This window comes from Micromonospora sp. NPDC005806, assembly GCF_042871425.1.
Classification (GTDB): Bacteria; Actinomycetota; Actinomycetes; order Mycobacteriales; family Micromonosporaceae; genus Micromonospora.
In genome coordinates this window covers 448,188-503,929 of sequence record NZ_JBIAIL010000001.1, presented here as the reverse complement: position 1 = coordinate 503,929, position 55,742 = coordinate 448,188, and the positions used below count along the sequence as shown (strand labels likewise).

Annotated in this window: 51 protein-coding genes and 2 pseudogenes (2 of these 53 cut by a window edge); 35 read left to right on the top strand and 18 right to left on the bottom strand. The window is 73.8% G+C overall.

Going from position 1 to position 55,742, the window contains the following annotated elements; translation table 11 throughout:
• Window positions 1-380 carry the 5' end (the start) of a M28 family peptidase gene (locus ACFYOS_RS02475; protein WP_387135165.1) on the bottom strand. It extends 2,005 nt beyond the left edge of the window, so 380 of the gene's 2,385 nt are visible here — the first part of the coding sequence; the start codon lies at window positions 378-380; the stop codon falls past the left edge of the window.
• A 313-nt stretch (window positions 381-693) separates the two neighbouring features.
• Here ACFYOS_RS02475 and ACFYOS_RS02470 point away from each other — a divergent pair, with 313 nt between their 5' ends.
• The 7 genes from ACFYOS_RS02470 to ACFYOS_RS02440 all read left to right on the top strand — a co-directional run bounded on the left by ACFYOS_RS02470 (window position 694) and on the right by ACFYOS_RS02440 (window position 9,406).
• Complete coding sequence (locus ACFYOS_RS02470) at window positions 694-1,887, top strand: PP2C family protein-serine/threonine phosphatase (protein WP_387135162.1); 1,194 nt, start codon at window positions 694-696, stop codon at window positions 1,885-1,887.
• Complete coding sequence (locus ACFYOS_RS02465) at window positions 1,884-3,632, top strand: ATP-binding protein (protein WP_387135159.1); 1,749 nt, start codon at window positions 1,884-1,886, stop codon at window positions 3,630-3,632. The genes ACFYOS_RS02470 and ACFYOS_RS02465 overlap by 4 nt, the downstream gene beginning before the upstream one ends.
• Window positions 3,629-4,081: a response regulator gene (locus ACFYOS_RS02460; RefSeq protein WP_387135157.1), complete on the top strand. Its 453-nt coding sequence runs from the start codon at window positions 3,629-3,631 to the stop codon at window positions 4,079-4,081. Before ACFYOS_RS02465 ends, ACFYOS_RS02460 begins: the two co-directional genes overlap by 4 nt.
• Window positions 4,074-4,883, top strand: coding sequence for an inositol monophosphatase family protein (locus ACFYOS_RS02455; RefSeq protein WP_387135154.1), 810 nt, complete (start codon window positions 4,074-4,076; stop codon window positions 4,881-4,883). The genes ACFYOS_RS02460 and ACFYOS_RS02455 overlap by 8 nt, the downstream gene beginning before the upstream one ends.
• 243 nt (window positions 4,884-5,126) lie before the next feature.
• Window positions 5,127-6,164, top strand: coding sequence for a coiled-coil domain-containing protein (locus ACFYOS_RS02450; RefSeq protein ID WP_387135151.1), 1,038 nt, complete (start codon window positions 5,127-5,129; stop codon window positions 6,162-6,164).
• Between the two features lie 36 nt (window positions 6,165-6,200).
• A complete protein-coding gene (locus ACFYOS_RS02445) occupies window positions 6,201-7,754 on the top strand; it encodes a fused MFS/spermidine synthase (protein WP_387135149.1) in 1,554 nt (517 codons plus the stop codon).
• A gap of 71 nt (window positions 7,755-7,825) precedes the next feature.
• A complete protein-coding gene (locus ACFYOS_RS02440) occupies window positions 7,826-9,406 on the top strand; it encodes a protein kinase (RefSeq protein ID WP_387135147.1) in 1,581 nt (526 codons plus the stop codon).
• Window positions 9,407-9,471: 65 nt separating this feature from the next.
• Here the strand turns inward: ACFYOS_RS02440 and ACFYOS_RS02435 are convergent, their stop codons facing one another.
• The gene (locus tag ACFYOS_RS02435) at window positions 9,472-10,140 is read right to left on the bottom strand and encodes a potassium channel family protein (protein WP_387135144.1); all 669 of its coding nucleotides are present in this window, start codon (window positions 10,138-10,140) and stop codon (window positions 9,472-9,474) included.
• Entirely contained in the window at window positions 10,130-11,464 is a 1,335-nt protein-coding gene (locus tag ACFYOS_RS02430) for a TrkH family potassium uptake protein (RefSeq protein WP_387135141.1), read from the bottom strand. Before ACFYOS_RS02430 ends, ACFYOS_RS02435 begins: the two co-directional genes overlap by 11 nt.
• A gap of 106 nt (window positions 11,465-11,570) precedes the next feature.
• Between ACFYOS_RS02430 and ACFYOS_RS02425 the strand changes: the two genes are divergently transcribed.
• Entirely contained in the window at window positions 11,571-12,686 is a 1,116-nt protein-coding gene (locus ACFYOS_RS02425; protein WP_387135139.1) for a glycerophosphodiester phosphodiesterase, read from the top strand.
• 400 nt (window positions 12,687-13,086) lie between these two features.
• On the opposite strand, the gene ACFYOS_RS02420 is transcribed toward ACFYOS_RS02425, so the two are convergent.
• Window positions 13,087-13,353: a GntR family transcriptional regulator gene (locus tag ACFYOS_RS02420; protein ID WP_387135136.1), complete on the bottom strand. Its 267-nt coding sequence runs from the start codon at window positions 13,351-13,353 to the stop codon at window positions 13,087-13,089.
• Window positions 13,354-13,608: 255 nt separating this feature from the next.
• On the opposite strand from ACFYOS_RS02420, the gene ACFYOS_RS02415 reads away from it, so the two are divergent.
• From ACFYOS_RS02415 to ACFYOS_RS02380, 8 genes and pseudogenes are all read left to right on the top strand, one after another.
• The gene (locus ACFYOS_RS02415; protein WP_387135247.1) at window positions 13,609-13,905 is read left to right on the top strand and encodes a DivIVA domain-containing protein; all 297 of its coding nucleotides are present in this window, start codon (window positions 13,609-13,611) and stop codon (window positions 13,903-13,905) included.
• Entirely contained in the window at window positions 13,902-14,156 is a 255-nt protein-coding gene (locus ACFYOS_RS02410; RefSeq protein ID WP_387135134.1) for a hypothetical protein, read from the top strand. The genes ACFYOS_RS02415 and ACFYOS_RS02410 overlap by 4 nt, the downstream gene beginning before the upstream one ends.
• 225 nt (window positions 14,157-14,381) lie before the next feature.
• Window positions 14,382-15,584 carry a substrate-binding domain-containing protein gene (locus ACFYOS_RS02405; protein ID WP_387135131.1) on the top strand — a complete coding sequence of 401 codons (1,203 nt, stop codon included), beginning with the start codon at window positions 14,382-14,384 and terminating at the stop codon, window positions 15,582-15,584.
• A 3-nt stretch (window positions 15,585-15,587) separates the two neighbouring features.
• Window positions 15,588-16,331 (top strand): ABC transporter ATP-binding protein, encoded by a 744-nt coding sequence (locus ACFYOS_RS02400; protein ID WP_387135129.1) that lies wholly within the window; start codon window positions 15,588-15,590, stop codon window positions 16,329-16,331.
• On the top strand, window positions 16,328-17,059 hold the full coding sequence (locus ACFYOS_RS02395; RefSeq protein ID WP_387135126.1) for an ABC transporter ATP-binding protein: 732 nt from the start codon (window positions 16,328-16,330) through the stop codon (window positions 17,057-17,059). The genes ACFYOS_RS02400 and ACFYOS_RS02395 overlap by 4 nt, the downstream gene beginning before the upstream one ends.
• On the top strand, window positions 17,056-17,946 hold the full coding sequence (locus tag ACFYOS_RS02390; protein ID WP_387135124.1) for a branched-chain amino acid ABC transporter permease: 891 nt from the start codon (window positions 17,056-17,058) through the stop codon (window positions 17,944-17,946). The genes ACFYOS_RS02395 and ACFYOS_RS02390 overlap by 4 nt, the downstream gene beginning before the upstream one ends.
• Window positions 17,943-19,058 (top strand): branched-chain amino acid ABC transporter permease, encoded by a 1,116-nt coding sequence (locus ACFYOS_RS02385; protein WP_387135121.1) that lies wholly within the window; start codon window positions 17,943-17,945, stop codon window positions 19,056-19,058. Before ACFYOS_RS02390 ends, ACFYOS_RS02385 begins: the two co-directional genes overlap by 4 nt.
• Window positions 19,048-19,530, top strand: a pseudogene (locus tag ACFYOS_RS02380) (SDR family NAD(P)-dependent oxidoreductase); the annotation flags it as partial. The gene ACFYOS_RS02385 and the pseudogene ACFYOS_RS02380, both read left to right, overlap by 11 nt.
• A gap of 56 nt (window positions 19,531-19,586) precedes the next feature.
• On the opposite strand, the gene ACFYOS_RS02375 reads toward ACFYOS_RS02380, so the two are convergent.
• Complete coding sequence (locus ACFYOS_RS02375; RefSeq protein ID WP_387135118.1) at window positions 19,587-20,396, bottom strand: hypothetical protein; 810 nt, start codon at window positions 20,394-20,396, stop codon at window positions 19,587-19,589.
• 142 nt (window positions 20,397-20,538) lie between these two features.
• Between ACFYOS_RS02375 and ACFYOS_RS02370 the strand changes: the two genes are divergently transcribed.
• From ACFYOS_RS02370 to ACFYOS_RS02355, 4 genes are all read left to right on the top strand, one after another.
• The gene (locus tag ACFYOS_RS02370; RefSeq protein WP_387135116.1) at window positions 20,539-22,284 is read left to right on the top strand and encodes a BTAD domain-containing putative transcriptional regulator; all 1,746 of its coding nucleotides are present in this window, start codon (window positions 20,539-20,541) and stop codon (window positions 22,282-22,284) included.
• Between the two features lie 33 nt (window positions 22,285-22,317).
• Entirely contained in the window at window positions 22,318-24,438 is a 2,121-nt protein-coding gene (locus ACFYOS_RS02365; protein WP_387135114.1) for a DEAD/DEAH box helicase, read from the top strand.
• A 109-nt stretch (window positions 24,439-24,547) separates the two neighbouring features.
• A complete protein-coding gene (locus tag ACFYOS_RS02360; RefSeq protein WP_387135111.1) occupies window positions 24,548-24,778 on the top strand; it encodes a heavy-metal-associated domain-containing protein in 231 nt (76 codons plus the stop codon).
• Window positions 24,753-25,733, top strand: coding sequence for a hypothetical protein (locus ACFYOS_RS02355; RefSeq protein WP_387135108.1), 981 nt, complete (start codon window positions 24,753-24,755; stop codon window positions 25,731-25,733). The genes ACFYOS_RS02360 and ACFYOS_RS02355 overlap by 26 nt, the downstream gene beginning before the upstream one ends.
• A 4-nt stretch (window positions 25,734-25,737) precedes the next feature.
• Here ACFYOS_RS02355 and ACFYOS_RS02350 read toward each other — a convergent pair whose 3' ends face one another.
• The 3 genes from ACFYOS_RS02350 to ACFYOS_RS02340 all read right to left on the bottom strand — a co-directional run bounded on the left by ACFYOS_RS02350 (window position 25,738) and on the right by ACFYOS_RS02340 (window position 29,237).
• Entirely contained in the window at window positions 25,738-26,154 is a 417-nt protein-coding gene (locus ACFYOS_RS02350; RefSeq protein WP_387135105.1) for a helix-turn-helix domain-containing protein, read from the bottom strand.
• Between the two features lie 113 nt (window positions 26,155-26,267).
• On the bottom strand, window positions 26,268-27,416 hold the full coding sequence (locus ACFYOS_RS02345; protein ID WP_387135102.1) for a class I SAM-dependent methyltransferase: 1,149 nt from the start codon (window positions 27,414-27,416) through the stop codon (window positions 26,268-26,270).
• A 177-nt stretch (window positions 27,417-27,593) separates the two neighbouring features.
• Entirely contained in the window at window positions 27,594-29,237 is a 1,644-nt protein-coding gene (locus ACFYOS_RS02340; protein ID WP_387135099.1) for a DEAD/DEAH box helicase, read from the bottom strand.
• Between the two features lie 284 nt (window positions 29,238-29,521).
• On the opposite strand from ACFYOS_RS02340, the gene ACFYOS_RS02335 reads away from it, so the two are divergent.
• Window positions 29,522-30,166 carry a ferritin-like fold-containing protein gene (locus tag ACFYOS_RS02335; protein WP_387135097.1) on the top strand — a complete coding sequence of 215 codons (645 nt, stop codon included), beginning with the start codon at window positions 29,522-29,524 and terminating at the stop codon, window positions 30,164-30,166.
• A gap of 42 nt (window positions 30,167-30,208) precedes the next feature.
• Here ACFYOS_RS02335 and ACFYOS_RS02330 read toward each other — a convergent pair whose 3' ends face one another.
• Together ACFYOS_RS02330 and ACFYOS_RS02325 are read right to left on the bottom strand one after the other, a co-directional pair.
• Complete coding sequence (locus tag ACFYOS_RS02330; protein ID WP_302771394.1) at window positions 30,209-30,436, bottom strand: DUF3107 domain-containing protein; 228 nt, start codon at window positions 30,434-30,436, stop codon at window positions 30,209-30,211.
• 65 nt (window positions 30,437-30,501) lie between these two features.
• Entirely contained in the window at window positions 30,502-31,140 is a 639-nt protein-coding gene (locus tag ACFYOS_RS02325) for a TetR/AcrR family transcriptional regulator (protein WP_387135093.1), read from the bottom strand.
• Between the two features lie 150 nt (window positions 31,141-31,290).
• Here ACFYOS_RS02325 and ACFYOS_RS02320 point away from each other — a divergent pair, with 150 nt between their 5' ends.
• The 6 genes and pseudogenes from ACFYOS_RS02320 to ACFYOS_RS02295 all read left to right on the top strand — a co-directional run.
• Window positions 31,291-34,356, top strand: coding sequence for a hypothetical protein (locus ACFYOS_RS02320; RefSeq protein WP_387135091.1), 3,066 nt, complete (start codon window positions 31,291-31,293; stop codon window positions 34,354-34,356).
• Window positions 34,357-34,402: 46 nt separating this feature from the next.
• Entirely contained in the window at window positions 34,403-35,404 is a 1,002-nt protein-coding gene (locus ACFYOS_RS02315; protein WP_387135089.1) for an alpha/beta fold hydrolase, read from the top strand.
• A 5-nt stretch (window positions 35,405-35,409) separates the two neighbouring features.
• Entirely contained in the window at window positions 35,410-36,306 is an 897-nt protein-coding gene (locus ACFYOS_RS02310; protein WP_387135087.1) for a DUF3152 domain-containing protein, read from the top strand.
• A gap of 87 nt (window positions 36,307-36,393) precedes the next feature.
• Window positions 36,394-37,284 (top strand): DUF3152 domain-containing protein, encoded by an 891-nt coding sequence (locus ACFYOS_RS02305; protein WP_387135085.1) that lies wholly within the window; start codon window positions 36,394-36,396, stop codon window positions 37,282-37,284.
• 41 nt (window positions 37,285-37,325) lie between these two features.
• Window positions 37,326-38,573: an adenylyltransferase/sulfurtransferase MoeZ gene (moeZ, locus tag ACFYOS_RS02300; RefSeq protein ID WP_387135083.1), complete on the top strand. Its 1,248-nt coding sequence runs from the start codon at window positions 37,326-37,328 to the stop codon at window positions 38,571-38,573.
• Between the two features lie 69 nt (window positions 38,574-38,642).
• Window positions 38,643-39,512, top strand: a pseudogene (locus tag ACFYOS_RS02295) (hypothetical protein); the annotation flags it as partial.
• Between the two features lie 360 nt (window positions 39,513-39,872).
• On the opposite strand, the gene ACFYOS_RS02290 reads toward ACFYOS_RS02295, so the two are convergent.
• A complete protein-coding gene (locus ACFYOS_RS02290; protein WP_387135080.1) occupies window positions 39,873-41,114 on the bottom strand; it encodes a glutamate-5-semialdehyde dehydrogenase in 1,242 nt (413 codons plus the stop codon).
• A gap of 67 nt (window positions 41,115-41,181) precedes the next feature.
• Window positions 41,182-42,291 carry a glutamate 5-kinase gene (proB, locus tag ACFYOS_RS02285; protein WP_387135078.1) on the bottom strand — a complete coding sequence of 370 codons (1,110 nt, stop codon included), beginning with the start codon at window positions 42,289-42,291 and terminating at the stop codon, window positions 41,182-41,184.
• Between the two features lie 61 nt (window positions 42,292-42,352).
• Between proB and ACFYOS_RS02280 the strand changes: the two genes are divergently transcribed.
• The 4 genes from ACFYOS_RS02280 (at window position 42,353) to ACFYOS_RS02265 (ending at window position 46,065) form a co-directional block, all read left to right on the top strand.
• Window positions 42,353-42,664 carry an MGMT family protein gene (locus ACFYOS_RS02280; protein ID WP_387135076.1) on the top strand — a complete coding sequence of 104 codons (312 nt, stop codon included), beginning with the start codon at window positions 42,353-42,355 and terminating at the stop codon, window positions 42,662-42,664.
• A gap of 32 nt (window positions 42,665-42,696) precedes the next feature.
• Window positions 42,697-44,091 (top strand): MFS transporter, encoded by a 1,395-nt coding sequence (locus ACFYOS_RS02275; RefSeq protein WP_387135073.1) that lies wholly within the window; start codon window positions 42,697-42,699, stop codon window positions 44,089-44,091.
• A 27-nt stretch (window positions 44,092-44,118) separates the two neighbouring features.
• Window positions 44,119-45,594, top strand: coding sequence for a pyridoxal phosphate-dependent decarboxylase family protein (locus ACFYOS_RS02270; RefSeq protein ID WP_387135071.1), 1,476 nt, complete (start codon window positions 44,119-44,121; stop codon window positions 45,592-45,594).
• A 189-nt stretch (window positions 45,595-45,783) separates the two neighbouring features.
• A complete protein-coding gene (locus ACFYOS_RS02265) occupies window positions 45,784-46,065 on the top strand; it encodes a hypothetical protein (RefSeq protein ID WP_387135068.1) in 282 nt (93 codons plus the stop codon).
• A 47-nt stretch (window positions 46,066-46,112) separates the two neighbouring features.
• On the opposite strand, the gene ACFYOS_RS02260 is transcribed toward ACFYOS_RS02265, so the two are convergent.
• The 4 genes from ACFYOS_RS02260 to ACFYOS_RS02245 form a co-directional block, all read right to left on the bottom strand.
• Window positions 46,113-47,057 carry a hypothetical protein gene (locus ACFYOS_RS02260; protein WP_387135065.1) on the bottom strand — a complete coding sequence of 315 codons (945 nt, stop codon included), beginning with the start codon at window positions 47,055-47,057 and terminating at the stop codon, window positions 46,113-46,115.
• A 145-nt stretch (window positions 47,058-47,202) separates the two neighbouring features.
• Window positions 47,203-48,132 (bottom strand): hypothetical protein, encoded by a 930-nt coding sequence (locus ACFYOS_RS02255; protein ID WP_387135063.1) that lies wholly within the window; start codon window positions 48,130-48,132, stop codon window positions 47,203-47,205.
• Window positions 48,133-48,294: 162 nt separating this feature from the next.
• Window positions 48,295-49,506, bottom strand: a complete 1,212-nt coding sequence (locus tag ACFYOS_RS02250; protein ID WP_387135061.1) for a hypothetical protein — start codon at window positions 49,504-49,506, stop codon at window positions 48,295-48,297.
• Window positions 49,499-50,068: a SigE family RNA polymerase sigma factor gene (locus ACFYOS_RS02245; RefSeq protein ID WP_387135058.1), complete on the bottom strand. Its 570-nt coding sequence runs from the start codon at window positions 50,066-50,068 to the stop codon at window positions 49,499-49,501. The genes ACFYOS_RS02250 and ACFYOS_RS02245 overlap by 8 nt, the downstream gene beginning before the upstream one ends.
• Before the next feature lie 138 nt (window positions 50,069-50,206).
• On the opposite strand from ACFYOS_RS02245, the gene ACFYOS_RS02240 reads away from it, so the two are divergent.
• Window positions 50,207-50,767: an NADH-quinone oxidoreductase subunit B gene (locus ACFYOS_RS02240; RefSeq protein ID WP_387135056.1), complete on the top strand. Its 561-nt coding sequence runs from the start codon at window positions 50,207-50,209 to the stop codon at window positions 50,765-50,767.
• 35 nt (window positions 50,768-50,802) lie between these two features.
• The gene (locus ACFYOS_RS02235) at window positions 50,803-52,119 is read left to right on the top strand and encodes a DUF2252 domain-containing protein (RefSeq protein ID WP_387135054.1); all 1,317 of its coding nucleotides are present in this window, start codon (window positions 50,803-50,805) and stop codon (window positions 52,117-52,119) included.
• Window positions 52,120-52,135: 16 nt separating this feature from the next.
• On the opposite strand, the gene ACFYOS_RS02230 is transcribed toward ACFYOS_RS02235, so the two are convergent.
• A complete protein-coding gene (locus ACFYOS_RS02230; RefSeq protein WP_387135051.1) occupies window positions 52,136-53,182 on the bottom strand; it encodes a glucose 1-dehydrogenase in 1,047 nt (348 codons plus the stop codon).
• Between the two features lie 112 nt (window positions 53,183-53,294).
• Between ACFYOS_RS02230 and ACFYOS_RS02225 the strand changes: the two genes are divergently transcribed.
• Together ACFYOS_RS02225 and nuoH are read left to right on the top strand one after the other, a co-directional pair.
• Window positions 53,295-54,086, top strand: a complete 792-nt coding sequence (locus tag ACFYOS_RS02225; protein ID WP_387135049.1) for an NADH-quinone oxidoreductase subunit C — start codon at window positions 53,295-53,297, stop codon at window positions 54,084-54,086.
• The gene (gene nuoH, locus ACFYOS_RS02220; protein WP_387135046.1) at window positions 54,086-55,048 is read left to right on the top strand and encodes an NADH-quinone oxidoreductase subunit NuoH; all 963 of its coding nucleotides are present in this window, start codon (window positions 54,086-54,088) and stop codon (window positions 55,046-55,048) included. The genes ACFYOS_RS02225 and nuoH overlap by 1 nt, the downstream gene beginning before the upstream one ends.
• 43 nt (window positions 55,049-55,091) lie before the next feature.
• On the opposite strand, the gene ACFYOS_RS02215 is transcribed toward nuoH, so the two are convergent.
• A protein-coding gene (locus ACFYOS_RS02215; protein ID WP_387135043.1) for a glutathione S-transferase family protein crosses the window boundary here: on the bottom strand, window positions 55,092-55,742 show its 3' portion. It continues 405 nt past the right edge of the window; the window shows 651 of its 1,056 coding nt (coding positions 406-1,056); its start codon lies off the right edge, out of view; it ends in the stop codon at window positions 55,092-55,094.

Here is a 55,742-nt window from a genome sequence, read left to right as displayed (position 1 = left end):
ACCACGTTGCGGACCCGGGCCAGCGTCGCCCCGCCGGCGGCCCCGCTGAGCTGCCCGGCCTCCGGGGCGACCGTGTCCTGCACCTCGGTCTCCAGGCCCAGCCCGCGCAGCACGCCCACGAGGTGCTCCCGGACCTGGTCGTTGGCGGCGCTGCCGGCCACGTGCGGCCGGGCCGCGATGACCTTGACGTTCTGGTACGCCCGCTCGGCGCTGAAGTCGCTCGCGGGCGCGTCGGCCGAGCGCGGTGCCGGGGTGGACAGATCGACCAGAACGCTCGCGCCGACGGCGAGCAGCGCGACGAGCGCCGCGACCGCGGCGAGTGGTCGCCGGCGGGGCCGGGCCAGCGTCCGGTCGGCGGGGCGGGTGGGGGGTACGCCCACGGGAACTCCTCGGGGATGGTCGGGGTGGCATCATCCTGCACCCCCGCGACCTCGGACGACACTCCCCGCCCGGCCGGTGCGCTCCGTGCCCGGACCGGGTCGCGGCGTAACATCCGTGGTCTGCCCAGACGCTTCCCACACGGTGGGCCGTGCCCACCCCGCGCGCGCCGACTTCCGTCGTGTTGTGTGCGACCGTTGTCTGATACAGGATCAGCAGGGCACTCGGAAGGAGCCCGACATCACCAGCGAACTCCCGCGTCTCGCGGCGGTGACCCGGCCGCACCGGGGGCCCGGTCTGCCCGGGTCGTCCGTTGTGCCGCAGGCCGGCGCCGGGCACCACGCCAGCCTGCCGCCGGGGGAGCGCCTGCGGGTCCTGCTGGTCGAGGACGACGAGGGTGACGCCTTCCTGGTCGGCGAGCTGCTGGCCGAGACCAATTCCATGATCGACCTGCTGGTCGCCACCAGCCTCAGCGAGGCCCGGCAGCGGATGATGGGGGTCGACTGCGTCCTGCTCGACCTCGGTCTGCCCGACGCGCAGGGGCTGGACGGGTTGCGCCGGGTGCTGGACGTGGCCAGCGGCGCCGCGGTCTGCGTGCTCACCGGTCGTTCCGACGAGCACCTGGGCATCGTCGCGGTCGCCGAGGGCGCCCAGGACTACCTCGTCAAGGGCCAGGTCGACGGGGTGCTGCTGACCCGGGCCCTGCGCTACGCCGTGGAGCGCAAGCGGGCCGACGAGAACGCCCGCCGGCTGCGCGAGGTGGAGCTGCGCCAGGCCGAGTCCGCCCGCCTGGAGCGGGGCCTGCTGCCGCAGCCGCTGATGACCACCGACCAGGTGTCGGTGCACACCTTCTACCGCCCCGGCCGGCACGCCGCGCTGATCGGCGGCGACTTCTACGACGTGGTGCAGACCCGGCCGGACCGGATCGAGATGATCGTCGGCGACGTCTGCGGCCACGGCGTGGACGAGGCCGCCCTCGGCGTCGAGCTCCGGGTGGCCTGGCGGGCCCTGATCCTCGCGGGCGTGCCGGACGACGAGGTGCTGCCCGCGCTGGAGCAGGTGCTGATGAGCGAGCGCCGGCTCCAGGAGATCTTCGCCACGGTCGCCACCACCCGGCTCGACCTGGCGGCCAACCGTGCCACGGTGAGACTCGCCGGCCATCCACCGCCGCTGCTGCTCAGCGGGGGGAAGGTCGCCCCGGTGCCGGCTCGGGGCGGCCGGCTGCTCGGCGTACGACCGCGCCGGCCCGTGGCCTTCGACCTGGAGTTCGACACCGATGACTGGTCCCTGCTGATGTACACCGACGGCCTCATCGAGGGTCGGGTGGGCACCGGTGACGACCGGCTGGACGTGTCCGGGCTCACGGACCTGCTCGCCGACCCCGCCAACCAGGCGGTGTCCCTGGCCGGGCTGCCCGCGTGGCTGGTCGGCCGGGCCGAGCAGCTCAACGGCGGCCCGCTCGCCGACGACGTGGCCATGCTGCTGGTCACCAGGGGCGGTGGCCGGTGAAGGCGTACCGGCAGGGGTGGACCCTGCGCCGTCGCGTCATCGCGTTGCTCAGCGTGGTGCTCGTCCTGCTGCTCGGGCTGGCCGCGGCCGAGGCAGCGGTGGCGGCGAAGAACCGGCAGAACATCGAGGACGTCCTGACCAAGACCGGTCCGCTCCGGGTCCAGGCGCAGGAGCTGATGAGCGCCCTGCTCGACCAGGAGACCGCCGTCCGCGGGTACGCGGTGAACGGCGACCGCAAGGACCTCGCCCCGTACGGGGCGGGCCTGGCGCGGGAGCGCGAGATCGTCGCCTCGACGGAGACGTTGGCCGCCGAATACCCGGACATCCGGCGGGCGCTGGCGGTGGTGGAGCAGCGGGCGGACCAGTGGCGCCGGATCGTCGCCGAGCCGGTGATCACCACGACGGAGCGCAGCGGTCCGGCCGCCGGCCAGGCGCTGATCACCGATCAGACCCGGCAGGAGTTCGACGGCATCCGGACCTCGGTCGACAAGCTCCAGGGCGAGATCCTCGTCGTCCGGCAGAAGGCCGTCGACGACATGAACCGGACCAGCAACGTGCTGGTGGTGCTGCTGATCATCGCCGCCCTGGTGGTGGCGGTGGCCGGCGCGGTGATGCTGCTCTCGCTGGACCGCATCCTGATCCGGCCGCTGGCCGCTCTGGTCGGCCAGGTGCGGGAGGTCGCCGCCGGCGACTACCGGCATCACATCGAGGGGTCCGGCCCGCCGGAGTTCCGCCGGCTCGCCGACGACATCGACGCCATGCGGCAGAAGATCGCCCGGGAGCTGGACGAGGTCCGCGAGGCCCGGGAGCGGATCGAGTGGGTCAACAGCCAGCTCCAGAAGCAGGCCGAGGAGCTCACCCGGTCCAACCGTGACCTGGAGCAGTTCGCGTACGTCGCCTCGCACGACCTGCAGGAGCCGCTGCGCAAGGTGGCCAGCTTCTGCCAGCTCCTGCAGCGGCGCTACGCGGGCCAGCTCGACGAGCGGGCCGACCAGTACATCGCGTTCGCCGTGGACGGCGCGCAGCGGATGCAGCGGCTGATCAACGACCTGCTCGCGTTCTCCCGGATCGGCCGGCTCACCACCGGCTTCACCGAGGTCGACCTGAACAAGGTGATGGGCGACGTGGCGGCCCAGACCGAGGCCGCCCGCCAGTACTCCGACGCCGAGCTGACCTGGGACGAGCTGCCGGTGATCCGCGGCGAGGAGCCGCTGCTCACCAACCTGCTGGCCAACCTGGTCAGCAACTCGATCAAGTTCCGCCGCCCGGACGTGCCGCCGAAGGTGCACGTGTCGGCCCGGCTGGTCGGCGACGAGTGGGAGCTCGGCTGCCGGGACAACGGCATCGGGATCGAGCCGGAGTTCGCCGACAAGATCTTCGTCATCTTCCAGCGGCTGCACTCCAAGGACGCGTACCCGGGCACCGGGATCGGCCTGGCGATCGTCAAGAAGATCGTGGAGTACCACGGCGGCCGGGTCTGGGTGGACACCGACACCGAGGAGGGCACCGCGGTCCGGTTCACCCTCCCCGCGCTCCCGGAGGACGTCGAGGCGGCGCAGGCGGAGGCCGAGTCGACGGCCGTTGAGGAGTCGACCGGGGAGCCGGCGACGACCGCCGACGGTGCGGATGGCACCCTTGCGGCGGCACCCGTCGGTCGGCAGGCGGACGGCGCGGTACCGGGGGAGACGCCCGCCGGGGCGGCCGAAGACGGTACAACGGGTGGCATGAGGGAGACGGTGGGATGACCGTGCCGGCAGACGGCAAGAGCCCGATCGAGGTGCTGCTGGTCGAGGACGACCCGGGCGACGTGCTGATGACCCAGGAGGCGTTCGAGGAGCACAAGCTCCGCAACCGCCTCACGGTCGTCTCCGACGGCGCCGAGGCGCTCGCCTACCTGCGACGCGAGGGTGAGTACGCGGACGCGGTGACGCCCGACCTGATCCTGCTCGACCTGAACCTGCCCCGCCGGGACGGCCGGGAGGTGCTGGCGGAGATCAAGAAGGACGAGGAGCTCTGCCGGATCCCGGTCGTGGTGCTCACCACCTCACAGGCCGACGAGGACATCCTGCGCAGCTATCAGCTGCACGCCAACGCCTACGTGACCAAGCCGGTGGACTTCGAGCGCTTCATCTCGGTGGTCCGCCAGATCGACGAGTTCTTCGTCAGCGTGGTCAAGCTGCCCCCGCGTGGCTGACCGGCTGCGGGACGACGTCGGCGCGCTGCTGCGGGAGGCCGCAGCGGAGATCGTGGTGCCGATGTTCCGGCGGCTCGACGACGCGGACATCTCCGAGAAGGCACCCGGCGAACTGGTCACCGTCGCCGACCGCCGGGCCGAGGCGTTCATCTCCGACCGGCTACGGCGGCTGCGTCCTGGCTCGGTGGTGGTCGGCGAGGAGGCGGTCGCGGAAAACCGTGGCCTGCTGCGGCACCTGCGCGGCGCCGGTGACGTCTGGCTGGTCGACCCGGTCGACGGCACCGCCAACTTCGCCGCCGGCCGGCGGCCGTTCGCCCTGATGGTGGCGCTGCTGACCGACGGCGAGCCGGCCGCCTCCTGGGTGTACGACCCGCTGGACGGCACCCTGGCCACGGGCCGCGCCGACGCCGGGACCTGGCTGGACGGCGCACCGGTACGGACCACTCGCGCGCTGCCGGAGCTGGGCGCGCTGCGCGGCACCGCGATGACCCGGTTCCTCCCGCCGGACACCCGGCGGATCGTGGAGTCGGGCGGCGCGCGCCTCGGCGAGCTGCTGCCCGGCCAGCACTGCGCCGGCCGGGAGTACCTGGACATGCTCACCGGCGCGCAGCAGTTCGTCCTCTTCTGGCGCACCCTGCCCTGGGACCACGCCCCCGGCACCCTGCTGGTCCGGGCGGCCGGCGGGGTGGCCCGGCGCTTCGACGGCACCGACTACCACCCGGCCGACGACGGTCGGGGCCTGCTGGTCGCGGCCACCGAGGAGATCTGGGACGAGGTCCGGTCGGCGCTGCTCGGCGGCTGAGCGGACCGGGCAGGCCGCGTCGCACGGCGTGGACCGCCGGAACCCGTGACCGTCACGCCTCCGCGACGGCGTCGGCACGCTGCGTCGACAGTCGGCGCGGTCCGCGGTCAGGGGCCTGGCTTGGCGGGCACGGTCCGGTATCGTGACCGGCGGTTTCCGCCAGCAGGCCGCCGTCCGGGGCCGGCGGAGCCGCCGCCGCGCAGAGTTCGACCGGGGGCCGGCGGTCGACGGAAGGACGCCTTCGTGCCCAGGACCAGGCTCATCCGGCGGTGCGTCCGCCGGCCGTTGCTCGCCCTGCTCACCGCGACGGCCCTGCTGCTCGGCGCGGGTCTCGCCCCGGCCGGGCCGGCCGCCGCGGCGCCCAGCCCGAGCGCGCCCGACGAGGGCGGCAGCAAGCAGCTCCGGGCAGCCCTCGAAGCGGCGGCGAAGGGGCACATCGAGGCCAAGGCCCGCCTCGACAACTCCAAGCGCCGGCAGGTGGCGCTGACCGCGCAGCTCAAGCAGCTCGAGGTACGCCTGGTCGAGCTGACCTCGCAGGTGGGCGAGGTGGCCGCCCAGTCGTACCGGGTGGGTCGGCTGACCCCGGTGTCGATGCTGCTGGCCAGCTCCGACCCGAACTCCTTCCTCAAGCGGGCCGCCGAGCTGGACGTGATGGCCCAGCGGGACAGCAAGCGGCTGCACGACCTGAACGAGGCGAAGGCCGAGGCGGCCCGGGCCAAGCTGGCCATCGACGGCGAGGTCCGCGAGCAGCAGAAGCAGCTCGCCATCCTGGCGAAGAAGAAGCGGGACGCGGAGGTCGCGCTGGCGAAGGTGAGCTCCGGCAGCGGCTCCGGCTTCAGCGGCGGCTCCGCGTCGGCCAGGCCGGCCCCGCGCAACCCGGACGGTTCCTGGCCGTCGGAGTCCTGCTCGGTGAACGACCCGACCACCTCCGGCTGCATCACGCCGCGCACGCTGCACATGCTCCAGCAGGCCAAGGCGGCCGGCTACAAGCGCTACGTGTCCTGCTACCGCAGCGGTGGCGACGGCGAGCACCCCAAGGGACGGGCCTGCGACTTCGCCGCCGCCAGCGGCGGCTTCGAGAACGTCTCGGCCACCGGCGGGGACAAGTCGTACGGCGACAGCCTGGCCAGCTGGGCCAAGAACAACGCCAACCGCCTCGGCATCATGTACGTCATCTGGTATCGGCAGATCTGGATGCCGAACACCGGCTGGCGGGCGTACAGCGGGGGCGGTAGTCCCGCCGCCGACCACACAAACCATGTTCACATCTCGATGTACTGACCCGGGTTGCCGGGGACGCTGCGTACCATCGCGACGGTGAGCCGCACATCGTCAGACGTCACGGTGGAGTCCGCGCCGACCGCACCGGCCCCGCCCGGGGCCCTGCCGAACGGGCTCGCCGCGTTCCTGGTCTTCCTCTCCAGCGGGGCCGTGCTGGTGCTGGAGACGGTCTCGCTCCGCCTGGTCGGCCCGTACGTCGGGGTGACTCTCCAGGTGACCAGTTCGGTCATCGGCATGGCGCTGGGCGCCATCGCGTACGGGGCGTGGATGGGCGGGTGGCTGGCCGACCGGCGGGACCCGCGCACCCTGCTCGCCCCGGCCCTGGTGCTGGCCGGCATCGCCACCGCGGTCACCCTCCCCGTCGTCCGGTACGCCGGTGAGGTGCTGCGCGGCGACGCGGCGAGCGGGATTCTCCTGCTGACCGCGCTGGCGGTGCTGGTGCCGGCGGCGCTGCTCGCCGGGGTGACCCCGCTGGTGGTGAAGCTCCAGCTCGCCGACCTGCGCCGGACCGGCCAGGTGGTCGGGCGGCTCTCCGGCATCGGCACCCTGGGCGGGATCACCGCCACCCTGGTCACCGGCTTCGTGCTGGTGGCGGCGCTGCCCAGCACGGTGATCGTGCTCGGGCTGGCCGCCGTGCTGGGGGTGACCGGGCTGGTGCTCGGGGCGTACCTGCGCCGGCGGGCGGGGACCGGACTGCCCGGTCCGGGCCGGGCGAAGGCGGCCCTGGCGGTGCTCGGCCTGGCCGGGGCGGGGCTCTCCGCGGTCGCCCCGAACCCGTGCGACGTGGAGACGGCGTACCACTGCGCGAGGGTGGAGACGGACCCGCAGTGGACCGAGGGGCGAACCCTCTACCTCAACTCCGCCGAGCACTCGTACGTCGACCTGTCCGACCCGACCCGACTGAAGTACGCGTACACGCAGTGGATCGGCCTGGTGGCCGACGAGGCCGCGGCGAAGGGGCAGCGGCTGGACGCCCTGCACCTCGGCGGCGGCGGCTTCACCATCCCGCGCTACCTCGCCGCCACCCGGCCTGGCACTGACAGCCTGGTCTTCGAGATCGATGGTGGGCTGGTCGAGCTGGACCGGCGTGAGCTGCGCGTGCAGACCGGCCCGGACCTGACGGCGGAGGTCGGTGACGCGCGCGTGCTGCTCGGCCGGGAGCCGACCGACAGTCGGGACTTCATCGTCGGCGACGCCTTCGGCCACCTGGTGGTGCCATGGCACCTGGCGACCCGGGAGATGGCCGCCGACATCCGCCGGGTGCTCCGGCCGGGCGGGATCTACGTGCAGAACGTCATCGACTATTCGCCGGGCAGGTTCATCCGGGCCGAACTGGCCACGGTCGCGGCCGAGTTCCGCAACGTCGCGCTGATCGCCCCGCCGTGGGCGATCGCCGGCCGGTCCGGCGCCAACTTCCTCATCGTCGGCTCGGACGCGCCGTTGCCGCTGGACCGGCTGGTCGCCGGGCTGCGCGGCCTGCCGGAGCAGGCGGTGCTGCTGCACGGCGACGAGCTGACCGCGTTCGTCGGGGACGCCATGGTGCTGACCGACGACTACGCCCCGGTGGACCAGCTGCTCGCGACCGCCTGAACGGGTGACTTTTCTGACCGATTCCGACCCATCAGGTGTATGGCGGCCCACCCCGGGCAACAGGACCGACCATGGGTGCAGCAGAACGGGGCGGCGCGCAGCTGCTGGGTGAGCGGTACCGGCTGGTCGAGCAGCTCGGTGCCGGCGGCATGTCGGTGGTCTGGCGCGGCTACGACGAGGTCCTCGGCCGGCAGGTGGCGATCAAGGTGCTGGCCTCCCGGCTGGCCAGCGACAAGGCGTTCCGGCACCGGATCCGGATCGAGGCGCAGGCCGCCGCGCGGCTCTGCCACCCCAACATCACCAACGTGTACGACTACGGCGAGTCCGCGCAGGTCGGGCTGACCGTGCCGTACGTGGTGATGGAGCTGGTGGACGGTGGCTCGCTGAGCAGCCGGCTCGGCCGCGGCGGGCAGCTGCCCTGGCGGGAGGCGGTGACCATCGGCGCGGAGGTGGCCTCGGCGTTGGCCGCCGCGCACGCCCGGGGCGTGGTGCACCGGGACGTCACCCCGAACAACGTCATGCTCACCTCGACCGGCGTGAAGGTCGTCGACTTCGGCATCTCGGCACTGGTGGGGGAGAGCGAGAAGGGCCCGGACGGCGCCCTGCTCGGCACTCCCGCGTACCTGGCGCCGGAGCGGCTGGACAACGGCCAGGTCTCCCCGGCCACCGACGTGTACGCGGTCGGCCTGCTGCTGTACCGGATGCTCACCGGCCGGCTGCCCTGGCAGGCCAGCACCACCACCCAGATGCTCCGGGCGCACATGTACAACGACCCGGACCCGATGCCCCCGGTGGTCGGGCTCCCCGACGAGGTCGAGGAGTTGGTCCGACGCTGCCTGGCCAAGCGCCCCGAGGACCGTCCGGCGACCGGCGAGGCGGCCCGTACGCTCGCCGAAGCGGCCGGGATCGCGGCGATCGTGCCGGTCTCCCCGGCGCTCGGTCAGTTCGACCCGGCGCTGCTGGAGAACGCGGGGACGACGATCCTGCCCTGGTCGACGGAGACCGATGCGCTGCCCTTCTCCGCCGTCCGCACCCGCACCCGGAAGGCTGCGGCCCGGCGGCGCAAGGTGGAGGCCGGCGTGGCGGCCGCGGGACTGGTCGCGGTCACCGCCGCCCTGTGGGGGGTGACCTCGAAGAGCTCGGCCAGCGGTGGGGTCGAGCCGACCCAGGCCGGGATGGCCCTGCCCCAGGCGATTCCCTGCGCGGTCGACTACGTGCTGCGCCGCGACTCCGGCAAGGACTTCACCGCCGAGCTGACCCTGACCAACACCGGCGACCGGGAGCTGCGCGACTGGACGATGAGCTTCGCCTTCCCGGGCAAGCAGACGGTGACGACGACCAACCCGACGGTCCGCCAGCAGGGGCGCAGCGTGCAGCTCCGGGCACCCGCGACGGATCCCGCGCTGGCCCCCGGCGCGTCGAGGAAGATCTCGCTGACCGGCCGCTACACCGGGGGCAACCCGCTGCCGGTGCAGTTCAAGGTCGGCGACAGCAGCTGTGGCGTGCAGGTCACCGGGGTGGCCGGGTCGACGCCGACGATCGCCCCGACCAAGGCGCCGACGAAGAGCACCCCCTCGCACAGCTCCAGCGGCCATGCCAACTCCGAGAAGCCCCACAGGGGCAAGGAGGACGGCAAGGGAAAAGGGCGGTGAAGCAGCCGAAGGGGGGTGGTCACGGCGGCAAGGAACGGAAGAAGTGAGGCCGGGCCGGACCCGGCTCAGCCCAGCGAGGCGAAGCGCTGCACCTGCGCGATGCTGCCCTCCACGATGAGCACGCTGTCGCGGCGCAGCACGGTGCCCGGGCCGGCGTAGCGGAACGGCTGATCGGGGAGCTTCGCGCCGACCACCATCACCCCGTACCGGTCCGCCGGGGCGAGTTCGCGCAGCGGCCGCCCCACCATCGCCTGCGGTACGCGTACCTTGGCGATCGCGAAGTCGTCGCCGAACTCGATGAAGTCCAGCATCTTGCTGACGATCAGGTGCGCGACCCGCTCGCCGGTCTCCGCCTCCGGGAAGATCACGTGGTGGGCGCCCACCGAGCTGAGGATCTTCGCGTGCTTCTCCGAGGTGGCCCGCGCCCAGATCTGCGGGATACCCAGCTCGGTCAGCGCCAGCACGGTCAGCACGCTCGCCTCCACCGAGGCGCCGATGGCCACCACCACCCGCTGGAAGTCGCCCACCCCGACCTGGCGCAGCACGCTCTCCTCGGTGGAGTCCGCCTGCACCACCCGCTCCAGCTGGGACGACCAGTGCTGGACCCGCTCCGGGCTGCCGTCGATGGCCAGCACGTCATGATCGAGTTGCGCCAGCGAGCCGGCCAGGCGTGAGCCGAACCGGCCGAGGCCGATCACCACGATGCCGCTGTCGTCCGTTCGCCTAGCCGACAATGGGTTGCTCCTCCGGGTATCGGTACATCCGCCGCCGGGTGTTCAACGCGATCGCGGACCCGAGGGTGAGTGGTCCGACCCGGCCGATGTACATGAGCGCGGTCAGCACGTACTGGCCGGGCTCCGGCAGCTGCTGGGCGAGGCCGGTGGAGAGGCCGGTGGTGCTGAACGCGGACGTGACCTCGAAGAGGGCGGCGTAGTAGCGGACGTGCTCGGTCAGCAGGATCAGCCCGAGCGTGCCGCCGACGACCAGAGCCACGCTGAGCAGCGCCACCGTGAGCGCCTGCCGCTGGCTGGCCGTGGCGACCCGCCGGCTGCCCACCGTCACGTCCGGCTCGCCGCGCAGCTCGGCCCAGATCACGAAGGCGAGCAGGAAGAACGTGGACACCTTGATGCCGCCGGCGGTGCTGGCACTGCCGCCGCCGATGAACATCAGCACGATGAACAGCGGATAGCTCTCCTCGCTGAGATGGTCGATGTTGATCACGTCGAAGCCGCCGGTACGGCTCAGGGCGATCTGGGTGAACGAGGCCAGCACCTTTCCCGCCGCGTCGAAGGTGCCGATGGTGGCGGCATTGGTCCACTCGGCGAGCAGCAGGTAGCCGAAGCCGAACGCGATCAGCGCGAAGCTGCCCCAGATGGTCAGCTTGGTGGCGACCGCCCAGCCGGCCGGCCGGCGCCACTCCCGGACGGCCTCGAAGAGCGCCGGGAAGCCGAGGCCGCCGATGATCGCGCCCAGGCCGAGCGGCAGTGCCACCCACGGGTCGCGGGAGAAGGCGACCAGGCCGTCGGAGTACAGGGCGAAGCCGGCGTTGTTGAACGCCTGGATGGAGTGGAAGACGCCGGACCAGAGGGCCCGCCCCGGGTCGTAGTCGTAGGACAGCCAGAGCCGGCCGGCGATGACGACCGTCATCACCGCCTCGGTGGCGAAGACGGTCGTCACGATGCGGACCAGCAGCCTGCGGACATCTCCGATGCCGAATTCCGCGGTCTCCGCCTGCACCAGTAGCCGGTTGCGCAGCCCGAGCTGCCGGGAGACCACCAGGATCACCAGCGCCGCGACGGTCAGGATGCCCAGGCCGCCGAGTTGGGTGAGCACGGTGATCATCACCAGCCCGAAGCCGTTCCAGTAGTTCGGGGTGTCGTTGACCGCCATGCCGGTGACCGAGACGGCCGAGGTGGAGGTGAAGAGCGCCGTGCTGAACGGGGTGTACCGCTCCTCGCTGGTGGCCCAGGGCAGCATCAGCAGGCCGGTGCCGAGCAGGATCACCGCCAGGAACCCGAACGGCACCAGCCGTACGGGGTGACGGAGCAGGCGGCGCACGAGGTCATCTTCCGTCCGGAGATTCACCGGCAGGTCAGGAACCGACCAACTGCCGGTCAACCGGACCCGGTCTGCTGGGCGTACCCATCGACGACAGGAGACGGCGTTGCGACGTACCCTTTCCGCCCTCGGCGTGGCCGGCACGCTGCTCGCGGCGGCCGTGGTGGTGCCGACCGTGGCGGCCCAGGCCGACCCGGATTCCGGCGCCGAGCGGTCCCCCGCGGCCCACCGGCCCATCGTGATCGGCCACCGCGGCGCCAGCGGCTACCGCCCGGAGCACACCCTGGAGTCCTACCGGCTCGCGATCCGCCAGGGCGCCGACTACATCGAGCCGGACCTGGTCTCGACGAAGGACGGCGTGCTGGTCGCCCGGCACGAGAACGAGATCTCCGGTACGACGGACGTGGCCGCGCACCTCGAGTTCGCCGCGCGGAAGGCGACCAAGACCATCGACGGGGTGCCGGTCACCGGCTGGTTCACCGAGGACTTCACGCTGGCCGAACTGAAGACGCTGCGGGCCAAGGAGCGGCTGCCCCAGGTGCGGGTGGCCAACACCGCCTTCGACGGGAAGTTCGAGATCCCGACCTTCCAGGAGGTCATCGACCTGGCCCGGGCCGAGTCCAAGGCGCGGGGCCGGACCATCGGCGTCTACCCGGAGACCAAGCACCCCAGTTACTTCGCCTCGGTCGGGCTGTCGCTGGAGGAGCCGCTGGTAGCGGCGCTCCAGGCCAACAAGCTGACCCACCGCACCGACCCGGTCTTCATCCAGAGCTTCGAGACGGCCAACCTGCGCAAGCTCGACGGCATGATCGACGTACGGCTGATCCAGCTCATGGACGCTGCCGGGAGCCCGTACGACTTCACCGCCGCGGGCGACCCCCGCACCTACGCCGACCTCGCCTCCGCCGCCGGCCTGCACTGGGTGGCCGGGTACGCCGACGGCGTCGGCCTGAACAAGAACCTGATCGTGCCCCGGGACGCCGCCGGCAAGCTCCTCGCCCCGACCACGGTGATCCGGGATGCGCACCGCGAGAAGCTGTTGGTGCACGCCTGGACGTTCCGCGCCGAGAACCAGTTCCTGCCGGCCGACTTCCGGATCGGCACCGACCCGAACGCGCGCGGCGACATCACGGCCGAGTACGAGCTCTACTTCGGCCTCGGCCTGGACGGCGCCTTCGCCGATCAGCCGGACACCGCCGTGGCGGCCCGCGCGGGCCGCTGATCGGCGTCCGCGCCGGGCGGCTCGAGCCCCCGGCGCGGCCGCTCCTCCGACGTGGGGTGCCCGGATGTGTCCGGGTGCCCTACGTCGCGTTTCCGGTCCTGGCGCGGACGGCTGGCGCCGGCTCAGGTCGGCGCGGCCGTCTGCGGCGCGTGGTGCGACCGCCGGGCCGGTGCCGACGGGGCGGGCGCTGGCGGACGTTGTCTCTGTCAGCGCCTTTCGAGCTGATGTCGTCAACGACTCAGACTGGTCTCGGCTGGGCCAAGGCGATCGTGCTCGAAACGGGAAACACTGGTGTCCGCGCTGGTGGAGGCCGCTTTGCCCAGGATCGAGTGCGATCTTGGTAGACGGCCCGGCCCGGCGTGAGTCGTTTTCGACATCAGCTCGAAAGGCGGCGAGGTGACTACTGCCCGGGCTGCGCGGCGACGTAGGTGCCGCGGCCGGGCTGGCCGGTGATCAGTTCGCGGTCGTGCAGCAGCGACAGGGCCCGCGAGGCGGTGTTCATGTGGACGCCATACGCCTCGGCCAGTTCGCGGGTCGAGGGCAGCTTGTCACCGGGCTTCAACTCCCCGCTCTTGATCTTCGCGGTGAGATCGTTGGCGATTGTGCGGTAGGGCGCTTCGGCTGTGGGCATGGTGAGGACTCCGGTTGGTTCGGCGTCCTCGATCATGCCGAACTTACACCAGTAACTGCAACAAGCTGTCGAACCGTCGCAAGTAGAGGCTCGACCTACACAAGCATCTTGTGTAGCCTCACGGTGTCCGGCTCCGGTTGGTTCGGCAAACCGCGGGGTCGGACCTCGGTTGGGCTCCGGGGTCGTACCGCCGATCAGGGCTGCGGTCGCGGGGCCGGGCGGCCCGGCCGCGTCCCCTATCTGCGGGCGGGCCGCCTTCCAGGTCCGGTGAGGAGGGTGTACGTGCGCAACGTGCTCGACCTGTTCCGACCCTCGCGGCGGCGGACCGTCGTGAGCCGGCCGCCGAACGGCGGTTGGTACCGCTCGGAGTCCTGCTGGCCGCTCACCGTCGGGCAGGTGCGGGAGCGGCACTTCCGTACCGTCCGGCGCGGGCTGGACCCGGCGGAGGTGCACGCCTTCCTGTACCGGGTGGCCGGCGACCTGGCGCTGGCGCGCCGCGAGCTGGCCCGCTCCGCCGAGGAGAACGTGCGGATCAAGCGGGCGCTGCGGACCTGGCAGTCCCGGTTCACGCCGGGAGCCCGGTGGTGACCCGGGAAAGCTTCGTCGTGCATCTGCCGGTGCTCGCGACCGACCTCGACGGGGCGCGCCGCTTCGCCCGGGCCATCTGCCAGGCGCTCGGCTTCCTGGCCGACGTGGACCGGCTCGGTACGACCGTCTCGACTGAGGACGCCCAGTCCGTACGACACTGGGTCTGGTGTGACCGGTTGCTCGACGGCGGCCGGCGCTGCCCGCTCCCGGCCGACCACGACGGCGACTGCGGTCCGCCTCGGCGTCGGTGAGCCTGTCCCGGCCCGTGCGGTGGCGGGGTGCGACACAGCGGCGCCCCGGCCGGTGGTGGCGACGGCCACCGGGGGTGGGGGAGTCGCCCGCCGGTGTCGAGCCGTTGTAACGTCGGGCCACCCTGCGTGGATCACTTGTGTGTTTTGGCCACATAGCCCGTGGGTGACGTCACTTCTAGCGTGAGCCGACAACTGACAATCCCCCTGTCCCCACCTGGAGTCGCAATGACGATCCGGCACACGCGACGGGTGTTCCTTTCCGCCGCCACGATGTTGGCGGCCGCGCTCGCCACCACGGCCTGTGGCAGCCCGCAGGACACCGCCTCCGGCGGCGGCGACGCCGCACCGGTCAAGGTCGGTCTGGTGTATTCCCAGTCCGGCCCGCTGGCCAGCTACGGCAAGCAGTACATCGAGGGCTTCAAGGCCGGCCTCGACTACGCCACCAAGGGCACCGGCAAGGTCGGCGACCGGAAGGTCGAGCTGACCGAGGTCGACGACGCGGGTGACCCGGCGAAGGCGGTCTCCGCGGCCAAGGACCTGATCGGCAAGGGCACGAAGATCATCGCCGGTTCCACCTCCTCCGGCGTGGCCCTCCAGGTGGCCCCGATCGCCGCACAGAACAAGGTCCTGTTCATCTCCGGGCCGGCCGCCACCGACGGGGTGACCGGGGCGAACAAGTACACGTTCCGCTCGGGCCGGCAGTCCTACCAGGACGTGGTGACCGCCAAGTCGTTCATCGGCGACGCAAAGGGCAAGAAGGTCGTCGTCTTCGCCCAGGACGGTGCGTTCGGCGACGCGAACGAGGCCGCCGTCAAGAACGTCATCGGTGGCGCCGGCGCGACCGTGAGCAGCGTCCGGGCCCCGGCCAGCGCCACCGAGTTCACCCCGTTCGCCAGCCAGATCAAGGCCGCCAAGCCGGACCTGCTCTTCGTCGCCTGGGCCGGCACCACCGCCCCGGCCATGTGGCAGACCCTCGACCAGCAGGGCGTGCTCGCCTCCACCACGGTCGTCACCGGCCTGGACATCCAGGCCTCCTGGCCCACCTTCGGCGCGGCCGGCAGCAAGATCTCCTTCCTGTCGCACTACTTCGACGGGGCCAGCGACACCGAGGCCGCCAAGGCCGCCAAGGCCAAGATCCCGGGCGGCACCATCGACCTGTTCCACCCGGACGGCTTCGCCGCCGCCCAGATGGTCGTCCGTGCCGTGCAGGAGGGCGGCGACGACGTGGACAAGATGATCAAGGCGTTGGAGGGCTGGCGGTTCGACAGCATCAAGGGCCAGATGAGCATCCGTGCCGAGGACCACGCCCTGCTCCAGCCGATGTACCAGGCCAAGCTCGAGGGCAGCGGCACCACGTACACGGCCACCGCGCAGAAGACCCTGACCGGTGACGAGACCGCGCCGCCGGTCACCCAGATGAAGGGCTGAAGCGTGCTCGCCACCCGCGGTCTGACCTGGCGGATCGGTGAGGCCGCCATCGTCGACTCCGTCTACCTCGACCTCGCGCCCGGGGAGTTCCTCGGCGTGATCGGGCCCAACGGCGCCGGCAAGACCTCCCTGTTCAACCTGATCACCGGCCTGCGCCGGCCCACCGACGGGCGGGTCCTGCTGGACGGGGAGGACGTCACCGCCCTGCCCCCGCACCGGCGGGCCCGGCTCGGGCTGGGACGTACCTTCCAGGCGTCCTCGGTCTTCGGCTCGCTGACGGTGCGGGAGAACGTCCGGCTCGCCGTACAGGCGCACCGGGGTGGCTCGATGAAGCTGTGGCGGCGGGCGGCGGCCGACCGGGAGGTGGCCGCCGCCGCCGACGCGGCGCTCGACCGGGTCGGTCTCAGCCAGCGGGGCACGGCGCTGGCCGGCACCCTGGCCCACGGCGAGAAGCGGAAGCTGGAGATCGCCCTGCTGCTAGCCGGGGAACCCCGGGTGATGCTGCTCGACGAGCCGATGGCCGGGGTCAGCGCCGAGGACGTCCCCGAGCTGGTCAGCGTCATCAAGTCGCTGACCGGCGACAGCGGCCGGTCGGTGCTCATGGTGGAGCACCACATGGACGTGATCCTGGAACTCGCCGACCGGATCGCCGTGATGCACCACGGCGCGCTGCTGGCCTGCGACACCCCGGACACGGTGATGGCCAACGCCACCGTCCAGGAGGCCTACCTGGGGGAGTCGCTGTGACCGTCGAACCGATCCTCAGCGTCGAGAACCTGTCGGTGCGGATCGCCGGGCTGCACATCCTCCAGGGAGTGTCGTTCGATGTCGCGCCGACCGGGGTGACCGTGCTGCTCGGCCGCAACGGTGTCGGCAAGACCACCACGCTGCGCGCGGTCGTCGGCCTGACGCCGCCCAACGGCGAGGTGCGCGGCACCGTCCGGATGGGCGCGCAGAGCCTGCTGGCTCGCCCCACCCACCGGCTGGTCCGCGGTGGCCTCGGCTACGTGCCGGAGGACCGCTGCGTCTTCGCCGGACTCACCGTCGCGGAGAACCTGCGGCTCGCCGAACGGCGGGGCACCGCCCCGGCGTACGACAAGGTCTTCGCGCTCTTCCCGGAGCTGGACCGGCGCGGACGGCAACGGGCCGGCTCGCTCTCCGGCGGGCAGCAGCAGATGCTCGCGATCGGCCGGGTGCTGCTCAACGACAACCGGCTGCTGCTGGTCGACGAGCCGACCAAGGGGTTGGCGCCGAAGGTGGTGACCGAGGTGGCCGAGGTGCTGGAACGGGTGGCCGAGTCCGTGCCGGTGCTGCTGGTCGAGCAGAACCTGGCCGTCGTGCGGCGGCTGGCGCGCGACGCGGTGGTGCTCTCCGCCGGCCAGGTGGCCTGGACCGGCAAGGCCCAGGACCTCCTGCTGGAGACCGCGTTGACCAAGTCGCTGCTCGGCGTCGGCTCCGGGGAGGTGCGGGCGTGAGTACGGTGATCCTGCTGACGCTGACCGGGCTCGGCCTGGCCGCGCTCTACTTCCTGGTCGCCTCCGGCCTGTCCCTGGTCTTCGGCCTGGCCGACGTGCTCAACTTCGCGCACGGTCTCTTCCTCGGCGTCGGTGCGTACGCGACGTGGTGGGCGGCGGGCAACCTGCCCGGGGCCGGCGCGGACGGATTCGGGTTCGTGGTGGCGGTCGCCTTCGGCGTGCTCGCCGGGGCACTGGTCGCGGTGCTGGTCGAGCTGGTGCTGATCCGGCCGCTCTACTCCCGCACCATCGAGCAGGTGCTGGTCACCGTCGGTCTGTCGCTGGCCGGGGTGGCGCTGCTCCAGGCCACCTGGGGTGCCGACCCGCGGCCGTTCCCGCGGCCCGCGTGGACCCGGGACGTCACCTCGGTGCTCGGCGCCAACGTGCCGAACGCCGGGCTGCTGCTGATCGTGGCCGCGGTGCTGGTGCTCGGCGGGCTGCTCGCCTTCCTCCGCTTCACCCGGTACGGCCTGATCATCCGGGCCGGGGTGGAGAACCGGGAGATGGTGACCGCGCTCGGCATCGACGTGCGCAAGGCGTTCACCCTCGTCTTCGCCATCGGCGGGGCGGCCGCCGCGCTGGCCGGCGCGCTCGGCGGGGTCTACTTCGGCACCGTCTCGCCCGGGCAGGGCGGCTCGCTGCTGATCTTCGCGTTCATCGTGGTGGTGATCGGCGGGATGGGCTCGGTGGTCGGGTCCGCGTACGCGGCGGTCGCGGTGGGGCTGCTGCAACAGTTCGTGAACTACTACGGCACGTCCGGGCTCGGCGACCTCTGCGTCGTGGGTCTGCTCGCCGTGGTACTGCTGCTGCGTCCGCAGGGCCTGGCCGGAAAGGTGGCTCACGCATGACCGAGGTCAAGAGTCCCGAGGTCGCGGCGCCGCCCGCAGCGGTCCCCGACGAGTTGACCCCCGGCCCCGCCCGCTGGCACGGGCTGCGCCCGTACGCCCCGCTGGCCGCGCTGGTGGTGGCGGCGATCGTGCCGTACTCGACGCTCAACCTGCCGGGCGTCTTCGAGGGGCCGCTGAACTCGCCGGGCACCCTGCAACTGCTCGCCATCTGCCTGGTGTTCGGCGGGCTGGCCGCCGGTTACGACCTGCTCTTCGGGCGGACCGGGGTGCTCTCCTTCGGGCACGCCCTCTACTTCGCCGCCGGCGTGTACGGCACGGACGTGCTGGTCACCCGGGCCGGGCTGCCGCTGTGGCAGGCGGCGCTGCTCACCGTCACCGGCGGGGCGATCCTCGCCGCGCTGCTCGGCGCGGTGGCACTGCGTACGGTCGGCATCGCGTTCGCCATGGTGACGCTCGCCTTCGCCCAGGTCGGGGCGATCCTGGTGGCCCGGGACTTCGGCGGGCTCACCGGTGGCGAGGAGGGACTGCCGCTGGACGTGTCCGGGCTGCCGTCGGCCCTGGTCGGGGTCGCCAACACGGTGAACCTGTACTGGCTGGCGCTGGCGTACCTGGCCGTGGTGGTCTTCGTGGTGCACCGGGTGAGCGGGTCGCCGACCGGGCGGGTGCTGGCCGGCCTGCGCGACGACGAGCGGCGGGTCGGGGTGCTCGGGCTCGACCCGTACCGGTTCAAGCTGGTCGCGTTCACCCTGGCCGGCGGGCTGGCGACTGCCGGCGGGGTGGTCTACTGCCTGATCGTGGGTGGCGCCAGCCCGCACGTCACGTCCAGCGAGCTGACCCTGTCGCTGCTGGTCATGGTGGTGCTCGGCGGCCCCGGCACCCGGTGGGGCCCGGTGCTCGGCGGCATCCTCTACATGTACCTGGACCACCGGCTGACCGCGTTCGGCAGCAGCGAGGCCGTCGACAACCTGCCGGCGGTCCTCAGCCACCCGCTGTCCCAGCCCCTCTTCGTCCTCGGGACCGTCTTCATCCTGGCGGTCTACTTCTTCCCCGGCGGACTGGCCAGTCTCAGGTCGCGCCTCACCCCGCTGCTGGTCGCCCTGCGCCGGAAGTGACCTGGGTGGACCGACCGACACCCTCGCCGACGTGGCGGCGTGGTGGCGGGCCAACCTGGACGCCAATGTGCTCACCGCCGTGCTGCTCACCGAGGCGCTGCTGCCCGCGCTGCGCCGCCCCGGCGGCCGGGTGCTGCTGATCAGCTCGATCGCGGCCCAGCGCGGCGGGGCCGGGCCGTACTCGGCGGCGAAGGCGGCGCTGCACGGTTGGGCGTACGACCTGGCCACCCAGCTCGGTCCGGAGCAGATCACGGTCAACGTGGTCAGCCCCGGTTACGTCGCCGAGACCGAGTTCTTCGGCGACCGGATGACCCTGGAGGGGCACACCAAGCGGGTCGCCGCCACCCTGGTCGGTCGCGCGGGCGTGCCCGACGACATCGCGGCTGCCGTCCGCTACCTGGTCGGCCCGGACTCCGGCTACGTCACCGGCCAGGTCCTCGGCGTCAACGGCGGCTCGGTCCTCGGCCGCTGAGCCGACGAAAGGGACGGCGGCCCCCCGTGCGGCCGCCGTCCCCTCCCGTCGCGGGATCAGCCGTTCAATACCTGGTACGCCAGGGCCGGCGCCTTGATCGCCGCGCTCCCGGTCGGCGCGGTGATCTTCGGGGTGCTGCCGAAGCCGCTGTAGGCCACGACGTACCGGTACGCCTTGTGCCCGCCGGCGGCGGGCATCTCCAGCACCAACGAGGAGAGGTGCCCGTCCGACCCGACCAGCGCGGTGAACGGCACCTGCTTGCCGGCCTCGCCGAGCGCCGCCGCCTCGCCGTCGTCCAGTGCCTTGGCCGCTTCGCCGGCGGTCACGTCGATGAACCCGGTGTACTTCCCGGGGCCCTGCTGCTTCACGGAGGTGGCCGCCTCGATCAGCGGGCCGGCGTTGCCCTGGTCCGCGCCGTCGTACGCGGGCACGCCGTCGGCGTCGGTGAGCTTGGACCTGTCCAGCGCCATCCACTTGTCCGGCAACTTCGGCAGGCCCGGGTGCCCGCTGAACTTCGCCTTCATCCAGATCTTCTGGTCGACGACCAGGAACGACATCTTCACGGTGATGCCGTCCTTGTCCGGGGGCATCGCCATGTTCATCTCAAACGCCTTCGACGCCGGGTCGATCCGCCCGCGCAGGTCGCTGGACGCGTCCTTGCCGGTGAACTGGAAGGCACCCTCCGTCTCGTCCGGGACGGCGTCGAGGAGCGCCTGCTTGGGCGTGGCGGTCGGGCTGGTCCCCGGCGCGGCGGCCGGGTCGCTCTTCGGCCCGCAGCCCCCGAGCAGGGTGGTGGCGGCCAGCATGGCCGCGACCGTGCCCATCGTCCGTCGGACCGTCCCGACGCTGCCCGTTGCCTGTGTCATCGCTTTTCTCTTTCTCGCTTACGTGGCCTCTGCCGATGACGATGCTGCGGTCCGCCACGGCGGTTCGGCTGCCGATATGCTGCGGTCCGGCTGCCGGGCACTGCCGCCCGGCCCGCCGGGGGTGTCAGGAGCGGAAACGCGCATGTCAGGAACGAAGGTGCCGCCGGGCGGCCCGGCCGGCACGAGCCCGCCGGCACCTTCGCAGCTGCGGTTCGAGGTCCTCGGTCCCCAGCAGGCCTGGTACGCCGACCGCCCCCTCGACCTCGGCCCCGGCAAGCAGCGCGCGGTGCTGGCCGTGCTGCTGCTCTCCGCCGGCCGTCCGGTGCCGACTGGACAGATCGTCGACGCGGTCTGGCCGGAGGATCCGCCCGCGAACGGCCCCAACGTCGTGCAGAAGTACGTCGCCGGGCTGCGCCGGGTGCTCGAACCCGACCGGTCCCCGCGTACCCCCGGGCAGGTGCTGACCCTCACCGACGCCGGGTACCTGCTGCGGATCCCGCCGGAGGCGCTCGACGCGGTCCGCTTCGAGCGCGGCGTGCACCGGGCCCGGCAGCGGCACGCCGAGGGCCGCACCGACGAGGCGCTGGCCGAGGTCACGGGCGCCGTGGAGCTGTGGCAGGGCGAGCCGTTCACCGGGTTCGCCGGGCCGTACTTCGAGACCGCCCGGCACCGGCTGGTGGAGCTGCGCGCCGTCGCCCTGGAGACCCGCGCCGAGCTGGCGCTGGCGAGTGGGCGGCACCGCGAGCTGGTGGGCGAGCTGGTCGAGCTGGTGGCCGAGTTCCCGGTCCGGGAACGGCTGCGGCACCAGCTCATGCTGGCGCTCTACCGCAGCGGCCGGCAGGCGGAGGCGCTCGCGGCCTATCGGGAGTTCGCCAGGCTGCTCCGCGAGGAGTACGGCATCGAGCCGGGCGAGGTGCTCCAGGAGCTGCACGGTCGGATCCTGCGCTCCGACTCGACTCTGCATCCCGCGACGGAACTCCCGACCCAGTCACCCGGGCCCGCCCGGACGGGCCCGACCGGGACCGTGGCGGGCGGCACCGGGTCGGGCCCCGTCGCCGCCATCCCGGCGCCGGCCCGAACGCCGGTTCCGGCCGCCGCGCCGGCCCCCGCCGAGGCACCGGTCCCCACCGCGTCGTCGTCGGTGACCCCGGACCAGTCCGTGCCGCCGGGCCTGCCCCCGGCGTACGGGGCGCCGCCGGTCTTCCCGCCGCCGGTGGCCGCCCGCCTCCGCCCGCGCCGGGCCCCGCGCTGGCTGAGCATCACCGGCACGGTCCTCGGCCTGGTCGCCACGGTCCTCACCTTCGGCTTCCTGACCTGGCTGGTGCTGGCGGTCTACGCGGCCTGGCGGCGCAGTTGGCGTACCGCCCTGGCCGCGATCTGGTACCTGGGCCTGGTCGTCGGTTTCGTCTGGGCCTTCGCCGACCTCGACTCGGAGGCGGAGGCGACGGACCTGGAGATGCTCTCCCTGCTCGGGCTGATCATCGCCTGGATCGGCGGCGCCCTGCACGTCCTCCTGCTCAACCGCGGCGTCTGGGCGGTGGTCACCGGCCGACGGGACCGGCGGGCCGAGGATCGCCGGCTGCTGCGGGAGCAGGCCCGCTTCCTGCTGCACCACCACCCGGCCGCCCGGTTCGAACTCCGCATCGGCCGCCCCGACCTGCCCCGGACCTTCGACGACGGCGGGCTGATCGATATCAACGCGGTATCCGGGTCGGTGATCGGGACGCTGCCCGGGCTGACCACGCCCCAGTACCAGCAGCTGATCATGGATCGCTGGCTGCGGGGCCCGTACACCTCGATGGAGGACCTGGCGGCGCGCTGCATGCTGCCGCCGACGGCGACCGACGCCCTGCGCGAGATCCTCGTCTTCCTGCCGCCGTGGGCCTGAGCCGATCCCGGCGGACGCTGGTAGAAATGCCGGATGAGCGAGGATCGGGTGGCCGTACGGGAGCGGGCCGAGGCGGTGCTGCGGCGGCTGGCGGGTGACCACGCCCGGCTCCGCGAGGACCAGTGGCGGGCCATCGAGGCGCTGGTGGTGGACCGGCGCCGGGTGCTCTGCGTGCAGCGCACCGGGTGGGGCAAGTCGGCGGTCTACTTCGTCGCCACCGCGCTGCTGCGGGAACGCGGGGAGCACGGCCCCACGGTGATCGTCTCGCCGCTGCTGGCGTTGATGCGCAACCAGGTCGAGTCGGCGGCCCGGGCCGGCATCCGGGCCCGCACCATCAACTCGGCCAACCTCGACGAGTGGGACGAGATCACCGCCGAGATCCACGCCGGGGCGGTGGACGTGCTGCTGATCAGCCCGGAACGCCTCAACAACCCGGACTTCCGGGACGGCGTGCTGCCCAAGCTGGCCGCCACCACCGGGCTACTGGTGGTGGACGAGGCGCACTGCGTCTCCGACTGGGGGCACGACTTCCGGCCGGACTACCGCCGGTTGCGTACCTTCCTCGGCAACCTGCGGGAGCGGACGCCGGTGCTCGCCACCACGGCCACCGCCAACGCCCGGGTCACCCAGGACGTCGCCGAGCAGCTGGGCGACGCACTGGTGCTGCGCGGCACCCTCGACCGGGAGTCGCTGCGGCTCGGCGTACTCGACCTGCCCAGCCCGGCGCACCGGCTGGCCTGGCTCGCCGACCACCTGGACCGGCTCCCCGGCTCCGGGATCATCTACACGCTGACCGTCGCGGCGGCCGGCGAGACGGCGGAGTTCCTGCGCTCGCGGGGCTGGTCGGTGGCCTCCTACACCGGGCAGGCCGAGGACGCCGACCGGCGCGCGGCCGAGCAGGACCTGCTCGACAACAAGATCAAGGCGCTGGTCGCCACCAGCGCCCTCGGCATGGGCTTCGACAAGCCCGACCTCGGCTTCGTGGTGCATCTCGGCGCGCCGCCGTCCCCGATCGCCTACTACCAGCAGGTCGGTCGCGCCGGCCGGGCCGTCGAGCACGCCGAGGTGCTGCTGCTCCCCGGCGTCGAGGACGCCGCGATCTGGCGCTACTTCGCCTCGCTCGCCTTCCCGCCCGAGGAGCAGGTCCGGGCGGTGCTCGCCGCGCTGGACACCGACCGGCCGATCTCCACCCAGGCCCTCGAACCGGTGGTCGACCTGCGCCGGGCCCGGCTGGAGCTGATGCTCAAGGTGCTCGACGTCGACGGCGCGGTCCGCCGGGTCCGCGGGGGCTGGCTCGCGACCGGCGAGCCGTGGGTCTACGACGAGGCCCGGTTGCGCCGCGTCGCCCAGGCCCGCACCGCCGAGCAGCAGGCCATGCGGGAGTACGCGGCCACGTCCGGTTGCCGGATGCGCTACCTGCGGGAATGCCTGGACGACGCCGGAGCGGCCGACTGCGGTCGCTGCGACACCTGCGCCGGCCCGCTGTTCGGTCCCGAGGTCTCCGCCGCCGCGCTCACCGCCGCGCAGACCTTCCTCGGCCGCCCCGGCGTGGAGGTCGCCCCGAAGAAGCTCTGGCCGACCGGCCTGGAGGCGGTGGGCGTACCCCTGAAGGGGCGGATCCCCCCAGCGGAGCAGGCGCTGCCCGGGCGGGCCGTGGGTCGCCTCTCCGACCTGGGCTGGGGCGGGCGGCTGCGCGGCCTGGTCGGGCCGGACGCGGCGAACGCCCCGGTCCCCGACGACGTGGCGGCGGCGGTGGTCGACGTGTTGAAGGCGTGGGCGCACGGCGACGATCCGTGGCCGCGGCGACCGGTCGGGGTGGTCGCCGTCGGTTCCCGCACCCACCCGGCGCTGGTCGGCTCGCTCGCCGAGCGGATCGCCGCGGTGGGCCGGCTGCCGCTGCTCGGCCGGGTCGTGCCGACCGGTCCGTCGGCGGGCGGCGGGCCGCGCGGCAACAGCGCCCAACGGGTACGCGCCCTGCACGACGCCTTCGCCGTGCCCGGTGAACTGGCCGACGCCCTGGCCGGCCTGGACGGGCCGGTGCTGCTCGTCGACGACCTGGTCGACTCGGGCTGGACGATGACCATGGTGGCCCGGCTGCTGCGCCGGGCCGGCGCCCCGGAGGTGCTGCCGCTGGCCCTCGCGGTCGCCGGCTGATCCGTCGTCGGGCGGCCGGGAAAAGTTCCCGGCCGGGCCGGAGTGCGAGCGTCGCCACCGTCACGGACCGTCCGCGGGCCGGCACTCCGGTCGCCGGTACCGTGGTCGCATGACCGAGCAGCGATCCGTCGTCCAGACGTATGCCGTCACCGGGATGACCTGCGAGCACTGCGTGCGGGCGGTCTCCGCGGAACTTTCCGCCGTGCCCGGGGTCGAGGAGGTCCGGATCGACCTGGCTGGCGGCACGGCCACGGTCACCAGCGCCGAGCCGCTGCCGGTCGAGTCCGTCCGGGCCGCCGTCGACGAGGCGGGCTATGAGCTGGCGGGCGGCATTGCCTGAGTCGCCGCCCGTCGCCACGGAGCTGCCCGCCGGCCCCGCCGCCCCGGTCGGGGTGGACCGGAGCACGCTGCGGCTCGCCCTGGTGGTGGGCGGGCTGGTGCTCGCCGTGCTGCTCGGCTTCGGCCTGGGCCGGCTGAACCCGCCGCCGACCGCCGCCTCGGCCGGCGTCCCGGCGACCGCGGGGCACACCCACCCGGCGGGCACCGGCGCGCACTCGCACGGCGGGGCCGACGTCGCCCAGGCGGGCGGCGCCGACGCGGGCGGCCTCTCGATCAGCTCGGGCGGCTACACGTTGGCCCCGTCGACGGTGGAGTTCCCCACCGGCCGGGCCGGGCAGCTGCGGTTCCAGATCAGGGACGAGCGGCGACGGCCGGTCACCCGGTTCGCGGTCGTGCACGACAAGCCGATGCACCTGATCGTGGTGCGCCGCGACCTCACCGGCTTCCAGCACCTGCACCCGACCATGGCCGCCGACGGCACCTGGTCGGTGCCGCTGACCCTGCCACAGGCCGGCGCCTGGCGGATGTACGCCGACTTCACCGCAGTGGCCGACGACGGCCGGCAGACCGCGGTCACGCTCGGCGCCGACCTGGCCGCGCCCGGCCCGTACGCGCCCCGGCCGCTGCCGGCCCCGGCCACCTCGACCACGGTCGACGGGTTCACCGTCGGCTACGAGGGCACGCCGAAGGCGGGGGAGACGGTGCCGGTGCGGTTCATCGTCCGGTCCGGTGCTGCGGCCGCCCCGCTGGAGCCCTACCTCGGCTCGTACGGCCACCTGGTCGCGCTGCGCGAGGGGGACCTCGGCTACCTGCACGTGCACCCCGGGCCGCAAGCCGAACCGGGCACCGTGACGTTCTGGATGACCGCGCCCGGACCGGGTCGCTACCGGATGTTCCTCGACTTCCAGGTCGGCGGCGTGGTGCGCAACGCCGCGTTCAGCCTGACGGTCGCCTGAGCCGTCAGCCGGCCCGGCGGACCGGACGGCGGGCCAGGTAGCGGAGCAGGTCGCGGATGTGATGCTTCTCCTCCGCGGGCACGCTCGGGTCGGCCAGCCGTTCCAGGATCACCCGGACGTCCGCCTCCACCGGGGCGTCCTCGCCGCGGCGCCGGGGGACCGGGCCGGCGTCGGGCAGGCCGAGGGCCCGGAACGCGGCCGCCACCGGCAGGTCGAGGGCCGCGCAGAAGCCGCGCACCTTGGCCAGCTCGGGGTAGTCCTGCCAGTCGCCGGCCAGCCAGCGGAACACGGTGGACCGCCCCACGCCGGTGTGCGTGGCCAGGTCGGTCACCGTCCAGCCGCGCGCTTCGCGGGCATCGTCGATCGCGCGCCGGACGAAGCGCGCGAAGGCCATCTGCGGCGAAACCTCTGCGGAACCCATTCCTCTGGGGCTTCCCTTTCCCGCCGGAGCACCCGACTCTGCGCATCGAGGGTAGTACGCCGGGGACCGGAAACAACTGACTGATCGGCCGGAAGGTCCCGTGGCCGGGACTCTCAGCCGGCCTCGGTGAGCAGCGTCGCCAGCCGGGGCGTGACATCCCACTGGCCGACCAACTCCCGGTATTCGGCGCGCTGGTCGTCGGTCGGCGCGCTCCCGGTCCGCCGGGCCCGGATCAGCAGGTTGCGCGGGGTGTGCCGGGAGTCGACGAACTCCACCACCTCGGCCCGGTACCCGTGCAGCCGGAGCAGGCCGGCCCGCAGCGCGTCGGTCAGCACGTCCGCGAACCGTTCGCGCAGGATCCCCTGCCGGGTGAGCAGGTCGTACGGCGCGGGCGCCGGCCGGGCGCGCAGCTGGGCCGCCACGTCGTGGTGGCAGCACGGGGCGGCGAGCACCCAGCGGGCATCCCACCGGACGGCCCGGGCCAGCGCCTCGTCGGTGGCGGTGTCGCAGGCGTGCAGCGCCAGCACCAGGTCGGGGGCCGGCTCGACCACCGCGTCGGCGATGGTGCCGGCCACGAAGCGCACCCGGTCGGCCCAGCCCAGCCGCTCGGCCAGTTCGGTGTTGCGCCGGCGCTGGTCCTCCCGGACGTCCACCCCGACCAGCTCGACGTCCAGCCCGCGCCGGGTCAGGAACCGGTACGCCGCGAAGGTCAGGTACGCGTTGCCGCAGCCCAGGTCGACCACGCGCAGCGGCCCGGTCAGGTCCTCCGGCAGGGTGGCCGCCAGCGCGCGCAGGAACGCGTCGACCTGGCGGCGCTTGGCCGCCGAGCCGCCGATCTCGGCGAAGATCGGGTCGCCCGGGTCGAGCAGCCAGTCCTTGGCCCGGTCATGGCCGCCCGGCTCCGGCTCGGGACGGCTCGCCGCCGCCCGGTGCACCTGCGCCTCGCCGGACTTGGTCACCCGGAGCTGGAGCGTGGTATCGGCCGTCTCCACGTGCCAGTTGCCGAACGGCTCGGCGAGCAACGCGTCGACCGCCGCGTCGGCCTCCGTGCCCGGCGCCACGTTCCGGGTGTAGGGCCGGGCGCCGTCGGAGGTGGAGATCTGCAGCCGGGGGCCGGCCTTGAGGGTGACCGGGCGCAGCTCGGCCCGGACCATCGTGGGGCGCTGTCCGCGCCGCCGGCCGGCGGCGACCGCCCGGGTCAGGGCGGGGTCGAGCAGCAGCGCCCGGACCTCGGTGAGGGCGGCGTCCAACGGTTCCGGCATCGCTCCATCATCCTTCCCGGCCTCCGGCTCCGTGCCGGGCCGGCCGTGCGCTTCTGGGCCGTTCGCCCCGCCGGGGCCGGCAGTCGGGCGAGGTCTCCGATGTGCCTGTCGGAGTCGGGGACAGACGACATCCCCCGCGCCGGAGGCGGCACGGGGGATGTCATAGGTCTCGCAGGGTCAGTCGGCGGTCGCCTCGGCCGGCGTACCGGCGCCCGATCCACCGCCACCACGACGACGCCGGCGGCGGCGGGGCTTGGGCACCGACTCGCCCTCGGCGGCGGCCGCGGCCGGCGCGGGGCCGTCCTCGGCGGAGATCACCGCAGTGGGCTCGGCGGCCACCGCCTCACCGGCGCGCCGGCGACGCCGGCGGCGCGGGGTACGGGTGCCTTCCTCGGCGGACGCCTCGGTGGCCTCGCCCTCGGGCGCCGCGCCGGTGTCGCCTCCGCGACCACGGCCGCGCTCCCGGCCCCGGCCCTCACCACGCCGCGCGCCGCGCTCGCCCCGCCGCGACCGGCCACCGCCCAGGTCCTCCTCGGCCTCGGCGGACAGCCCGGCGCGGGTGCGCTCGGCGGTCGGCAGAGTGCCGGTGATCTCCCGGGAGATGTCCAGGTCGGTGTAGAGGTGCGCGGAGGTGTGGTAGGTCTCCGGCGGCTCCGGCATGTCGAGGCCCAGGGTCTTGTCGATGATCCGCCAGCGCGGGACGTCGTCCCAGTCGACGAAGGTCACCGCGACACCGGTCGCCCCGGCCCGGCCGGTGCGGCCGATCCGGTGCGTGTAGGTGTCCTGGTCCTCGGGGCAGTCGTAGTTGATGACGTGGGTGACGCCGGTGACGTCGATGCCGCGGGCGGCCACGTCGGTGGCGACCAGAGTGTCGATCTTGCCGGCCCGGAACGCCCGCAGCGCCCGCTCCCGGGCGCCCTGGCCCAGGTCGCCGTGCACGGCGGCGACCGCGAAGCCGCGGAAGTCGAGGTCCTCGGCGACCCGGTCGGCGGCCCGCTTGGTGCGGGTGAAGACCATGGTCAGACCCCGCCCCTCCGCCTGGAGGATCCGCGCCACGATCTCGATCTTGTTGAGCGAGTGGGTGCGGTAGGCCAGCTGCTTGGTCTGCGGGTTCGGGCCGGTCTCGGCGGTGTGCCCAGCGTGGATGGTGATCGGGTGGCGCAGGAAGCGCCGGGACAGCGCGACGATCGGGTCCGGCATGGTGGCCGAGAAGAGCATCGTCTGCCGGTCCTCCGGCAGCATGGCGAGGATCTTCTCGACGTCGTCCAGGAAGCCCAGGTCGAGCATCCGGTCGGCCTCGTCGAGCACCAGCGCGTGCACCCGGTCGAGCCGCAGGTGCTTCTGCTTGGCCAGGTCCAGCAGCCGGCCCGGGGTGCCGACCAGGATCTCGACGCCCTTGCGCAGCGCCTCGATCTGCGGCTCGTACGCCACGCCGCCGTAGATCGGCAGCACGCGCACGCCGCGGGTGCGGCCGGCGGCGTCCAGGTCCTTGGCGACCTGGAGGCCCAGCTCACGGGTCGGCACGACGACCAGTGCCTGGGGCACGCCGTCGCCGCCCTCGGCGGGGGCGAAGACCCGCTCCAGCAGCGGGATGCCGAAGCCGAGGGTCTTGCCGGTGCCGGTCGGCGCCTGGCCGATCAGGTCGACGCCGCGCAGCGCGATCGGCAGCGCGTACTCCTGGATGGCGAAGGCGCGGGTGATGCCGGCGGCGGCCAGGGCCTCAACGGTCTCCTGGCGGGCGCCGAGCGCGGCGAAGGTGGGAGCCTCCGGACGGACCGGAGCGGTGGCGGCCAGCGGCTGGCCTTGAGTCTGCTCACTCATCTGGATGTGGGGGTGCCCTCTCGTGGTGCGCCCCTCATGTCCTCAGGGCGCGATCGGTATGGCGCGGGCCACACGGTCTGGGGCGGTACGCCGAGCCGGACCGGGCCGCACGCGCGCCGGGGGACCGGCGGTGACCAGCTCTGCTGGTCGGTTCGGCGCCCACGGCAACTGTCTCATCCTACCTGAACCACCCCTCGGCAGTCCTCATTCCGGGTGACCGGCCGGCGCCCGGGGGTGATCGGTGTGATCTGGACCACAGATCATCGGGGCGGTAGCCTGCCCTGGTGTCCGCCCCCGATATCGCCGTGGCCGACCTGCTCGGCGTCGTCGCGTACGGCGAACTGCTCGCCTTCGACCGGCTCGCCGCCGACGCCCGCCTCGCCCCCGACCTGCGCCGCCGCGCCGCGCTGTGCGAGATGGCCGCCGCCGAGATCGCGCACTACCGGTGGATCGCCGACCGGATCACCGCCCTGGGCGTGACACCGGACGAGGCCATGGCCCCGTACGCCGAGGCGCTGGAGGCGTACCACGACTCGACCGAGCCGAAGGACTGGCTGGAGGCGGTGACCAAGGCGTACGTGGGGGACGCGATCACCGACGACTTCCTGCGGGAGATCGCCGACGGGCTCGACGGGCCCGACCGTCAGCTCATCCTGGACGTCCTGCACGACTCGCGGTACGCCGAGTTCGCCGCCGCCGAGATCCGGGCGGCCATCGACGCCGACCCCCGGGTGGCCAATCGGCTCTCCATGTGGGCCCGACGACTCCTCGGGGAGGCGCTCTCGCAGGCCGGGCGGGTGGCCGTCGCCGACCGGGGCGCGCTCACCGCGCTGATCGCCCGCCGGGAGGGCGTGGACGTGCCGGCGCTGTTCCGCCGGCTGACCGACGCGCACACCGCCCGGATGACCGCGGCGGGACTGAACAACTGAGGTGCCGTGGCGGGTGCCCCGCCACGGCGACCCGGCAGGGAATCAGCGGACGGTGAACCCGACCGCGCGGGGCGCGGCCTCCGCGATCTCGACGTAGGCGACCTTGCCGACCGGCACGATGACCCGCCGGCCCTTTTCGTCGGTCAGGGAGAGGGTGCCCTCACCCTTGGCGACGGCGTCGGTCACGATCTGCTCGATCTCGGCCGGCGACTGCGCGCTCTCCAGGACCAGCTCCCGCGGCGCGTACTGCACGCCGATCTTGACCTCCACTGTGCCTCCTCAACTGGGGCGAAAGTACCGCCGTGAGAAGGCTATCCGATCTGACGGGCCGATGTTCAGGCTGACTCACCTTGCAGCGGGAAGCTGGCGATCCCGCGCCAGGAGAGGGCCGCGACCAGCGCCTCGGCCTCCGCCTTGGGCACCTGCCGGCCCCCCGCCAGCCAGAACTGTGCGGCCGTCTCCGCCGCCCCGACCAGGCCGGAGGCGAGCAGCTCGGCGTGCGCCCGGCTCACGCCGGTGTCCGAGATGATGGTGTCGGTTATCGCCGCGATGCAGCCCTGCTCGACCCGCTCCACCCGCTGCCGGACGGCCGGGTCGTTGCGCAGGTCCGACTCGAAGACCAGCCGGAACGCCTCGCTCTCGTGGTCGACGAAGTCGAAGTACGCGCGCACCGAGGCGCTGACCCGCTCCTTGTTGTCGTTGGTGCCGCGCATCGCGTCGTGCACCTTGGCCACGATGGCGTCGCAGTGCGTGTCCAGCAGCGCCAGGTAGAGCTCCATCTTGCCCGGGAAGTGCTGGTAGAGCACGGGCTTGGAGACGCCCGCGCGCTCGGCGATGTCGTCCATCGCAGCGGCGTGGTAGCCGTGCGCGACGAACACCTCCTGGGCGGCCGCGAGCAGCTGCTTGCGCCGCGCCGAGCGGGGCAGGCGGGTGGGCCGACCGGCGGTCTGCGCACCGTTCCCCACAGCGGTCATGGGAACCTCCGAGTTTCTTCATACGAGCCGGCACTTAATCACCCGAACCGGTCGGGGCTCGTGAACCCGTCCCGGAATTGGCCCGCCGCTGTAACTTATCGCCACTGTCACCACACGGTAGCCTCAGCGGGGGCGACCAAGGAGCGCGCGGTGAGTGAAACAGGGCAACCCGGAGCCGCCACCCCGGGAGAGCACGGCGACGGGACGGGTCGACAGGACGACCTGGCCCGCACCGGCAGCGGGTGGGCACCCCCGGCGAACGGTTCGGCCCGGGGCGCCCAGGCGCCCGGCGGCTGGCCCCGGCCCGACCTCACCACCGGCTGGGGTGCCTCATCACCCCGCTACGGCGATCTTCCGGCCCCGCTACCAGGGCTGGTCGAGGAGTCGTCGGCCCGGGTCAACGGCCGACATGTCAACGGCGTGCACCACGCCGGGGAGGAGCCGCCCGTGACCCGCCAGGCGCCGGTGAGTGCCCCGCCCGCTGACGAGCCGCGCCGGGAGACCGACGGCGACCGGCTGGTCGTACCGGCCCAGCGGCCGGCGCCCGCGGTGGAGCAGCCGACCGCCGACGCGGAGCCCGAGCCGGCCCGGCACGCCTCCGACGAGCCGCCGACCGGGCGGACGCCCCGCTGGGCGGAGGGCGCTGTCCCGTCGTCCGCGCCGCCGGCCCTCCAGGTGCCGCCGGTGGGCGCCGCCGCCTCCGGCTTCGAGGTGCCGCCCGGATTCCACGCCCCGACCGCCGAGCAGCCTCCGTCCCTCTCCCGCGGCTGGGCCGACCAGTTCGCGGACGGGTCGCCGGCCGAGTCACCGTCGCTCTCCCGCGGCTGGGCCGACCGCCCGGCGTCCGCGCCCCCCGCCGGCCCTGCCCCGGCCGAGGAGCGTCGCGTTCCGGCCGAGGAGCGTCGCGTTCCGGCCGAGGAGCCGCGGGCCTCCGCCGACGACCGGCGCACCGGCGCGGCGGACGAGCGCCGGGCGGCGTCGGCCGAGGAACCGGAGTGGCCCGGCCCGAACGGGAACCGGCCGAGCTGGGATGCTGCCTGGGCACCGGCGTGGGCCCGGGAGGACGGGGCCGCCGGTCGCCGGGCCGCCGCCGAGCCGGAGCCGGCCGGTCGTCGCGCCGCCGCCGAGGCTGATCTCCCGGCCGGCGCCCGGGCGCTGGACGAGCAGACGGGCCGCTGGGCCGCCGAGGACCAGGCGCCGGGCCGGGAGGACGGGCCGGTCGGCCGCCGGGCCCGCGACGAGCGGGCCGTCGAGTGGGCGCCCGAGCCAGCGCGGCCCCCCGAGCCGGTGCAGCCGGTGCGGCCGCCCGAGCCGGTGCGCGCCGAGCAGCCCCCGGCCTACGAGCCGCGGCGGGCCGAGCAGACCCCGACCTACCAGCCGCCGCGGGCCGAGCAGGCCCCGACCTACCAGCCGCCGCGGGCCGAGCAGACCCCGGCGTACGAGCCGCCGCGGGCCGAGCCGGTGCGGCCGCACGAGCCGGAGCGCGCCGAGCGGAACCCGGGGTACGAGCCGTCCCGCGCCGAGCGGAACCCGGCGTACGAGCCGGCCCGCGCCGAGCCGACCCGACCGTACGAGGTGCCCCGGACCGACGAGCCGCGCCCGGTGCCCGAGCCGGCGGCCCGGGAGCTGCCCGAGCGGCCCTCCTGGGCCGGGCCGCCCGCCCCGGTGAGCCCGTTCAGCGCGCCGCCGCATGCCGCCCCGACCAGTGCCCCGCCGGTCCCCCGCGAGGCCCCCGCCACCGCCCCGCCTGCCGGATACCCGCCGCCGTCCGCCGGCTACGCCCCCGCCGGTGGCGTCCGCCGGGCCGAGGAGCGCGACGGCACGGCGTACCGGCCGCGGAGCGCGGCGCAGGAGCCCGCCGCCGAGCCGCCGACCCTTGCCGGCCCCGCCCCCGCGACGAGCGGGATGCCCCGTTTCGACCGCACCCCCACGCCCGTTCCGACGAGCGCGCCCCCCTACGCGGCCCGCCGGTCCGCCCCCGAACCGGTGCCGGCGGCCGAGCCGGTCGCCGACACCCGGGCGGCGGAGTCCGCCCCGGCGGTGCTGCCGCAGCGCGTCCCCGCCGAACCGGACGTGCCCGTCGTGCCGGAGCCGCCAGCCGTGGAACCGCCCGCCGAGACCCCGGAACTCGCCCGCATCGCCACCCACCTGCGTCGCGACGACGAGCCCGCGCCGCTGCGCGAGCGCCCCGAAGGCTTCGACGTCAACGCCATCCTCGACGCCGTCCGCGAGGTGGCCGGCGTCCGGGACGCCGCGCTGCGCCGCACCCAGGCCGGCGCGCACAGCCTCCGGCTCGACCTGGCCGACGGCGCGGACCCGGCCGAGGTGAGCCGGATGGTGGCCCGCCTGCTCCAGGAGCGGATGGGGCTGGCCGCCGCCCCGCGGAACCTGGCCGGCGCGCCGGCCACCCCGCCGCCCCCGGTCCGCCGCCGGTCGGCCCCGCAGCGCCCCGCCGCCGAGCCCCGGCCGGCCGACGAGGGGCCGGCCGCGGCCCGCCCGGGCCGGTCCACCGAGGAATGGCCCGCGGAGAACCGCGCCGGGGAGAGCCGCTTCGCCGCGCCCGAGGCGCGCGGTGGCCGACCCGCCGAGGCGCCGGCCGAGCGTCCGGAGCCGAGCGGCGAGCCGCCGCGTCGGCGCCGGCAGGGCGCGACCCACCGGGGCCGGGCGGCGGTGGAGGAGTCGTCGCTGGCGGCCGCCCCGACCGGTGCGGCCACCGGCAGTCCGGCGACGCTCGGCACGTCGTACTCCGGCGGGCAGATGACCACGACGGAGACCGCGCCCTCGCGACCGCTGGACCCCGGCGCCGCGCCCGGGCCCCGGGTGGTGATCGACCACGTCCAGGTGAGCACCTTCGGCCTCGACGCCACTGTGGAGGTGCGCCTGATCGCCGGGGACCGGACGGCGGAGGGCCACGCCACCGGCCCGGCCGTCGACGGGTACGTGCTGCGGCTGTGCGCGGTGGCCGCCGCGGCGGCGGTGGACGAGCTGCTCGGCCGCGCGGCCCCTGCGGGGGAGCGGGGGCGGTGCTTCGTCGAGCACGCCGCCGTGGTGCCGTTCGGCAACTGCGAGGTGGCCACCGTGGTGGTGCTGCTGGTCTGCGACGGCTGGGTGGAGCAGCTGGCCGGCTCGGCGCTGGTCGCCGGGGATCCCCGGCAGGCCGTGGTCCGGGCGACTCTGGCGGCGGTGAACCGCCGGCTGGAGGCCCTGCTGGCCTGACCGGGAGTCGGTGTGGGGTGGCGGTGCTGCGGGGAAGATTGAGGTCATGAAGCCCGCCTCCCTCTGGCCGGACCACCACCTGCCCGCGCATCACGTCCCACCGCCCTGGCCCGGCCGGGAGGTACGCCTCGACGGCACGGTCACGTACGTCCGGGACACCCCGGCCACCGGCGCGGACGCCGAACCGGCGCTCTACGTGCACGGCCTCGGCGGGTCGGCGCAGAACTGGACGGACCTGGCCGGCCTGCTCGCCGACCGGCTCGACGGGCAGGCCATCGACCTGCCCGGCTTCGGTCGCAGCGAGCCCGGCCGGCGGTACACGATCCCGGCCTTCGCCGACCGGGTGGTCCGCTGGATCGAGCAGAGCGACCGGGGACCGGTGCACCTGTTCGGCAACTCGCTGGGCGGTGCGATCTCCGTCCGGGTGGCGGCCCTGCGTCCGGACCTGGTCCGCACCCTGACCCTGATCTCGCCGGCGCTGCCGTTCCTGGACTTCCGGCGTTCGTTGCAGGGGCGGATGCTGCCGCTGCTGGCGATCCCCCGGGGCGAGCGGCTGGCCGCCTGGCGGCTGACCCAGCTCGCCCCGGAGATGATGGCCCAGCAGGTGCTGGAGGCGTGCATCGCCGACCTGACCCGGATCAGCGAGCAGCGCCGGCTGGAGGCGGTCGAGGAGATCCGGATCCGCTACGAGGCGTCCCACTACGCCGCCGCGTACCTCCGGACCTTCCGCGGTCTGGTCTCCAGCTTCCTGCGGTCGTACCTGCCGGGGGCGGGCTCGCTGTGGCGGCTGGCCGCGACGGTGCGCGCGCCCACGCTGGTGATCGGGGGACGTGCGGACCGGCTCGTCGACGTCCGGGTGGCGCCGCAGGCCGCCCGGGTGATCGCGGACAGCCGGCTGTTGATGCTCGACGGGGTCGGGCACGTCGCCCAGCTGGAGGTGCCCCGTACCGTGGCCCGGGCGGTGCTGGCTCTGCTCGCCGACGCCCGGCGACACGGGCCGCTCGCCGGCACGGAAGCCAGCGCCCGACGTCGTGACATGGCAGGCTGAGCCGGATGCCCGCTTCCTCCCGCCGGCGTGGCGCCGCCGCGCGGTCCGTCCCCGCCGGTCGCCCGCCCGCCCACCGTTGGCGTTCCCTGGTGGTGGTGCTCGCGTTCCTGGGCACCGCCGGCATCGGCGTCGGGGTGGCGGCGCAACGGCCGTCCGCCGGGGCTGAGCTGCTGGTCAGTGACGGGTCGGGGGTCCGCCCGGCCGAGCCGTCCCCCACCTCGCCGTCGCCGTCCGCTTCGCCGTCCGTCCCGGCGTCACCGTCGCTGTCGCCGAGCCCGGTCACGCCTGCGCCGGTGCTGGCCCTGCCGGGCCCGGTGCCCGCGCACGGCCGGGGCAGCTTCGCGTACGACGACCGAACGGGCCTTGTGCTGGGCCGGGCGGGGACGCCGCGCCGGTTCCGGGTGGCCGTGGAGAACGGCTCCGACGAGGACGTCCACGCCTTCGGCGACGCCGTGCAACGTGCGCTCGCCGGGCCGGGGAGCTGGGTGGACGGTGGCCGGCTGCGGTTGCAGCGGGTCGCCCCGGGTGCCCGGTACGACTTCACCATCTACCTGGCCACCCGGGACACCGCCGCCCGCCTGTGCCGGCGCGGCGGCATCGACATCCGCAAGGGTCGGGTGCCGTTCACGTCCTGCCGGGTGTCCGGCAAGGTGATCATCAACCTGGACCGCTGGCGTACCTCGGCACCGCATCTGGTCGCGGCGGGGATGCCGCTGGACGCGTACCGGCTCTACGTGGTCAACCACGAGGTGGGGCACCAGCTGGGGCAGCATCACGAGGGCTGCCCGGGGGCGGGGCGCCCGGCGCCGGTGATGCAGCAGCAGACCCTCTTCCTCGACGCCTGCCGGCCGAACCCGTGGCCGTTCCTGAACGGCAGGCGGTACGTCGGCCCGTCCGTCTGAACGACCTGATCGTGGCAATGAGAAGCTTTTTCGCGAAACAAAGGGCAAAAGCGGCTTAATGCCCGGATTGCGTGGCACGCTGATGTCATGACGTCGTCGTCCCCTTCCGACCCGCCTGCCGAAACCGGGACGCCCTCGACCCGGGCCTCCCGCCCCGGCCGGCTCGACTTCGACCGTCCGCCGGACCACCCCCGCCCCGCCGCACCCGTCCGCCCCGGTCTGCGCCGGATGCGGCGCCGGCGGCGCCGTACCGTCCTGCTGCTGGTCGCCCTGCTGGCGCTGGGCGGCGCGGTCGGCCTGACCGAGCTGGTTCGCCGGCCCGGCGACCCGGCCGCAGTGGGCGCCGGCAACGCCCGGCTGGCGAACGGCCTCGGCGCCGGCGTCCACGAGGGGGCGACCGCCTACCCGACCGAGGGCTCCGGAAGCTTCGCCGCGGCGGACGGCCGCTCGTCCGTGCGGGGGTACGACGGCCCGCTGCACCGCTACCGGGTGGAGGTCGAGCAGGACTCCGGCCAGGACGCCGACGCGTTCGCCGCCACCGTCGACGCGGTGCTCGGCGACCGGCGGAGCTGGATCGCCTCCGGTGAGCTGCGGGTGCAGCGGGTGACCGAGGCGGCCGCCGCCGACTTCACCATCTACCTGGCCACGGCGGCCACCTCGGAACGGATGTGCGCCGAGGGCGGCCTGATCACCGAGCGGTACACCTCCTGCCGGGTGCCCGGCCGGGTGATCATCAATCTGGCGCGCTGGATGGAGGGGGTGCCGGACTACGGGGCCCCGCTCGAGGTCTACCGGACGTACGTGATCAACCACGAGGTCGGGCACGAACTCGGCGAGCTGCACCAGGCCTGCCCCGGGCCCGGCCAGCCGGCCCCGGTGATGCAGCAGCAGACGTACGGGCTGGACGGGTGCGTCGCCAACGCCTGGCCGTACGTGGACGGGGCCCGCTACGAGGGGGAACCCATCGAGGGCCTCTGAATTATTCCCGCTCCCGTATGTCGGGCCGGGTGTCCCCCGTCATGGCCGATCCCTACCTGAACGAGCGACAATGGCGCGGTCCCACCGCCGATCCCGGGGAGTCCACCGTGTCGTTGCCCCCGCTCGTCGAGCCCGCCGCCGAGCTGACCGTAGACGAGATCCGTCGCTACTCCCGCCACCTCATCATCCCCGACGTCGGGGTCGAGGGGCAGAAGCGGCTGAAGAACGCCCGGGTGCTCTGCGTCGGCGCCGGCGGTCTCGGCTCGCCGGCCCTGATGTATCTCGCCGCCGCCGGTGTCGGCACGCTCGGCATCATCGACTTCGACACCGTCGACGAGTCCAACCTCCAGCGGCAGATCATCCACGGCGTCTCCGACGTGGGGCGGTCCAAGGCCGGGTCGGCCGCCGCCTCGATCCGCGAGATCAACCCGCTGGTCAACGTGGAGATCCACAACACCGCGCTGGACCGGGAGAACGTCAAGGAGATCTTCTCCCGGTACGACCTGATCGTCGACGGCACCGACAACTTCGCCACCCGCTACATGGTCAACGACGCGGCGGTCCTGCTCGGCAAGCCGTACGTCTGGGGCTCGATCTACCGGTTCGACGGCCAGGCGTCGGTGTTCTGGGCCGAGCACGGCCCCTGCTACCGCTGCCTCTACCCAGAGCCCCCGCCGCCCGGCATGGTGCCGTCCTGCGCCGAGGGCGGGGTGCTGGGCGTGCTCTGCGCGTCCATCGGGTCGATCCAGGTCAACGAGGCGATCAAGCTGCTCACGGGCATCGGCGAGCCGCTGGTCGGCCGGCTGATGGTCTACGACGCCCTGGAGATGAGCTACCGCAAGATCAAGGTACGCAAGGACCCGGACTGCGTGCTCTGCGGCGAGAACCCGACGGTCACCGACCTGCTGGAGGACTACGAGGACTTCTGCGGCGCGGTCTCCGTCGAGGCGCAGGAGGCGGTGGTCGACGCGACCATCACCGCGCTGGAGCTGAAGGAGTGGCAGGACGCCGGCAAGGACATCTTCCTGGTCGACGTCCGCGAGCCCGCCGAGTACGAGATCGTCCGCATCCCCGGCTCGACCCTGATCCCCAAGGGCGAGATCATCTCCGGCGAGGCGCTGGCGACGCTCCCGCAGGACAAGCAGATCGTGCTGCACTGCAAGTCCGGCGTCCGGTCCGCCGAGGCGCTCGCCGCGCTGAAGGCGGCCGGCTTCAAGGACGCCGTGCACGTGCAGGGCGGGGTGCTCTCCTGGGTGAAGCAGATCGACCCGTCGCTGCCCGCGTACTGAGTCCGTCCGCCAGGGCCCGTCCGGTGCCGGACGGGCCCTGCGCGTACCCACCGGTGGGCCAGGCCACCCCTGGCCGAGCTGCCGAGGCGGAGCCACGTTTGCACAGGTAGCGTTGCCGCCGTGGTCGATTTGGACGCCGCGATCGGGTTCGTCGTGGCTCATGGGGACGCGGTGGACCGCGCCCGTCTGTCGCGGCTGCGCACCGGCGCTCCGGTGCCGGCCGAGCTGCTCGACTCGGCAGAGGCCGGGCAGGCACCCGGCGGCGGCTGGCCCGCCGTGCTCGACGGCGAGGTCGCCTCGGTCGACGCGACCTGCTTCCGCCTGGCCGAGCTGGACGACCTCGGGGGGCTGGGCCGTCCGGCCGCCCGGCACGCCCTGGACTGGCTGGCCGTCCGGCAGCTCCCCGACGGCGGCTGGGACGAGGACCCGTCGCTGGCCGGGTTCGCTCCCGAGTGGGCCACGCCGGGCGACCCGGAGGCCCGCCTCTTCCTGACCGCCAACGCCGGGTTCTGGCTGACCGTGGCCGGGCTGGACGCCCGCGCCGCCGGGCCGCTGGACCACCGGGTCGGCGGCGCGTACGCCGGGGTGGTGCAGGCGGCGGCGCAGGCGCTCGCCGCCTCGCTCGCGCCCGACGGGAGCTGGCCGTCCTTCCTCCCCGCCGGCTGGCTGGCGGCGGGCGTGCTGCACCGCCAGCAGATGTACTACGAGTCGGCGCGGATCCAGGCGGTGCTGGCCGAGCGGATCCCGCAGATGTCCCCGGCCGACGTGGCCTGGCTCGCCGCCACGCTGCGTCGGGTCGACGTGGGCGAGGAGCAGTGGCTGCTGGTCTCGGCGCGCAAGCGGCTCGCCGAGACCCAGCGCAGCGACGGCGGTTGGGACAGCGACGACGGCCACCAGTTCGACGTGCACACCACGCTGCGCGCGATCCGCGCCTGCCGCCCGACCACGCCCGAGGCCCCCGTCTCCGGTGCGCCGTTCCGGTCGTCGCAGCCGGCCGCGCTGCCGTCGCCGCGCCGGGCACCGGAGGTCGAGGCCCCGGCGTCGTCGGCCCTGCCGTCGCCCGTCGGGCCGGTGCCACCGGCGGATGTCGCCGCGCCGGCGTCCCCCTTCACCCCATGGGTGGTCGAGCCGCCAGTGGAGGTCGAGCCGCTGGCGCAGTCGCTGCTGCCACCGGTCGTGCCGCTGCCGCGGCCGAAGCCCGCCGGCCCGCCACCGGAGTCCGCGCCGCCGGAGCCGGCCGCACCCGCCAGCTGAGCGGCGGCCCCGCCGGGCATCGGCCGGCTGCCGGGTCCGGCCGGGTCACCGCAGGTGGCCGTCGCCGGTGACCACGTACTTGGTGCTGGTCAGCTCGGGCAGCCCCATCGGGCCGCGGGCGTGCAGCTTCTGGGTGGAGATGCCGATCTCCGCGCCGAAGCCGAACTCGCCCCCGTCGGTGAACCGGGTGGAGGCGTTCACCATCACCGCCGCCGCGTCCACCCGGGCCACGAACTCCCGCGCCGCCGATTGCGCGTCGGTGACGATCGCCTCGGTGTGGCCGGAGCCGTACCGCCGGATGTGCGCGACCGCCGCGTCGAGCGAGTCGACCACGGCGACGGAGATGTCGGCCGAGAGGTACTCGGTGGCGAAGTCCTCCTCGGTGGCCGGCACGACCGCGTCGGAGCACGCGGCCACCCGCGCGTCGCCGTGCACGGTCACCCCGGCGTCGGCGAAGGCGGCCAGCACCGCCGGCAGGAAGGCGTCCGCGATCGCGGTGTGGACCAGCAGCGACTCGGCGGTGTTGCAGGTGGAGAGGCGCTGGGTCTTGGCGTTGAGGGTGATGGCCACCGCCTTGGCGACGTCGGCGGCGGCGTCCACGTAGATGTGGCAGTTGCCCACCCCGGTCTCGATCACCGGCACGGTCGACTCCTCGACCACGGTCCGGATCAGCGACGCGCCGCCGCGCGGGATCAGCACGTCGACCAGGCCCCGGGCGCGCATCAGCTCCTTGACCGAGTCGCGGGAGCCGGCGTCGAGGAGCTGCACCGCGTCGGCCGGCAGGCCGGCTCCGGCGACCGCGTCCCGGAGCACCGCGACCAGGGCCGCGTTGGAGTGCGCGGCCGAGGAGGAGCCGCGCAGCAGCGCCGCGTTGCCGGACTTCAGGCAGATCCCGGCGGCGTCGACCGTCACGTTCGGGCGGGCCTCGTAGATGATGCCGACCACCCCGAACGGCACCCGGACCTGCCGCAGCTCCAGCCCGTTCGGCAGGGTCGAGCCGCGGACCACCGCACCGACCGGGTCGGGCAGCGCGGCCATCTGGCGCAGCGCGTCCGCGATGCCGGCCACCCGGCCCGCGTCGAGGGCCAACCGGTCCAGCACGGCCGCGGTCAGCCCGGCCTCGCGCCCGGCCGTCAGGTCCGTCGCGTTCGCGGCCAGGATCTCCGGGGTACGCGCCACCAGCGCGTCGGCCATCGCGACCAGCGCGGCGTCCTTGACGGTACGGGTGGCGACCGCGAGGGCCTCCGCCGCGTCCCGGGCCCGTCGGGCCTGCTCGACGACGCTCATTCCGTACTCCTTGGGTTGTCAGGAGGGGCGCCCGGTACAACGCGAGGCGTTGAGAAGGAGCCCCTGCTTACAGCAGCACCAGGTCGTCGCGGTGGACGACCTCTCGTTCGTAGGCCGGGCCGAGGGCCGCGGCGAGTTCCGAGGTGGAGCGGCCGAGCAGCCCGGGCAGCTCCACCGCGTCGTAGTTGACCAGCCCCCGGGCGACCGGCGCGCCCTCGGTGTCGACCAGGTCGACCGGATCGCCGGCGGTGAACGCGCCGTCCACGGCGGTGATGCCGGCCGGGAGCAGGGACTTGCGCCGGCCCACCACCGCCTGCACCGCGCCCGGGTCGAGATGCAGCCGGCCGCGGGGCGCGGTGGCGTGGGCCAGCCAGAACAGCCGGGCGGCGGGACGCCGGCTGCTGGGGTGGAAGAACGTGCCGATCGGCTCGCCCACGACGGCCCCGGCGGCCAGCGGCGCGGCGGTCAGCACCACCGGGATGCCGAAGCCGGTGGCGATCCGGGCCGCCTCGACCTTGGTCACCATGCCGCCGGTGCCCACCCCGGCCCGGCCCGCGCCGCCGACGTCGACGCCGGCCAGGTCGCCGTCGCCGTGCACCTCGGCGATCCGGGTGCTGCCGGGCCGGGTCGGGTCGCCGGTCCAGAGCGCGTCCACGTCCGACAGCAGCACCAGCAGGTCGGCCTGGACCAGCGCGGCGACCAGCGCGGCCAGCCGGTCGTTGTCGCCGAACCGGATCTCCTCGGTGGCCACCGTGTCGTTCTCGTTGACGATCGGCACCGCCCGCAGGTCGAGCAGCTTGCGCAGCGTCCGGTAGGCGTTGCGGTAGTGCGCCCGCCGGGTCACGTCGTCGACGGTGAGCAGCACCTGGCCGACGGTCAGGCCGTGCCGGGCGAAGCTGGTCGCGTAGCGGCCGATGAGCAGGCCCTGCCCGACGCTTGCGGCGGCCTGCTGGGCGGCCAGGTCGCGTGGGCGCCGGGCCAGCCCGAGCGGGGCGAGGCCGGCGGCGATCGCGCCGGAGGACACCAGCACCACCTCGCGGCCGTCGCCGGCCAGCGTGCCGAGCGTGTCGACCAGCGCATCGACCCGGGTGTCGTCCAGGCCGCCCGCCGCGGTGGTCAGCGAGGACGAACCGATCTTGACGACGATCCGGCGGGCCGAGGTGACTGCTTCGCGCACCCGACCATTCTGCGCGCCGGGGTCCCGCGGACCTCGGTGCGTTCCCATATCGTGGCCGGTCATGACGCCTGATGAGTACGTCGAGGCAGTGCTCGACCTGGTCGAGCGGATCCCGCCGGGCCGGGTGATGTCATACGGGGCGGTGGCCGACGCGCTCGCCGAGCGCTCGGGGCGCGCCTCGGCCCGGCTGGTCGGCTCGATCATGGCCCGGCACGGGGGCGGGGTGCCCTGGCACCGGGTGGTGAACTCGGCGGGCCGGCTGCCACCCGGGCACGAGGTGGAGGCACGGGCCCGGCTGCGGGCCGAGGGCTGCCCGTTGCGGCCGTCCGGGGTGGACATGGCGGCTGCCTGGTCGCCGGGGGAGGGGATGTGACCCGGACCATAACGTGAGTAACATTCGGCGCCATGAGGGGGACAGGGGCGGAGCCCATCGGGCGGCTGCCCCGCCGGGTGCACGTCGGGTACGCGGTGGGCTCGCTGGTCACCGGGGCGTTCGGGACCGTGCCCGGGCTGCTCCTGCTGCCCTACCTCACCGACACGCTGGGCGTCGCGGCCGGCGTGGCCGCCCTGCTGGTGCTCCTGCCCAAGGCGTGGGACGTGCTGGTCAATCCGGTGGCCGGGCGAATCTCCGACCGGACCCGGTCCCGCTGGGGTGCCCGCCGGCCCTACCTGCTCGGCGGTGGGCTCGCGCTGGCCGTGCTCTTCGCCTCGATCTTCGCCGCGCCGTTCGGGGCCGGTCCGGCCGCCGGAGCGTACGTGGCGGTGGCGTTCCTGGCCACGGCGACCGCGTTCGCCTTCTTCCAGGTGCCGTACGTGGCGATGCCCGCCGAGTTGACCGACGACCCGGCGGAGCGTACCCGGCTGATGAGCTGGCGGATCGCGGTGCTGGCGCTGGCCATCCTGGTCTCCGGCGCGGTGGCTCCGGCGGTGGTGACCGCCGGCGGCGACGGCGTGCCGGGGCACCGCTGGATGGGCCTCTTCGTCGCCGCACTGATCGTCGCCGGCGTGATCGGCGTCTTCCTCGGCACCCGCTCGGCACCGACCGGCGCGGTGGGGGAGAGCGAGCCCAGCCTCCGCGCCCAGCTCGCCGTCGCCGGCCGCAACCGGCCGTTCCGGGCCCTGCTGGTCTGCTTCGTGGTGCAGTCCGCCGGGGTGGCGACCGTGCTGGCCGGGGTGAAGTACTTCGCCGACCAGGTGCTGCACGCCCCGGACGCCGGGCCGACCCTGCTGTTCGCCTGCTTCGTCGCGCCGGCCCTGCTGGTCATGCCGCTCTGGACCCGGGTGGGCGCGCGGCTGGGCAAGCGGGCCGCGCTGGTCGTCGCGTCGCTGCTCTTCGCGGCCGGCGCGCTGGTCCTGGTCGCGGCCCCCGTGCTGCCGCCCGCCGGGGTGTACGCCGTGGTCGCGCTGATCGGCGTCGGGTACGCCGGCCAGCAGGTCTTCGCCCTCGCCATGCTGGCCGACTGCATCGCCTACGACACCGCGCGTACGGGCCGGCGGCAGGCCGGCGTGTTCACCGGGCTGTGGACCGCCGGGGAGACCTTCGGCCTCGCCCTCGGCCCCGGCAGCTACGGCCTGGTCCTCCAGCTCTCCGGCTACGTCTCGTCGTCGACCGGCGTGGCGGCCACCCAGCCGGCAACCGCCCGGCTCGGCGTCCTGCTCGGCTTCACCCTCCTCCCCGCCCTACTGGCCGCCGCCCCCCTCCTCCTCCTGCACGCCTACACCCTCACCCCCGCCCACCTCACCCCCGCCACCCTCCGCCCCGCCGATCATGGAGTTGTGGTCGCGGACAACAGCCCCTGATCCGCACAAGAAAGGCGCCAGAAGGCCATGATCGACGAGGAGGCGGCGGGCGCGCTGCCCGTCAACGGGGTGGCCGCGGAGCGGGTGCTGGCGGAGGTTCGGGCGCTGCGGGCCGGGGATCGGCCGACGCATGGGGGGCGGCTGTTCGCGTATGTCTACGACCCGGGGGTGGCCGGGCTGGACGAGCTGGCGCAGGCCGCGTACGCCGAGAGCGCACACGTCAACGGGCTCGACCCGACCGCCTTCCCGTCCCTGCTGGCGATGGAGAACGCCCTGGTCGGCGCGGCCGCCCGGCTGCTGGCCGGCGGCCCCGCCACGAGCGCCCCGGACGTGGTCGGGAGCGTCACCAGCGGGGGCACCGAGTCACTCATCCTGGCGGTGAAGGCGGCCCGGGACGCCCGGCCCGACCTGGCCGAGCCGCGGATGGTGGTGCCGGTCAGCGGGCACGCCGCCTTCGCCAAGGCGGCCCACTACCTGCGGGTGAAGCTGGACCCGGTCGAGGTCGACCCGGTCACCCTGCGCCCCGGCGTGGCGGACGTGGCCGCCGCGATCCGGCCGGAGACGGTGCTGGTCGCCGCCTCTGCGCCGTCGTACGCGCACGGCGTGGTCGACCCGGTCGCGGAGATCGCGGCCCTGGCGCGGGCGGCCGGGGTGCGCTGTCACGTGGACGCCTGCTTCGGCGGCTGGACCCTGCCCTGGCTGCGGCGGCTCGGCGCCCCGGTGCCGGCGTTCGACTTCGCCGTCGAGGGGGTCACGTCGATCTCGGTCGACCTGCACAAGTACGCGTACGCCCCGAAGGGGGTGTCGGTCCTGCTGCACCGGAACCCGCGGCTGCGGGCGCCGCAGTACTTCGCGTACGCCGACTGGCCCGGCTACACGATGGTCAACCCGGTGATCGCCTCGACCCGCTCGGGTGGCCCGATCGCCGCCGCGTACGCCACCCTGCGCCACCTCGGGGAGGACGGCTACCTGCGGCTGGCGGCGCTGGCCCGGGACGCGGTGGCCGGGCTGGCCGACGCGGTCCGCGGGGTCGACGGGCTGCGGCTGATGGCCGAACCGGCGTCCACCGTGGTCTGCTTCACCAGCGACGACCCGGGTCTCGACCTGTTCGTGCTGGTCGACGAGCTGACCGCCCGGGGCTGGCACACCCAGCCGCAGCTCGCGTACGCCGGCCTGCCGGCCAGCGTGCACCTGACGGTGACCGCGGCGGTGGCCCCCCGGGTGGCCGAGTTCGGTCCGGCGCTGGTCGAGGCGGTCGCGGCGGCCCGGGTGGCCGGGCCGGTCGTGCTGCCGTCGGAGCTGCTGGCCCTCGCCGGGAGCCTCACCCCCGAGGCGCTCACCCCCGAGCTGATCGCCGGGCTGGCCGCCGGCCTCGGGCTGGGCGCCGGTCCGGCGCCGGACCGGATGGCGGCGGTGAACACCCTGCTCGACGCCGCCCCGGTGGCGTTGCGGGAACGCCTGCTGGTGGAGTTCGTCGGGCTGCTGCAACGCCCGACCTGGTGACCTTCGCCGACGCCGAAGGTCCGGTACCACCCCGGTTCGGGGCCCTCGGCGCATGTGGCACAGAACACAATGGAGACGACAGATCAATCGGCATAAGTATAGGCGTCTATGTATATACGGAGGTTATTGGCGGTCTTTCCGATGCGTACCGTTCTCCCCAACGGCACGATCGACACGGGAGGACATGACATGAACGTTCGGAAGATCGCGACGGCCGGTGCGGCTGCCCTGGCGGGTCTGGCCCTGGGCGGGGGTGCGGTGGCGACGGCCGTCGCGGCGATCGGCTCCGGCCCGAGTGTGGCGACCGCGGCGATCGGCCCTGGCCCGAGCGTGCTGACGGCGGCGATCGGCCCCGACCCGAGCGTGCTGGCAGCGGCGATCGGCCCCGGACCGAGTGTGCTTCCCGCCTGGATCCGCGCCGGGGTGACGAAGCTGGCGATCGGTCCCGGCCCCTCGGTGGCGGGGCGCTGACGAACCGAGTCGCCCGGCCGGGGAGCACCCGGCCGGGCGACGGTCGTTCAGCTCGCGGTGACCGTGAACGAGGTGGTGTTGTCGGCGGGGTTCACGTCCTGCACGGGCTCGCACCAGCAGTAGCTCGACGTCACCGTGTACGAGCCGGCGCCCAGTTCGCCCGCCGGGGTCTCGGCCGGAGCCTTCAGGATGACGTCGAAGGTGCGCTGCTCACCGGGCATGAACCGGCCGCCCGGCACGCTGAAGCCCAGGTTCCAGCTCGGGGCGTCCTGCGGCTCGATGTGGTCGACGACGACCCCCTCGGGCAGAGTCGCCTCCACGCCGACGTCATATGACGGGGCGTCGTTGCCGTACCGGACGGTCAGCGGCATCCGGCCCTGCAGGCTGCCGTCGGCGAGCCGGCTCAGGGTGACGGTGCCGGCCGTGGTGCTGGCCCGAAGGTCGCTCTGGACCGCCTGGACGTACGGTCGGGGCTTCTTCAGGCTGCCGTTGGCGGCCCGGAACAGCGTGGTGAAGGCGGCGTTGTCGGACAGTTCGCTGCTGCCACTCCCCAGTACGCCGATCGAGCCGGCGTTCGTGACCATGGCGTACTTCTGCGGGGTCGTCCACACGTGGAAGCCCAGCGTGTAGGTCTGGCTCGCGCCGGCGGGGAGTTCGTCGGCACCGCACTGGATCTGCATCCGGTTCTCCACCAGCCCCCGGTAGAGGCATGGGCCACCGGGGGTGATGGTGGTGTGCGAGGCGCCGGCCGGCTCACTGATGGCCAGCGACGGGTAGTCGGCGACCGCGCCGTTGTTCGTGACGGTCACGGTGAAGGTGCCGACGTACCCCTGGTCGGTCGGGTCGAGCACCAACTGTTGCGCCGTGATGGAGAACGCTCCGGTCGCCTCGGTCGGTGCCGCGGCGGCCGGCGCTGCGGCGGCGAGCAGCGCCAGCGCCGAGCCGAGCAGGCCCGCCGCGATCTGGCGGCCGACGGGCATGGTGATTGACATCAGTGTTTCCTCCCCGTGTCGTGGATGCCGCGCCGTTGCCGATGGGCATTGACCCGCACCGTATCGAAGATCACCGACTGCGTGGGGGTCCGCTGGGACGAAACGGGCCCGGTGCGGTTGCGCCGGGCCCGTCGTCAGCGTCTGGTCAGCTCGCCGTCACCGTGAACGAGGTGGTGTTGTCCGCCGGGTCGACGTCCGGCAGCGGGCTGTCGGTGAAGTAGCCCGCGCTCGCGGTCAACGACCCGGCACCCAGCGTGCCCGCCGGGGTTCCGGCCGGAGCCCGGAGGATGACGTCGAACGTGCGCTCCTCACCCGGCATGAACCGGCCGCCCGGCACGGTGAACGAGTCGGGGAAGCTCGGCATGTCCTGCGGGTCGGTGCCCCACACGATGACGCCCGCCGGCAGGTTCGCGGCCACGTTCAACTGGAACGACGGGGCGTCGTTGCCGTAGCGGACGGTGACCGGCATCCGGCCCTGGAGGCTCCCGTCTGCCTGCCGGGTCAGTTCCACCGCGCCGCCCCGAATGCTGAGGTCCGTCTCGGTGGCCTGCTCATAGCTGCGCGGGTGGCGCAGGCTGCCCGTGGTGGACGCGAACAGGGTGGTGAACCGGGCGGTGTCCGACGGGTCGGTGGCACCCACCGGCGTCACCGCGATCTGCCCGCCCCGGGCGACCATCGGGTAGTCCCGAGCGGTGGTCCAGACGTGGAAGCCGAGCTGGAACGTCAGGCTCGCCCCGGGCTCGAGCCGGCCGCCGTAGCAGCTGGCGACGAGCCGGTTCTCCACCAGCCGCTCGAAGAGGCAGGGGCCGCCGCCGGGCTCGACGGTGGTGAACGAGGCCCCGGCCGGCTCGGTGACGATCAGGTCCACGGTGGTGGCGGCCCGGCCCGGGTTGGTCACCGTCGCGGTCATCGTCCCGACGTACCCCCGGCCGGTCGGGCTCAGGACCAGCGTCTGGGCGGTGATGACGGGCCGAGCCGTGGTCCCGGTCGCGGCGGTGGCGGGCGGCGGCAGGGCGAGCAGGGCCGCGGCCCCGCCGAGCACCGCGCTGGCGATCCGTGCCGTACGTGTGGTCATTGCTGTTCCTCCCGTGATCCCCGTGGGTGGGCGGCGGTGATTCCGTCCGCCGGCACTGGGAACACGCCCCGACCTGGCTGCCCGTTGCGACATCTTTTGTCGTGAATGCGACGCGGGGACCCGGCGCCTGCCGGGTCCCCGCGTCGGTGGTGGAGACCGCGCTCACCCCGTTACCTTCAGCACCACCGAATTGTTCTGCGGAGCCAGGTCGCGCCAGTACCGCCCCTGCGCGTCGAAGTGGATTACCAGCAGGCTCCGCTGACCACCCGGCGGCGCCTCTGGATCGACCTGGAACCGGAAGGTGTACGTCCGGCTCGCCCCGGCCCGCAGGCCGTCCAGGACGCAGGCCTCGGTCGCGTCCGACGGCTTCATCTTGCAGTGGGACAGGTCGCCGCCGGCCGGCTCACCGATCGTGAAGAAGTTGTCGAAGCCGAGCCCGGGCACGTCGACCGGTCCCTTGTTGGTCACCGTCACGGTGACCGACCCGGGGCGCTTCCCGCTGGCGTCGGCCGGTCCGAGGACCAGGTCGCCGGCGGTCAGCTTCAGATCGGTCAGTCGGGGGTCCGTCCGGAACTTCGTCGGCCCCGCCGTCTGGCTGAACCGGGTGTCCGTCCAGGTGTACGTCCGCCACTGCCGCTGCGGAAACCACGCCGGGGTGCTGCAACAGGGCTGGATGTCGGCCACGTGCGCTCGGATCTTCCCGTCGGCTGAGACGGAGAAGTCCGTGATGTCCTCCATCCCCTCGCTGACGCCGACCACCTGGCCCATGGTGATGATCCGCCCACTCTCGTCCCGGTCGAACGCGACCACCTGCTTCGCCGTGGCCTCGGCGTACAGGCAGCCGATCAGGGCCACCGTCTCGAGGGCGCCGTCGCCGTCCAGGTCGCCGTAGCGAGGGTCGCCCAACAGCACCGGCACGGGTTGCTCGATGATTCCCGGTCCTGGATCGAGCCGGACGTCGTTGACGGTGCAGGACTCCGGGGTGTAAGACGGCCAGCTGGGGAGATCGAGGCGAGCGGCCAGCAGCTGAGCGCGGCTGATCCGGCCGTTCGGGGCGGCCGCTGTCGGGCCGACCGTGCTCGGCGTGGGCGACGGGGTGGCGGACGGCGTCGGCGACGGGGTCCGCTCCGACGGGGTCGGTTTGACGCTCTCCGCCGGTGCGGGTGCCCGCCGGTTCTGCAGGGCCGCGTTCGCCGCGACCGGCAGCGCCACCGCGAGCGCCACCACCGCCGCGGTGGCGATCACCGCCCGCCGGCGCCGCCTGCGGACGGTTCGGCGCACCTCGGCCGGCCCGGCCGGCCGCACGTCCGGTGCGTGCGCCTCGCGGAACGCGGCGAACTCGCCGCTGACCAGGATGTCTTCGAATTCAGTCATGGTCTTTCACCTCGTTCGTGCCAGCGAGTTGCGCCGCCAGCGCCGCTCGCCCCCGGTGCAGCCAGGACTTGACCGTGCCCTCCGGCACCCCCTCCTGCTCCGCGATCTGCATGACGGAGAGGTCCGCCAGGTAGTGCAGCACCACCGCGCGGCGCTGGCTGGTCGGGAGCTGGGCGAGCGCGATGGCCAGCGCCACCCGGTCCGGATCGGGACCCGGCACGTGCTCCTCGCGCTGCCGGTGCAGCCAGGACTGGGCGGTGCGCAGCCGGCGCCAGCGGCTGGTGGCGAGGTTCCAGGCGACCCGCCGTACCCAGGCCACCGGGTCGTCGTAGTGGGACACCCGGGACCACCGGGCGAACGCCCGGCAGAAGGCCTCCTGGACCAGGTCCTGCGCCTGCGGCAGGTCGCCGCAGTACGCGGCGAGCTGCAGCGTCAGCGACCGGAAGTGCGCATGGTAGAACGCGTCGAAGTCGATCCCCTCGGCCCGTTCCCGGCGCTCCGGCCGGTCCGCCGTCCCTTCCGGTGGCGGCTCACCGAGCCGCGGTTTCCTCATCACCGTCATCCGGTCCTCCCCGTGCACCGTGGCCGCCGATGCGGTCCACGCCGGTCACACGTGTCGACGCCCGGCCCGGTTGCGTCGGTTGCCGTCTCCGGCGCTGTGGTTGACTGTCGTATCGGGGACAGGTGAGGGAGGCCCGAGGTGCAGTTGCCGGCCGTGCTCGGCGAGCCGATCCGGTTCGTGCTGAACTGGGGCCGCCGCTACTCGCTCTGGGTGTTCAACTTCGGCCTGGCCTGCTGCGCGATCGAGTTCATCGCCACCAGCATGGGCCGGCACGACTTCATGCGGCTCGGCGTCATCCCGTTCGCGCACGGCCCCCGGCAGGCCGACCTTATGGTGGTCTCCGGCACCGTCACCGACAAGATGGCCCCGGCGGTCAAGCGGCTCTACGACCAGATGCCCGAGCCGAAGTACGTCATCTCCTTCGGCGCCTGCTCCAACTGCGGCGGCCCGTACTGGGACTCCTACTCGGTGACCAAGGGGGTCGACCAGCTCATCCCGGTCGACGTCTACGTGCCGGGCTGCCCGCCCCGCCCGGAGGCGCTGCTGCACGGCATCCTCCGCCTCCAGGAGAAGATCGCCGCCGAGGAGGCCGGCCTCGGCGGGGTCAACCGTCCGGACCGGCTCACCTCGCCGGCGGACGCCGCGCCGCGCCCGGTGGAAGCCCTCACCGCCCCACCGGTACGTCCGCCGACCGGCTGAGGCGGCCCTGGCGGGCGGGGTCTAGCCTGCGGGCCATGACCCAGTCCGCGGACAAGCGCTCCGCCTTCATCGTCGACGTGCTGACCGAGGAGTTCGGCGCGTCGATGGCGCTCGACCCGGCCGCCTTCCGCCGCAAGTTCCGCAAGATGGCCGCCTCCCCGTTCGCCTTCTACCGGGGCAGCGCCTCGCTCTTCTACGCCGACCAGCGCGGCGACTTCGGCAGCGACCGGTTCCTCGACGAGCGGACCAGCCGGGTGTGGATCCACGGCGACCTGCACGCGGAGAACTTCGGCACCTACATGAACGGCTCCGGGCAGCTGGTCTTCAACGTCAACGACTTCGACGAGGCGTACGTCGGGCCGTTCTCCTGGGACCTGAAGCGCTTCGCGGCCAGCGTGGCCCTGCTCGGCTACGCCAAGGCGCTCTCCGACCGGGTGATCGGCGAGCTGGTGACCGGCTTCGCCCGGTCGTACCTGACCGAACTGCGGGCCATCGCCGCCGGTGGCGACGACGCGATCGGCTCGATCACCCTGGAGAACGCGGACGGGGTGCTGCGTCGGGTGCTCCAGCAGGCCCGGCTGAACACCCGGGTGGACCTGCTCGCCACGCAGACCACCATCGACAACTACGAGCGCCGGTTCTCCCTCGGCGACGGTGTCTTCGAGATCGACGCCGAGACCCGGGACCAGGTCTGCGCCGCCTTCCACGACTACCTGAACACGCTGCCGACGGCGACCGCCCGGCTGCGCCCGGTGGCCGCCAACATCAAGGACGTGGTGCTGCGCAAGGGCGTGGGCATCGGCTCGGCCGGGCTGCCGTCGTACAACCTCCTGCTGGAGGGGCACACCCAGGCACTGGAGAACGACGTCGTCATCTACATGAAGCAGGCCCAGGTGCCGGCGGTGGCGCGGCACATCGACGACGAGCGGGTCCGGTCGTACTTCCGGCACCAGGGGCACCGGACGGCCGAGTCGCAGCGGGCGCTGCAGGCGCACGCCGACCCGTGGGTCGGCTTCACCGAGCTGGACGGGGTCGGACAGCTCGTCGCCGAGGTCTCCCCGTACGCGGCCGACCTGGACTGGTCCGACGTGAACGAGCCGGAGGAGCTGAGCGGGGTGCTCAGCGACCTCGGCCGGGCGGTGGCCCGGATGCACTCGGTCGCCGACGACGAGTCCAGCCACGACCTGGTCGACTACTCCACCGAGGAGTCGATCGTGGCCCTGGTCGACGCCGACGCGGACGGTTTCGTCGGCTACCTGGTCGACTTCGCGCACGCGTACGGGATCCGGGCCCGTGAGGACCACCAGCTCTTCGTGGACCTGTTCCGCAACGGCCGGCTGCCCGGCATCTGATCCGCGAGCCGGCCGGTCAGGCCTGGAAGTCCAGCACCACCTTGATGTCATCCGGCTGGGGGGCGTACGCGTCGGCGTATCCCCCCACCGGCACCCGCCGGGTGATCAGCGAGTTCAGCCAGCCCCGGTCGGCCCGGGCGAGCGCCTCGGCGGCCAGCTCCCAGTGTCGCCGGTTGGCGTTCACCGAGCCGAGGACGACGTTGTTCTCCAGCACCAGGGCCCGGTTGAGCGCGCCCGGGTCGGATTCGATGGTCCGGCCGCCGCTGGACACGCCGGTGAGGCAGACGATGCCGGTCGGTCCGACCTTGTACATCACGGCCATCACCACGACGGGCGCGCCGGTGCACTCCACCACCACGTCCGGCTCGAAGTCGAGCTCGGCCACCGGCGTCGCGTGGTAGGTGGCGCCGAGCGCGCGGACCAGGTCCGGCTTCGGGCCGGAGGTCGCCCGGTCGAGCACGTGCACCGACAGCTCGCGCTGGGTGGCGAGCAGCGCGGCCAGCAGGCCGATCGGCCCGGCCCCGGTGACCAGCACGGTCTGCGGCTTCCACTCGGCGCGGCGACCGACCCGCTCGATGTGGTCCCAAGCCTTCGCCACCACGCTGGTCGGTTCGAGCAGCATCCCCACCTGGGCGAGGGCCGGGTCCAGGCCGACGGCGAACTTGGGCTGCACCCGCCACCGGTCCCGGGCGAATCCGGGGAGTCCCTTGATGCCGTGCTCCGTGTACAGCCCGTTGCGGCACATGTCCCACTCGTCCACGGCGCAGTTGGTGCAGGGCACCGGGTCGGGATGGCGGACGATGCCGGCCACCAGGTCGCCGGCGTGGAGTCTGCCGGTCGGGTCCTCCAGCACTCGGCCCAGCGCCTCGTGGCCCAGCACCAGCCGTTCCTGACCGGGCGGTGCCTCTCCGTACGACCCGGCGATGATCTCGTGGTCGGTGCCGCAGACGCCGACCGCCAGCGCCTCGACCAGGATCGCCCCCTCCTCCGGGGCCGGCTCGGGCCACTCCTCGGTCAGCCGTAGCGAGTTCGGAACGCCGGGAGTCACAGTCACAGCACGCACGGTGCTCATCTTTCCCTGCCCGGCGGCAGCCCGCCCGCAAAGCAGCGGATCCGGCGGCAGGCACGCGGGCGGCCCGACACGAACCGGGGCCGCCGGCCCTAGGATCAGCGGCATGACTCCGGAAGAGGTCGCCCGGCGGCTGGTCGCGCTGCTCGCGCCCGTGGAGGCCACCGCGTCGGTCTCCGGCGGTCAGGGCTACGCCCGCGCCACGGTGGACGTACCCCCGGCGAACTGGCCGGACGCGGTGCGCGCGGCCCGTGACGACGCCGAGCTGGGCTGCGACTTCTTCGACTGGCTGTCGGCGGTCGACGAACTGGCCGAGGGTTTCGACGTGGTGGCGCACCTCTGGTCCACCCGGCACCGGCACGGGCTGCTGCTGCGCACCCGGGTGTCCCGGGAGGCGCCGGTGGTGGCATCGGTGGTCGACCTGTTCCCCGGCGCGGCCTGGCACGAGCGCGAGACCCACGAGATGTTCGGCATCGGGTTCGACGGGCACGGCGAGCTGCGGCCGCTGCTGCTGCCCCCGGAGTTCGAGGGGCACCCGCTGCGCAAGGAGTTCGTACTCGCCGCCCGGGTGGCCAAGCCCTGGCCCGGCGCCAAGGAGCCGGGCGAGTCGGAGGCCGGCGGTGGCCGCCGGCCGATGCGGCCCCCGGGCGTACCGGCGCCAGGGGAGTGGGGGACGACGCCCACGCCGGCCGGCGCGGCCGGGGTGGGCGAGGGTCCGCGCGGGGGTACGCCGGCCCGGCCGGCCCGGGAACGCCCGGCGCGCCCGGCCCCGGGTGAGCGCCCGGCCCGGCCGGCCACCGGTGAGCGGGCCGTCCGGCCGACCCCGGGCGAGCGACCGACCGGCCCGCCCCGGCAGGAGCCGGCCGCCGACGCCACGCCCGAGGAGGGGGACCACTGATGCCCGCCTGGTTGGAGCTGGTGCTCCGGGTGGTGGGCGTGCTGGTCGCGTTCCTCACCCTGCCGCTGATCGTCGGCCAGACCGAGCACAAGGTGATGGCGCACATGCAGGGCCGGCTCGGCCCGATGTACGCCGGTGGCTTCCACGGCTGGGCGCAGCTCGTGGCCGACGGGATCAAGTTCGTGCAGAAGGAGGACGTCACCCCGCGCGACGCGGACCGGCCAGTGTTCCGGCTGGCCCCCGCGGTGGCCCTGGTGCCGTACCTGCTCGCTCTGCTGGTGATCCCGCTCGGCCCGGGCGACCTGGTCGGGCAGCCGCTGGACATCGGCCTGTTCTTCGTGCTGGCGGTGGTCGGTATCGGGGTGCTGGCGGTGCTGATGTCGGCCTGGGCCTCGGCCAACAAGTACAGCCTCCTCGGCGGGCTGCGCGGCGCCGCCCAGCTGCTCGGCTACGAGCTGCCGCTGGTGCTCTCGGCGGCGTCGGTGGCGATGGCGGCGGGGACGCTCAGCCTTCCCGGCATCGTCGACGCGTGGCGACCGTGGTGGCTGCTCTGGCAGGCGCCGGCCATGGTGATCTTCTTCGTCGCCGGGCTGGCCGAGATCCGGCGGCCGCCGTTCGACATGCCGGTGGCCGACTCCGAGCTGGTCTTCGGCTACATGACCGAGTACACCGGGCTGCGCTTCGCGTTCTTCCTGCTCGCCGAGTACGTCGGCATCGTGGTGATCGCCGCGCTGACCACGGTGCTCTTCCTCGGCGGCTGGCAGGGCCCGTTCGCCGACGCCCAGCTCGGCTGGCTGTGGACCCTGATCAAGGTGTTCGCGGTCGCATTCGTGATCATCTGGCTCCGGGTGTCGTACCCCCGCCTGCGCGAGGACCAGCTCCAGCGTCTCTGCTGGCTGGTGCTGGTTCCCCTCGCCCTGGCCCAGCTCGTGCTCACCGCCGCCGTCCGCCTCGCGATGTAGGCAGGGGCCCGGCTCGTCGCCGAGCAGGGCCCCTGCCGCGCGCTCAGCCGAGGTCGCGCAGCGGGGTGTGCGCCGGGTCGACGCGTTCGTCCGGCGGCGCCGGCAGGGGCGGCGTGCCGTCGCCGAACGGGCGGCCGCCCAGCTCCTCCCGCCCGTGCGGGGTGAGCCAGCCCGACAGGTCGGGGCCGAGCGGGACGATCCCGGTCGGGTTGATGTCCCGGTGCACCTCGTAGTAGTGCCGCTTGATGTGGTCGAAGTCGATGGTGTCGCCGAAGCCGGGGGTCTGGAACAGGTCCCGGGCGTACGCCCAGAGCACCGGCATCTCGGCAAGCTTCTGCCGGTTGCACTTGAAGTGGCCGTGGTAGACCGGGTCGAAGCGGACCAGCGTGGTGAAGAGCCGCACATCCGCCTCGGTGAGCGTGTCGCCGACCAGGTAGCGCTGCCCGGCCAGCCGTTCGCTCAGCCAGTCCAGCCGGTCGAAGAGCCGGTGGTACGCCTTTTCGTAGGCCTCCTGGCTGCCGGCGAAGCCACACCGGTAGACGCCGTTGTTCACGTCCCGGAACACCATCGCGTTGACCTCGTCGATCTCGCCCCGCAGCCGCTCCGGGTAGAGGTCCGGCGCCCCCGGCCGGTGGTACGCCCGCCACTCCGTCGACAGGTCCAGGCTCATCTGCGCGTAGTCGTTGGTGACCAC

Excerpts from the sequence above, each read along its gene's own strand:
- ACFYOS_RS02265 (WP_387135068.1), top strand. The coding sequence starts at position 45,784 with ATGAACGTTCGGAAGATCGCGACGGCCGGTGCGGCTGCCCTGGCGGGT.
- ACFYOS_RS02245 (WP_387135058.1), bottom strand. The coding sequence starts at position 50,068 with ATGACGGTGATGAGGAAACCGCGGCTCGGTGAGCCGCCACCGGAAGGG.
- ACFYOS_RS02360 (WP_387135111.1), top strand. The coding sequence starts at position 24,548 with ATGACCGAGCAGCGATCCGTCGTCCAGACGTATGCCGTCACCGGGATG.
- ACFYOS_RS02280 (WP_387135076.1), top strand. The coding sequence starts at position 42,353 with ATGACGCCTGATGAGTACGTCGAGGCAGTGCTCGACCTGGTCGAGCGG.
- ACFYOS_RS02365 (WP_387135114.1), top strand. The coding sequence starts at position 22,318 with ATGAGCGAGGATCGGGTGGCCGTACGGGAGCGGGCCGAGGCGGTGCTG.
- ACFYOS_RS02350 (WP_387135105.1), bottom strand. The coding sequence starts at position 26,154 with ATGGGTTCCGCAGAGGTTTCGCCGCAGATGGCCTTCGCGCGCTTCGTC.
- ACFYOS_RS02260 (WP_387135065.1), bottom strand. The coding sequence starts at position 47,057 with ATGTCAATCACCATGCCCGTCGGCCGCCAGATCGCGGCGGGCCTGCTC.
- ACFYOS_RS02290 (WP_387135080.1), bottom strand. The coding sequence starts at position 41,114 with ATGAGCGTCGTCGAGCAGGCCCGACGGGCCCGGGACGCGGCGGAGGCC.
- ACFYOS_RS02370 (WP_387135116.1), top strand. The coding sequence starts at position 20,539 with ATGTCAGGAACGAAGGTGCCGCCGGGCGGCCCGGCCGGCACGAGCCCG.
- ACFYOS_RS02270 (WP_387135071.1), top strand. The coding sequence starts at position 44,119 with ATGATCGACGAGGAGGCGGCGGGCGCGCTGCCCGTCAACGGGGTGGCC.
- nuoH (WP_387135046.1), top strand. The coding sequence starts at position 54,086 with ATGCCCGCCTGGTTGGAGCTGGTGCTCCGGGTGGTGGGCGTGCTGGTC.
- ACFYOS_RS02355 (WP_387135108.1), top strand. The coding sequence starts at position 24,753 with ATGAGCTGGCGGGCGGCATTGCCTGAGTCGCCGCCCGTCGCCACGGAG.
- ACFYOS_RS02345 (WP_387135102.1), bottom strand. The coding sequence starts at position 27,416 with ATGCCGGAACCGTTGGACGCCGCCCTCACCGAGGTCCGGGCGCTGCTG.
- ACFYOS_RS02420 (WP_387135136.1), bottom strand. The coding sequence starts at position 13,353 with ATGATCGAGGACGCCGAACCAACCGGAGTCCTCACCATGCCCACAGCC.
- ACFYOS_RS02315 (WP_387135089.1), top strand. The coding sequence starts at position 34,403 with ATGAAGCCCGCCTCCCTCTGGCCGGACCACCACCTGCCCGCGCATCAC.
- ACFYOS_RS02375 (WP_387135118.1), bottom strand. The coding sequence starts at position 20,396 with ATGACACAGGCAACGGGCAGCGTCGGGACGGTCCGACGGACGATGGGC.
- ACFYOS_RS02440 (WP_387135147.1), top strand. The coding sequence starts at position 7,826 with ATGGGTGCAGCAGAACGGGGCGGCGCGCAGCTGCTGGGTGAGCGGTAC.
- ACFYOS_RS02405 (WP_387135131.1), top strand. The coding sequence starts at position 14,382 with ATGACGATCCGGCACACGCGACGGGTGTTCCTTTCCGCCGCCACGATG.
- ACFYOS_RS02235 (WP_387135054.1), top strand. The coding sequence starts at position 50,803 with ATGACCCAGTCCGCGGACAAGCGCTCCGCCTTCATCGTCGACGTGCTG.
- ACFYOS_RS02340 (WP_387135099.1), bottom strand. The coding sequence starts at position 29,237 with ATGAGTGAGCAGACTCAAGGCCAGCCGCTGGCCGCCACCGCTCCGGTC.
- ACFYOS_RS02305 (WP_387135085.1), top strand. The coding sequence starts at position 36,394 with ATGACGTCGTCGTCCCCTTCCGACCCGCCTGCCGAAACCGGGACGCCC.
- ACFYOS_RS02225 (WP_387135049.1), top strand. The coding sequence starts at position 53,295 with ATGACTCCGGAAGAGGTCGCCCGGCGGCTGGTCGCGCTGCTCGCGCCC.
- ACFYOS_RS02255 (WP_387135063.1), bottom strand. The coding sequence starts at position 48,132 with ATGACCACACGTACGGCACGGATCGCCAGCGCGGTGCTCGGCGGGGCC.
- ACFYOS_RS02325 (WP_387135093.1), bottom strand. The coding sequence starts at position 31,140 with ATGACCGCTGTGGGGAACGGTGCGCAGACCGCCGGTCGGCCCACCCGC.
- ACFYOS_RS02385 (WP_387135121.1), top strand. The coding sequence starts at position 17,943 with ATGACCGAGGTCAAGAGTCCCGAGGTCGCGGCGCCGCCCGCAGCGGTC.
- ACFYOS_RS02250 (WP_387135061.1), bottom strand. The coding sequence starts at position 49,506 with ATGACTGAATTCGAAGACATCCTGGTCAGCGGCGAGTTCGCCGCGTTC.
- ACFYOS_RS02310 (WP_387135087.1), top strand. The coding sequence starts at position 35,410 with ATGCCCGCTTCCTCCCGCCGGCGTGGCGCCGCCGCGCGGTCCGTCCCC.
- ACFYOS_RS02460 (WP_387135157.1), top strand. The coding sequence starts at position 3,629 with ATGACCGTGCCGGCAGACGGCAAGAGCCCGATCGAGGTGCTGCTGGTC.
- moeZ (WP_387135083.1), top strand. The coding sequence starts at position 37,326 with ATGGCCGATCCCTACCTGAACGAGCGACAATGGCGCGGTCCCACCGCC.
- ACFYOS_RS02275 (WP_387135073.1), top strand. The coding sequence starts at position 42,697 with ATGAGGGGGACAGGGGCGGAGCCCATCGGGCGGCTGCCCCGCCGGGTG.